The 57671-nt window shown below is 66.0% G+C and carries 47 protein-coding genes and 1 tRNA gene (2 of these 48 running past the window's edge); 25 read left to right on the plus strand and 23 right to left on the minus strand.

Annotated features, from left to right (window positions below; all coding sequences use genetic code 11):
• Together AC6BOR_RS14335 and AC6BOR_RS14340 are read right to left on the minus strand one after the other, a co-directional pair.
• Positions 1–984, minus strand: partial view of a TonB-dependent receptor plug domain-containing protein gene (locus AC6BOR_RS14335; RefSeq protein WP_498059040.1) — the 5' portion only. Its footprint begins 1659 nt before the window's first position; 984 of the gene's 2643 nt are visible here — the first part of the coding sequence; it begins with the start codon at positions 982–984; the stop codon falls past the left edge of the window.
• A gap of 336 nt (positions 985–1320) precedes the next feature.
• Positions 1321–1812 carry a GNAT family N-acetyltransferase gene (locus AC6BOR_RS14340; protein WP_498059041.1) on the minus strand — a complete coding sequence of 164 codons (492 nt, stop codon included), beginning with the start codon at positions 1810–1812 and terminating at the stop codon, positions 1321–1323.
• A 212-nt stretch (positions 1813–2024) separates the two neighbouring features.
• On the opposite strand from AC6BOR_RS14340, the gene AC6BOR_RS14345 reads away from it, so the two are divergent.
• Both AC6BOR_RS14345 and AC6BOR_RS14350 read left to right on the plus strand, forming a co-directional pair.
• Positions 2025–2579: a TadE/TadG family type IV pilus assembly protein gene (locus AC6BOR_RS14345; protein WP_498059042.1), complete on the plus strand. Its 555-nt coding sequence runs from the start codon at positions 2025–2027 to the stop codon at positions 2577–2579.
• On the plus strand, positions 2576–3499 hold the full coding sequence (locus AC6BOR_RS14350; protein ID WP_498059043.1) for a pilus assembly protein TadG-related protein: 924 nt from the start codon (positions 2576–2578) through the stop codon (positions 3497–3499). Before AC6BOR_RS14345 ends, AC6BOR_RS14350 begins: the two co-directional genes overlap by 4 nt.
• Here AC6BOR_RS14350 and AC6BOR_RS14355 read toward each other — a convergent pair whose 3' ends face one another.
• The gene (locus AC6BOR_RS14355; protein WP_498059044.1) at positions 3500–5215 is read right to left on the minus strand and encodes an amidohydrolase; all 1716 of its coding nucleotides are present in this window, start codon (positions 5213–5215) and stop codon (positions 3500–3502) included.
• A gap of 88 nt (positions 5216–5303) precedes the next feature.
• Between AC6BOR_RS14355 and AC6BOR_RS14360 the strand changes: the two genes are divergently transcribed.
• The 5 genes from AC6BOR_RS14360 (at position 5304) to AC6BOR_RS14380 (ending at position 11149) form a co-directional block, all read left to right on the plus strand.
• A complete protein-coding gene (locus AC6BOR_RS14360; RefSeq protein WP_498059045.1) occupies positions 5304–6032 on the plus strand; it encodes a hypothetical protein in 729 nt (242 codons plus the stop codon).
• A 76-nt stretch (positions 6033–6108) separates the two neighbouring features.
• Positions 6109–7401, plus strand: coding sequence for an acyl-CoA dehydrogenase family protein (locus tag AC6BOR_RS14365; RefSeq protein ID WP_498059046.1), 1293 nt, complete (start codon positions 6109–6111; stop codon positions 7399–7401).
• A 164-nt stretch (positions 7402–7565) separates the two neighbouring features.
• Positions 7566–9491, plus strand: coding sequence for a beta-galactosidase (locus AC6BOR_RS14370; RefSeq protein WP_498059047.1), 1926 nt, complete (start codon positions 7566–7568; stop codon positions 9489–9491).
• Positions 9492–9496: 5 nt separating this feature from the next.
• Positions 9497–10525, plus strand: coding sequence for a DUF2855 family protein (locus AC6BOR_RS14375; RefSeq protein ID WP_498059048.1), 1029 nt, complete (start codon positions 9497–9499; stop codon positions 10523–10525).
• Between the two features lie 192 nt (positions 10526–10717).
• Positions 10718–11149, plus strand: coding sequence for a pseudoazurin (locus AC6BOR_RS14380; RefSeq protein ID WP_498059049.1), 432 nt, complete (start codon positions 10718–10720; stop codon positions 11147–11149).
• Between the two features lie 188 nt (positions 11150–11337).
• On the opposite strand, the gene edd is transcribed toward AC6BOR_RS14380, so the two are convergent.
• A complete protein-coding gene (edd, locus tag AC6BOR_RS14385; protein WP_498059050.1) occupies positions 11338–13158 on the minus strand; it encodes a phosphogluconate dehydratase in 1821 nt (606 codons plus the stop codon).
• Positions 13159–13255: 97 nt separating this feature from the next.
• Between edd and AC6BOR_RS14390 the strand changes: the two genes are divergently transcribed.
• Positions 13256–14521 (plus strand): amino acid permease, encoded by a 1266-nt coding sequence (locus AC6BOR_RS14390; protein ID WP_498059051.1) that lies wholly within the window; start codon positions 13256–13258, stop codon positions 14519–14521.
• Here AC6BOR_RS14390 and AC6BOR_RS14395 read toward each other — a convergent pair.
• Positions 14506–16080: a phytoene desaturase family protein gene (locus AC6BOR_RS14395; RefSeq protein ID WP_498059052.1), complete on the minus strand. Its 1575-nt coding sequence runs from the start codon at positions 16078–16080 to the stop codon at positions 14506–14508. The two genes, AC6BOR_RS14390 and AC6BOR_RS14395, sit on opposite strands and share 16 nt — an antisense overlap.
• A gap of 91 nt (positions 16081–16171) precedes the next feature.
• Between AC6BOR_RS14395 and AC6BOR_RS14400 the strand changes: the two genes are divergently transcribed.
• The 8 genes from AC6BOR_RS14400 (at position 16172) to AC6BOR_RS14435 (ending at position 24458) form a co-directional block, all read left to right on the plus strand.
• Complete coding sequence (locus tag AC6BOR_RS14400) at positions 16172–17755, plus strand: MFS transporter (protein WP_498059053.1); 1584 nt, start codon at positions 16172–16174, stop codon at positions 17753–17755.
• Positions 17756–17765: 10 nt separating this feature from the next.
• Positions 17766–18956, plus strand: a complete 1191-nt coding sequence (locus tag AC6BOR_RS14405; protein WP_498059054.1) for a CaiB/BaiF CoA transferase family protein — start codon at positions 17766–17768, stop codon at positions 18954–18956.
• A 137-nt stretch (positions 18957–19093) separates the two neighbouring features.
• Positions 19094–21481: an endopeptidase La gene (lon, locus tag AC6BOR_RS14410; protein ID WP_498059055.1), complete on the plus strand. Its 2388-nt coding sequence runs from the start codon at positions 19094–19096 to the stop codon at positions 21479–21481.
• Between the two features lie 79 nt (positions 21482–21560).
• A tRNA-Val gene (locus AC6BOR_RS14415) sits at positions 21561–21635 on the plus strand.
• Positions 21636–21693: 58 nt separating this feature from the next.
• Complete coding sequence (gene epmB, locus AC6BOR_RS14420; RefSeq protein WP_498059056.1) at positions 21694–22704, plus strand: EF-P beta-lysylation protein EpmB; 1011 nt, start codon at positions 21694–21696, stop codon at positions 22702–22704.
• A gap of 84 nt (positions 22705–22788) precedes the next feature.
• Positions 22789–23220, plus strand: a complete 432-nt coding sequence (locus tag AC6BOR_RS14425) for a glycine zipper 2TM domain-containing protein (RefSeq protein ID WP_498059057.1) — start codon at positions 22789–22791, stop codon at positions 23218–23220.
• 33 nt (positions 23221–23253) lie between these two features.
• Entirely contained in the window at positions 23254–23880 is a 627-nt protein-coding gene (locus AC6BOR_RS14430; RefSeq protein WP_498059058.1) for a glycine zipper 2TM domain-containing protein, read from the plus strand.
• Between the two features lie 86 nt (positions 23881–23966).
• Positions 23967–24458: a Dps family protein gene (locus AC6BOR_RS14435; protein WP_498059059.1), complete on the plus strand. Its 492-nt coding sequence runs from the start codon at positions 23967–23969 to the stop codon at positions 24456–24458.
• Positions 24459–24464: 6 nt separating this feature from the next.
• On the opposite strand, the gene AC6BOR_RS14440 is transcribed toward AC6BOR_RS14435, so the two are convergent.
• The 13 genes from AC6BOR_RS14440 to AC6BOR_RS14500 form a co-directional block, all read right to left on the minus strand.
• Positions 24465–25091 carry a DUF1345 domain-containing protein gene (locus AC6BOR_RS14440; protein ID WP_498059060.1) on the minus strand — a complete coding sequence of 209 codons (627 nt, stop codon included), beginning with the start codon at positions 25089–25091 and terminating at the stop codon, positions 24465–24467.
• Entirely contained in the window at positions 25088–26260 is a 1173-nt protein-coding gene (nhaA, locus tag AC6BOR_RS14445) for a Na+/H+ antiporter NhaA (protein ID WP_498059061.1), read from the minus strand. Before nhaA ends, AC6BOR_RS14440 begins: the two co-directional genes overlap by 4 nt.
• Positions 26261–26305: 45 nt before the next feature.
• Complete coding sequence (rfbB, locus tag AC6BOR_RS14450) at positions 26306–27394, minus strand: dTDP-glucose 4,6-dehydratase (protein ID WP_498059062.1); 1089 nt, start codon at positions 27392–27394, stop codon at positions 26306–26308.
• Positions 27391–28242, minus strand: coding sequence for a dTDP-4-dehydrorhamnose reductase (rfbD, locus tag AC6BOR_RS14455; protein WP_498059063.1), 852 nt, complete (start codon positions 28240–28242; stop codon positions 27391–27393). Before rfbD ends, rfbB begins: the two co-directional genes overlap by 4 nt.
• Complete coding sequence (rfbC, locus tag AC6BOR_RS14460) at positions 28239–28784, minus strand: dTDP-4-dehydrorhamnose 3,5-epimerase (protein ID WP_498059064.1); 546 nt, start codon at positions 28782–28784, stop codon at positions 28239–28241. The genes rfbD and rfbC overlap by 4 nt, the downstream gene beginning before the upstream one ends.
• Positions 28785–28795: 11 nt before the next feature.
• On the minus strand, positions 28796–29641 hold the full coding sequence (locus AC6BOR_RS14465) for a 2OG-Fe(II) oxygenase (RefSeq protein WP_498059065.1): 846 nt from the start codon (positions 29639–29641) through the stop codon (positions 28796–28798).
• Entirely contained in the window at positions 29628–30545 is a 918-nt protein-coding gene (gene rfbA / locus AC6BOR_RS14470) for a glucose-1-phosphate thymidylyltransferase RfbA (RefSeq protein WP_498059066.1), read from the minus strand. The genes AC6BOR_RS14465 and rfbA overlap by 14 nt, the downstream gene beginning before the upstream one ends.
• The gene (locus AC6BOR_RS14475) at positions 30542–31729 is read right to left on the minus strand and encodes a Coenzyme F420 hydrogenase/dehydrogenase, beta subunit C-terminal domain (RefSeq protein WP_498059067.1); all 1188 of its coding nucleotides are present in this window, start codon (positions 31727–31729) and stop codon (positions 30542–30544) included. The genes rfbA and AC6BOR_RS14475 overlap by 4 nt, the downstream gene beginning before the upstream one ends.
• 75 nt (positions 31730–31804) lie before the next feature.
• Positions 31805–32779 (minus strand): hypothetical protein, encoded by a 975-nt coding sequence (locus AC6BOR_RS14480; protein WP_498059068.1) that lies wholly within the window; start codon positions 32777–32779, stop codon positions 31805–31807.
• Between the two features lie 101 nt (positions 32780–32880).
• Positions 32881–34041, minus strand: coding sequence for a polysaccharide pyruvyl transferase family protein (locus AC6BOR_RS14485; RefSeq protein ID WP_498059069.1), 1161 nt, complete (start codon positions 34039–34041; stop codon positions 32881–32883).
• A gap of 71 nt (positions 34042–34112) precedes the next feature.
• A complete protein-coding gene (locus tag AC6BOR_RS14490) occupies positions 34113–35201 on the minus strand; it encodes a glycosyltransferase (RefSeq protein WP_498059070.1) in 1089 nt (362 codons plus the stop codon).
• Positions 35198–36136 carry a glycosyltransferase family 2 protein gene (locus tag AC6BOR_RS14495; protein WP_498059071.1) on the minus strand — a complete coding sequence of 313 codons (939 nt, stop codon included), beginning with the start codon at positions 36134–36136 and terminating at the stop codon, positions 35198–35200. The genes AC6BOR_RS14490 and AC6BOR_RS14495 overlap by 4 nt, the downstream gene beginning before the upstream one ends.
• A gap of 14 nt (positions 36137–36150) precedes the next feature.
• Positions 36151–37545 (minus strand): AAA family ATPase, encoded by a 1395-nt coding sequence (locus AC6BOR_RS14500; RefSeq protein WP_498059072.1) that lies wholly within the window; start codon positions 37543–37545, stop codon positions 36151–36153.
• Between the two features lie 358 nt (positions 37546–37903).
• Between AC6BOR_RS14500 and AC6BOR_RS14505 the strand changes: the two genes are divergently transcribed.
• The 6 genes from AC6BOR_RS14505 (at position 37904) to epsI (ending at position 44000) form a co-directional block, all read left to right on the plus strand.
• The gene (locus AC6BOR_RS14505) at positions 37904–39205 is read left to right on the plus strand and encodes a hypothetical protein (protein ID WP_498059073.1); all 1302 of its coding nucleotides are present in this window, start codon (positions 37904–37906) and stop codon (positions 39203–39205) included.
• Entirely contained in the window at positions 39202–39972 is a 771-nt protein-coding gene (locus AC6BOR_RS14510; protein WP_498059074.1) for a polysaccharide biosynthesis/export family protein, read from the plus strand. The genes AC6BOR_RS14505 and AC6BOR_RS14510 overlap by 4 nt, the downstream gene beginning before the upstream one ends.
• A 66-nt stretch (positions 39973–40038) precedes the next feature.
• The gene (locus AC6BOR_RS14515) at positions 40039–41430 is read left to right on the plus strand and encodes a Wzz/FepE/Etk N-terminal domain-containing protein (protein ID WP_498059075.1); all 1392 of its coding nucleotides are present in this window, start codon (positions 40039–40041) and stop codon (positions 41428–41430) included.
• 44 nt (positions 41431–41474) lie between these two features.
• Positions 41475–42395, plus strand: coding sequence for a hypothetical protein (locus tag AC6BOR_RS14520; protein ID WP_498059076.1), 921 nt, complete (start codon positions 41475–41477; stop codon positions 42393–42395).
• Positions 42385–43290, plus strand: a complete 906-nt coding sequence (xrtV, locus tag AC6BOR_RS14525; protein ID WP_498059077.1) for an exosortase V — start codon at positions 42385–42387, stop codon at positions 43288–43290. Before AC6BOR_RS14520 ends, xrtV begins: the two co-directional genes overlap by 11 nt.
• On the plus strand, positions 43287–44000 hold the full coding sequence (gene epsI / locus AC6BOR_RS14530) for an exosortase-associated protein EpsI, V-type (RefSeq protein ID WP_498059078.1): 714 nt from the start codon (positions 43287–43289) through the stop codon (positions 43998–44000). The genes xrtV and epsI overlap by 4 nt, the downstream gene beginning before the upstream one ends.
• Positions 44001–44026: 26 nt before the next feature.
• On the opposite strand, the gene AC6BOR_RS14535 is transcribed toward epsI, so the two are convergent.
• Positions 44027–44284, minus strand: a complete 258-nt coding sequence (locus AC6BOR_RS14535; protein ID WP_498059079.1) for an XrtV sorting system accessory protein — start codon at positions 44282–44284, stop codon at positions 44027–44029.
• Positions 44285–44494: 210 nt separating this feature from the next.
• On the opposite strand from AC6BOR_RS14535, the gene AC6BOR_RS14540 reads away from it, so the two are divergent.
• From AC6BOR_RS14540 to AC6BOR_RS14550, 3 genes are all read left to right on the plus strand, one after another.
• Positions 44495–45862 (plus strand): undecaprenyl-phosphate glucose phosphotransferase, encoded by a 1368-nt coding sequence (locus AC6BOR_RS14540; protein ID WP_498059080.1) that lies wholly within the window; start codon positions 44495–44497, stop codon positions 45860–45862.
• 164 nt (positions 45863–46026) lie between these two features.
• On the plus strand, positions 46027–51531 hold the full coding sequence (locus AC6BOR_RS14545; protein WP_498059081.1) for an AMP-binding protein: 5505 nt from the start codon (positions 46027–46029) through the stop codon (positions 51529–51531).
• 5 nt (positions 51532–51536) lie between these two features.
• Positions 51537–55172 carry an SDR family NAD(P)-dependent oxidoreductase gene (locus AC6BOR_RS14550; protein ID WP_498059082.1) on the plus strand — a complete coding sequence of 1212 codons (3636 nt, stop codon included), beginning with the start codon at positions 51537–51539 and terminating at the stop codon, positions 55170–55172.
• Between the two features lie 19 nt (positions 55173–55191).
• Here AC6BOR_RS14550 and AC6BOR_RS14555 read toward each other — a convergent pair whose 3' ends face one another.
• The 4 genes from AC6BOR_RS14555 to AC6BOR_RS14570 all read right to left on the minus strand — a co-directional run.
• Positions 55192–55905 carry a ParA family protein gene (locus AC6BOR_RS14555; protein WP_498059083.1) on the minus strand — a complete coding sequence of 238 codons (714 nt, stop codon included), beginning with the start codon at positions 55903–55905 and terminating at the stop codon, positions 55192–55194.
• A gap of 6 nt (positions 55906–55911) precedes the next feature.
• Positions 55912–56274, minus strand: coding sequence for a MerR family transcriptional regulator (locus tag AC6BOR_RS14560; protein ID WP_498060669.1), 363 nt, complete (start codon positions 56272–56274; stop codon positions 55912–55914).
• Positions 56274–56579, minus strand: a complete 306-nt coding sequence (locus AC6BOR_RS14565) for an integration host factor subunit alpha (protein WP_086117517.1) — start codon at positions 56577–56579, stop codon at positions 56274–56276. The genes AC6BOR_RS14560 and AC6BOR_RS14565 overlap by 1 nt, the downstream gene beginning before the upstream one ends.
• Before the next feature lie 112 nt (positions 56580–56691).
• A protein-coding gene (locus tag AC6BOR_RS14570) for a beta-ketoacyl-ACP synthase III (protein WP_498059084.1) crosses the window boundary here: on the minus strand, positions 56692–57671 show its 3' portion. Its footprint extends 10 nt past the window's final position; only the last 980 of its 990 coding nucleotides appear in the window; the start codon falls outside the window, past its right edge — the gene reads right to left on this strand; its stop codon occupies positions 56692–56694.

The raw sequence follows: 57671 nt of genomic DNA on the forward strand, positions 1-57671 counted from the left end.
CGGCACGGTCAAGAAGGTTTGCGAGGCAACCGCGAACGGACGGCGATAGTTGAAATCGACTTCCTGCTTGGCCTGGCCATAGTTGCCGAAGAAATAGATTTCATCCTTGTCGCCGACCGGGATGGCCGAGTTGAGGACGAAGCGGAAGGCCTGGCTGTCCGGCTGGCCATAGCGGGTCGGCGGCGACGGCACCTTGATGCCGGCCGCGCGCAGAAGCGCCGAGTCCGGGCGGTCAAGGGCGCGGTTGAACAGGCCCTGATCGGTGAATTCGCCGGAGATGTTCAGGAAGCCTTCGCCGAGCTTGAAGCCGGCGTTGCCGTTGATCTGCCAATCCTTGCCGTCACCGCGATAGGTCTGGCCATAGCGGGCGTTCAGTTCATAGCCGCTGTCGTTGGTGCGCAGGCCCAGGTTGATGACGCCGGCAATGGCATCGGAACCATATTGGGCGGCAGCGCCGTCACGCAGCACTTCGATGCGACCGAGCGCGATGGACGGCAGCTGCGACAGATCGGGGCCCTGGCTGCCGACCGACAGCGAGTCGCCGGCGACCTGCACCAGCGCCGAGCGGTGCATGCGCTTGCCATTGATCAGGACGAGGATTTGATCGGGCGGCAGGCCGCGCAGGGTGGGCGGACGCACGAAGGCCGAACCGTCGGCACCGGCGTTGCGCTGCTGGTTGAACGACGGGACGAGGTTCTTCAGCACGGTCTGCAGGCTCGAACTGGCCTGCACCTTCAGATCCTGGGCCGTGAACACGTCCACCGGAACCGCGCTTTCCAGCACGGTGCGGTCACTGCGGCGGGTGCCGGTGACGACGATGGTGCTGTCTTCCTTGGTCTCTTCCGCAGCTGCAGTGGCCGGCTGGTCTTCAGCCGCATCGGCTGCAGCGAGTGCCGGTGTCGCCACAGTGGCGAGCGCCAGTGCCAGCAGCGAGGTTGCCAGCTTGAGTTCGGCCCTTTGGCCCTGTTCGCGCATTTTTGTCATTTTCTTCCCCTGGTTCAGAACGACGTACGCCCTCAACATGATCCGCGGTGATGCCAGCCCCCATCGCTGCAGACCATCAATGTGCGCCTTGCCATGGTCTTCCCGGCAGGGTGGCCACGGCAGGCACGGGCCGCCGGCTCTGGCCGTGAGGCCATCGCCAGGCCGATGTTGCCAGCCGAGGCCGACGCGATCGAACACCGCACGTGAAGCGCAAAGACAGCATGGCCAACATACGCCATTCGCGCATGGGACTATTTGGACGCAGGGCTGTGGCAGCAACGATACAGTTGCGCAGCGTGGCTTTTACGCAACAGATTTTTGCAGTTTGCGCCGAGATCAGGCCGAAAATTGCTTGTGCATGGGCACAAAGCCAACCGGCACACCGCCGCAATCATGGCTGATGGGATCGCCGCGCCGGTAGCCGTGGGCAGCGTAGAAAGGTTCGCCGGGCAAGGTGGCCATCAATTCGGTGCGGGTGAAGCCGGCATCGCGGGCCGCATCCTCGCAGGCCTTGAGCAGCGCGGCGCCAACGCCGCGGCGGGCGGCGGCCGGTGCCACGAAGAAGGCGCGGATCTTGGCGGCATCGCGGGCCGGATCAAGCAGGCCGGAGGCGCGGGCGGCAAAGCCGTCGCCGCCAAACAGGGTGGCGCGCTTGCTCCAGCCGCCGCAGCCGAGGATTTGGCCGGCGGATTCGACCACCAGATAGGTGCCATCGGCGACGAGCTCGCTGTCCACGCCGAAAACATGGGTGATCGCGGCCTCGGTTTCGGCCGGGGTGTAATAGCCCTGGCTGAGGATGCGGGCCGATGCGGTGATCAGTGTGTTCAAGGCCGGAATTTCAACGGCGGCGGCAGGGCGGATTGTCAACAATGTGGCCATGTTCGCGATTGTTGCGCACCCGCGCATTTTGCTCAAGCCTGCAGGGCGCACATCAAATTGAAGCAAAACTGTGATAAAAATAACATGAGTCGGAGTCATCCTCTATCCGATTACGTAAATTGCAATTGAATTTCGTGTCGTGTAAGCTGTGAGTAAGCATTATGTCATTAATTAACAGAATCTCTTTTTTTTGGTCTGATCGATCAGGCGCATCGGCGCTGGAATTTGCATTGATACTGCCAATTTCGACATTGATGTTGTGCGGGACGCTGCAATACGGCGTTTTGTTTTATACGTGGAATGCAGCCTACAACGGTGCGCGCAACGCGGCGCGGGCTGTGGCTGTGGGCCGGTTGGACGCGGCCGGCGGTGAAACGATGATGGTGGGATCGCTGCCGCCGTGGGTGCAAGGGGGCGGTGATCGCAATTGCGGTGGCGGCAATGGCGATGCCAACGACACGGGTGGCTATGGTCCTGGGGGTTGTGGTGCTGGCAACGGGAACGGCAACGGCAACGGAAATGGCAATGGCAATGGCAATGGAGGTGGCAGCGGTGGCAGCAGCGGCAGCGGCGTCCACGCTGAGGTGACGGACGCGGCCGTGGGCAGTGAGGTGGTGGCGCGCCTGTCATTTCCGTCGTCAATGGCGACGTTTCTCCCCCTGGCTCCGATGCCGGACACGGTTTTGGTGGAGGTGCGCATGGTGAAGGAGGCATGATGCGGCAGCTGTGGCAGGCGCGGCGCGGATCGATGGCGCCGATCTATGCCCTGATGCTGCCGGTGCTCACCGCCGGCGTCGGCTTTGCGATCGATGGGGCCTATATGCGGCTGGCCCAGCAACGCCTGCAGGTGGCGGCCGATGCCGCCGCTGCGGCGGCTTCCCGAAAGCTGGGGACAAACAGTGATGCCCAGAACGAAGCGGTGCGCCTGGCCGGCCTGAACCTGCCAGCGGCATTTCACGGCAATGTGGTTGCGGCGGCCGACGTGGTGCGCGGGGTGTGGAACAACAGCAACCGCAGCTTCACGGCCGGCAACAGCAATGTGAATGCAGTGCAGGTGACCGCGCGCTATGCAACGGCGAACGGCAATGCCCACCGCCTGCTGTTTGGCGGGGTGTTTGGCCTGTCCACCATCGACATCACCGCCAGCGCCACCGCGGTTTGCCCATCAAACCCCAACCTGTCGTTGATCAGCACGACGGTGCCCGGCCGCACATCGGTGGTGACCATGGGCCAGGCCTGCACGGCGGGCTCTGGCCTGTCCGGCACCTGTTACTGGGCAACGCCGCAGGGCAACCCGATCGTGCGGGTAGACAATTGGAACCCAGCCGAAACCACCATCACCGTGCGCATCACCTCGCCGAACCGCTTTGCCGGCACGTTTGATTTCAAGGCGCCGGCCGCAGGGCAATACTGGGTGGTGGTGCCGGGTGTGCAGATGAACAGTGCCGCCAATGGCGCGCCGGTGGAGAATATCGTGTTCCGCATCCAGGGCAGCAGCCCGGCGGTGCCGGCCAACCGCATCAACACCACCGGCACCGCCACCTACAACAACCGCTTCAACAGCTCAGCCACCCTGCCGGGCAGCGCGCTTTGTGCCTTTTCCAACCAGGCGGCGGCCAGCCGGCTGGTGGGCTGATCAGGCGCGATACTGGCTGCGGCCATCGACCACGGTTTCCAGGATCGGTACATCCTTGATGCGCTCGGGCTTGATGCTGGTCAGGTCTTCGGCGAGGACGACATAATCGGCCAGCTTGCCGGCGGTGAGGCTGCCCTTGATCGCCTCCTCCCTGGCGGCCCAGGCGCCGTGCAGGCTGTTGATGCGGATGGCTTCCAGCACGCTCACGCGCTGGTTGGCGCCCCAGGTTTCGCCGTTCCAGCCGGTGCGGGTGACCATGCCCTGGATGCCCATCAGCGGCGCGAACGGTCCGGGGAAGAAATCGCTGCCGGCGCACACCTTGATGCCGGCATCGAGGAAATCGCGGAAGGCCATGGCGTGGGCCATGCGGTCTGCCCCATAGAAGCCGAACTTGTCGCTGTTGTAATAGGCATAGCTGGTGAAGGGTGCCGGCACCGCGCCCAGCGCGGCCATGCGTTTCAGGATGCTGGCGTTGACCAACGTGCAATGGGTGATCTTGGGGCGCAGATCCTTCACCGCCAGCTTGGCCTGGGCGCGTTCGAAGGCAGTCAATGCCATGTCGATGGCGACATCGCCATTGGCGTGAATATTGGGCTGGATGCCGGCGCGGACGACCTTTTCCACCCAGGCATCGAGCACGTCCTGCGGCTCGGTGACATTGCCATAATAGGGCGGGGTGCGGCCGGCATAGGGGTTGGAGAGCGCCATGGTGCGTTCGGAAAAACTGCCGTCGGCGGTGTGTTCGGCGGTGGCGCCGAGCCGGATCCAGTCATCACCGAAGCCGGTCTTGAGGCCGGCGGCGATCATCTGGTCCACCATCGGGCCCCAGGCTTCATAGCTGACCCGGTGGGTGAGCCCACCTGCGGCGCGGACATCCTGGATGGCGGCGAGATCACCGCCCTGGTGGTGGACGCTGGTGAGGCCATAGCGGCTGAAGGCGGCGCTGATATGGGCGATGCCGGCGCGGGCGCGCCTGGCCTTTTCGGCGGCATCGATTTTTGGCCGCTGGCCCTTTTCTTCGACCAGATCAATGGCATTGTCGGTGATGCGGCCCGACAGCCGGCCATCGGGCAACCGGTCAAACGTGCCGCCGGGCGGGTTGGGCGTGGCGGTGGTGACGCCGGCCAAGGCCAGCGCGTGGCTGTTGACGAACACCGTGTGGCCGCCGCGGTGACGCACCATCACCGGGTGGGTGGTGGAGACCTTGTCGAGATCATCGATGGTCAATTGGCGGCCGTCCTTCAGCTTGGTGTCGTCGTGGAAAAAGCCTTCCACCCAATAGCCGGGCGGGGTCTGGGCGGCCTTGGCCTTCAGCTTGTCGATGATCGACTGGATGGTGACGAATTCCACCTCGAACGGGTTGCCGACGAGCGTTTCATAGAGCAGCACCTCGCCGATCGGGTGGTTGTGGCAATCGATGAAGCCCGGCACCACGCAGGTGCCCTTCAGATCGATCATCCTTGTGGCCTTGCCGGCCAGGCCGCGCACATCATCGCCGCCCACTGCCATGATGCGGTTGCCCTTGATCGCCATCGCGGTGGCGGTTGGCTGCGCATCGTCCATGGTGATCAGCCGGCCATTGAACAATATGCTGTCGGCATCGCGGTCGTGCGCGGCGGCGCGCGCGGCCCAGCCGGCCCAGAGTGCGGCGCCCACGCCGGTGCCCAGCAATTGTCTGCGGTCCATGATCATTGCCCCCTGTTCAATGCCGCCCATGCTGCGCCGGCCGCTGCCGCTTGCCAAGGGGTGGCTTGTTTGCACGGCCAGCCGGGTCTAGCCTTGGCGGCCCAAGAGGGGGGTGGCGATGCCGGGCAGCGACAAGGCCATGCGCCGGATCGGGGCGATGCGTCAGCCGTGGCCATGGTTTGCGGCGGCCCTGCTGCTCACGGCCATCGGCTTCTGGCCCAGTTTCCTGACCAGGCTTGGCACTGTGCCCGCGCACATCCTCGTCCATGGCCTGTCGGCAACGCTGTGGATGGCGTTGCCGGTGGTGCAGGCGCTGCTGATCCGGCAGCGCCGCCGCGCCCTGCACCGGCAAGTGGGCTATGCCTCGCTTGCGCTGGCTGCCGTTGTGGCGCTGAGCGGCCTGCGCGTGGTGCAGACGATGGTGACCAGCGAGGGCGCCGGCATCACGCTCACCACCCACAAGTTCGTCTTTCTGGATTTGACCGGGATCCTGCTGTTTGGGTTGTTCATCGTACTGGCCATCGGGGCGGCGCAACGGCGCGATATTGGCCTCCACCTGCGGCTGATGGCGGCATCGGCCATCATCCCGCTGGAGGCTGCCAACGAACGCACGGCCATCCTGCTTGGCCTTGCGGCGGATTTTGGTGATGCGCTCTACGTGTCTCTGGTCAGCGTCGAGCTGATCTGCCTTGGCGTGATCCTGGCCGATTGGCGCCAGGGCCGGGTGCGCTGGCCGCTGCCGTTTTTGCTGGCCTATTATCTGGCCGTCCACGCCCTTGCCACGCCGGTGGCCCAAAGCACTGGCTTTCAGGCCTTCTCGTTCTGCTATGCTGCGATCGGCCGCTGACAGGCCTTCCCCAATCCGCCAGTTTTGTGCGCGGGCGGCTCAGCCCACACTGGCCGGGCAAAGGGGAGGATGACCCATGGATTTCGCACTGCCGGCCGACCTGAAGGCCTATCTGGCCGAGCTTGACGCCTTCATCGCGGCCGAGATCAAGCCGCTGGAACAACAGGATGATAACATAAGGTTCTTCGATCACCGCCGCGAATGGGCGCGCACCGATTTCGAGCATGGCGGCCTGCCGCGGCGGGAGTGGGAGCTGCTGCTGCGCGAGGCGACGATCCGGGCGGACAAGGCCGGGCACTGGCGCTTTTCGGCGCCAAAAAAATATGGCGGCAAGGATGGCAGCAATTTGTGGATGGCGGTGATCCGCGATCATTTCGCCGCCAAGGGCCTGGGATTGCACAATGATCTGCAGAATGAGCATTCGATCGTGGGCAATTTCCCCTTCGTCGCGATGTTCGAGACCTTTGGCACCGAGCCGCAGAAACAGGAGTTCATCCTGGGTGGCTTTGCGCGGGAACGCATCACCGCCTTTGGCCTGACCGAACCCAATCACGGCAGCGACGCGACCCACATGGAAACCCGCGCCGTGCCGGAAACCCGCGATGGGGTGGAGGGCTGGCTGATCAACGGCGAGAAAATGTGGACGACGGGCATGCATGTGGCCACCCATTGCGCCACCTTTGCCCGCACCAGTGGCAAGGATGGCGCGGCGCGTGGCATTTCCTGTTTCCTGGTGCCCACAGACACGCCCGGTCTGAAGGTCGAGGAATATCTGTGGACCTTCAACATGCCGACCGACCACCCGCGGGTGAGCTTCACCAACGTGTGGGTGCCCGACACGACCCGGCTCGGCCCGCCCGATGGCGGCCTGGCGCTGGCGCAGAGTTTCGTCCACCAGAACCGCATCCGGCAGGCAGCCTCGTCGCTCGGCGCGGCGACCTTCTGCGTGGAGGAGAGCGTGCGTTATGCGCGGGAACGCAAGCCCTTTGGCGAGCCGCTGTCGAAGAACCAGGCCATCCAGTTCCCGCTGGTGGAGCTGGCTACCCAGTGCGAGATGCTGCGCATGCTGATCTACAAGACCGCGTGGGAGATGGACAACATGCCCCACGAGGCCATCGAGAGCCAGCTTTCCGACAAGATTTCCATGTGCAATTACTGGGCGAACCGGCTGGTGTGCGAGGCGGCCGACCGGGCGATGCAGGTGCATGGCGGCATCGGATACAGCCGGCACAAGCCGTTCGAGCATATCTTCCGCCACCACCGCCGCTATCGCATCACCGAAGGATCGGAAGAGATCCAGATGCGCAAGGTGGCGGCCTATCTGTTTGGCTATCTGGGGCCAAGGAAGGCGTTGTTTGCGGATCTGTGATGCGGTGATCCTCCCCCTCTGGGGGAGGTGCCTGTAGGGCGGAGGGGGCGGCCAGGGCCGTGCTTGGCGGCCCCCTCCGTCAGCCTGCGGCTGCCACCTCCCCCAGAGGGGGAGGATTGGGGATTGGCTTTCCATCGGCGGGCATCCATGCCAATCAATCCGCCATGAAGCTGGGCGTCTGCTGGTATCCCGAACAATGGCCTGAAGCGCTGTGGGCCAGCGATGTGGCGCGCATGGCGGCGCTGGGGCTGCGGTTCGTGCGGATTGGCGAATTTGCCTGGAGCCGGATCGAGCCGGCGCCGGGGCAGTTCGAATGGGACTGGCTCGACCGTGTGGTTGATCTGGCCCATGCGGCCGGGTTGCAGGTGGTGATGGGCACGCCGACGGCGACGCCGCCGAAATGGCTGGTGGATGCGCATCCGGAGATTCTGGCCAAGGGGCGTGACGGCCAACTGCGCGGCTTTGGTTCGCGGCGGCATTATTGTTTTTCGTCAGACGTTTATCTGGAACAGGCGGAGCGCATCACGCGCCTGATGGCTGCGCGCTATGGCCGCCACCCCGCCGTGGTCGCCTGGCAGACCGACAATGAATATGGCTGCCACGACACGGTGGTGAGCACATCGGATGCCGCCAAGGCCGGGTTCCGGCGCTGGCTGGCCGACCGTTATGGCGATGTCGCGGCGCTGAACGCGGCATGGGGGCTGAGCTTCTGGTCCCAGGAATATCGCAATTTCGACGAAGTGGATGCGCCGTTCGGCACGGTGACGGAGAGCCACCCGGCGCACCGGCTGGATTGGCAGCGCTATTCATCGGCGATGGTGGAGCGGTTCAACGCGGCGCAGGTGGAGATTTTGCGCGCCGCCTCGCCGGGGCGGGATATTGTCCACAATTTCATGGGTTTGTTCACCGAGTTTGATCATTTTGCCGTGGGCCGGCAACTGGATGTGGCGACGTGGGACAGCTATCCCATCGGCTTTCTGGGGCAGGGGCCGTTCACGCCGGCCGAAAAGGCGCGTTACCTGCGCACCGGCCACCCCGATCTGACCGCCTTTCACCACAGCCTGTATCGCGCCTGCGGGCGCGGGCGCTGGTGGGTGATCGAGCAGCAGCCGGGGCCGGTCAACTGGGCGGCGTGGAACCCGGCACCGGCCAAGGGCGCGGTGGAGCTCTGGGGTTGGGAGGCGGTGGCACAGGGGGCAGAGCGGATGAGCTGGTTCCGCTGGCGCCAGGCCCCGACCGGACAGGAGGCCATGCACGCCGGGTTGAACCGGCCGGACAATCAGCCGGCCGCCGCCTGGCCGGAGGTGGCGGCGTTGGCCGAAGGGCTGGCGGCGCTGGGGCCATTGCCGGCGCGCGGGCAGGCCGATGTCGCGCTGCTGTTCGATTATGACAGCGTGTGGGCGGTGCAGAGCCAGCCGCAGGGGCGCGATCAGGATGCGCTGGCCACGGCGATGGCCTGGCACACGGCGGCGCGGCGGCTGGGGCTGAGCGTTGATGTGGTGCCGCCCGATGCCGATCTGGCCGGATACCGGTTGGTGCTGCTGCCGGTGCAGGTGGTGGTCGATGATGGCTTGGCGCAGCGGCTGGCGGCGAGCGGCGCGCAGGTGCTGGCCGGCCCGCGCACGGGCAGCAAGACGCGCGATTTCGCCATTCCGCCGGCGTTGCCGCCCGATGGGTTGCAGGCGTTGATCGACATCAGGGTGGCGCGGGTGGAGAGCCTGCCGCCGGGGATCAGCCTGGCCGTGGGCAATGGCGGCGCGGTGACCGGCTGGATGGAGGATGTGGAGGCCGGCGCCGGCGTGGCCGAGCACGCCCGCCTGGATGACGGGCGCGGCCTGTGGTTTGCCGCCGGCCGCAGCCATTATCTGGCGGGCCAGGTTGACGACGGGCTGTTGCGGCGCGTGATCGCCGATGTGGCCGGTGCGGCCGGCCTTGTGGCGCAGGATCTGGGCCCGGATGTGCGGGTGGAGCGGCTGGGCGGCCTCAAATTCCTGTTCAACTATGGCCCTGCGCCCGTTGATCTGCCAGTCTCGCCAATCATTGGCGCGAACCCGCTGCCGCCGGCCGGGGTTGCCATCTGGAGGGAGTGAGACGCATGAGCCTGATCGCGGTTCGCAAGGGGGCGCTGGCCGAAACCGAGGTGCTGGCCGATGCCGGCGCCGCCGCGCCGGGGCAGGCGCGCATCATCGTCGAACAGTTCGCGCTGACGGCCAACAACGTCACCTATGCCGTGCATGGCGAGGATTTCGGCTATTGGAATTTCTTCCCCGGCCCGGATGGTTTTGGGGTGGTGCCGGTGTGGGGCTTTGGCCGGGTGGAAGAGAGCCAGGCGGCAGGCGTTGCGGCGGGCGACCGCTATTTCGGGTACTGGCCGATGGCGGGTGCCGCGCTGGTGCAGCCGGTGGCGGCGAGCCGGGCCGGCTTCACCGATGGCGCCGCCCATCGCGCCGGGCTGCCGCCCTTCTACAACCGCTACACCGCGGCGAGCGGCGATTGGGGCAGCGAGGACTTGCAGAGCCTGTTCCGGCCGCTTTATGCCACCGCCTTCCTCATCGATGCGTTGATGGCCGACCGGCCGGTGGACACGCTGCTCTTGTCATCCGCTTCGTCGAAGACGGCGCTGGGCGTGGCGCAGGCCGCGAAAGGGCGGCAGCGCGTGGTGGGGCTCACCTCGCCGGCCAATCGCGATTTCTGTGTGGCCACCGGCTATTATGACCAGGTGCTGAGCTATGCCGAGACGGGGGATGTGCTGGGCGATGCGATCGCCTTCATCGATTTTTCCGGCAATGGCGCGGTGCGGCACGATGTGCACAGCCGGCTGGGCGGGCGGCTGAAGGAAAGCCATGTCGTGGGCGACACCCATTGGCAGGAAGGCAATGTTGCCGAACTGCCCGGCCCGGCGGCGGAATTGTTCTTTGCGCCATCGGTGGCGCAGGCGCGGGTGGCGGAATGGGGCCCGGCCGGGTTTGATGCGCGGCTGTCTGCGGCGTGGCGGCGCTTTGCCGACACGCTGGGTTGGCTGCGCATCGAGCGGGTGAGCGGCCGGCACGAAGTGGCCGATGCCTGGGCCGATCTGGTGCGCGGGCGCATCGATCCCCGCGTGGGGATCATCGCCAGTCTTTGACTGTTCAGGCTTGCGAAAGCCCAGTTGTGCAAAGTGGGGCCCATGGTCTCGCGATGGACAATCTGTCGCAAGCTGGGTTCTTGAGTGGCCAAGCCGGCGGGCGTAAACCGCCGCCCTCAACGGCCTGGCCTGCAAGCCCGGGGCGTGACCAATTTGCCGGCCTCCTCCATGGCTGGCGCAAGGGAGAATGACATGAAGCTGCTGGGTTTTGTCGCTGCTGCCCTGGTGATCGCCGCTCCGGCCGCCGCCAAGGAAATCACCGTGAAGATGCTCAACAAGGGTGCCGAAGGCGCCATGGTGTTCGAGCCGGGCTTCATCAAGGCCGCCCCTGGCGACACCGTGAAGTTCGTGGCCGCCAACCCGGGCCACAACGCCCAGACCATCCCGGGCTTCCTGCCGGCCGGTGAAGCCGAGCAGAAGGGCGCCATGGGCAAGGATTTCATCCTGAAGGTTGGCAAGCCGGGCCTTTATGGCATCAAGTGCCTGCCGCACTTCTCCATGGGCATGGTTGCGCTGGTGCAGGTCGGCAACGGCCCGTCGTCGAACCTCGCCGCTGCCAAGGCCGTGAAGCTGTCGCCGCTGGCCACCAAGCGCATGACCGCTTACCTGGCCCAGGCCAAGTAAGTTTTCAGTTCCCGCTGAACGACGGCCGGGGTGGCGACACCCCGGCCGTTTTCGTTTTTCGGGTTGTTTTGCGTTTGTGGGGTGCCTCGACAAGCTCGGCAAGAGCGGGGTTGGTGCCTCTGATTCATGCCCTAAGCCGCTCATGCCGAGCTTGTCGAGGCACGCGCCCGGTGCGCCGCAGGGCCGGGTTACAGCCCCGCCGCCTTCAGCATGGCCGAACCACCAGCCTCGGCATCGTCGCTGCCATGGCGGAAGAAGGCGAACAGCTCGCGGGCGGTGCCGGCCGGCGAGGCGGGCACGGCATGGGCCGGTCGGGCGGCGAATTCGGCGGCGTACACCAATGCTTCCAGCTGGCCGCGATGGGCGCACAGGCGGATGATGTCGCCATCGCGCAGACGGGAAATCGGCCCGCCGCCGTTGGCTTCGGGGCAGAGATGGATGGCGGCCGGCACCTTGCCCGACGCGCCCGACATGCGGCCATCGGTGACGAGGGCAACCTTGAAGCCGCGATCCTGCAGCACGCCCAGCGGCGGGGTGAGCTTGTGCAGTTCGGGCATGCCATTGGCTTGCGGGCCTTGCCCGCGCACCACAACGACGACATCGCGGTTGAGCTCGCCGGCTTTGAACGCGGCCTGCACCGCCTCCTGATCCTCGAACACGCGGGCGGGGGCTTCGATGGTCCAGCGTTCCTCATCGACCGCGCTGGTCTTGAAGATGGCGCGGCCGAGGTTGCCGGTGACCAGCCGCATGCCACCGTCGGCGCGGAACGGCTTGGCGACGGGGCGCAGGATTGTCTCGTCCCGGCTGGCCGGCACGTCGACCCAGGTCAGCTCGCCGTCCACCATCTGCGGATCGCGGGCATAATCGGCGAGGCTGGTGCCGCCGACGGTCGGGATGTCGCCATGCAGCAGGCCGGCATCGAGCAGGGTGCGGATGGTGAAGGCCATGCCGCCGGCGGCGTGGAACTGGTTCACATCGGCCGCACCGCCCGGATAGACGCGGGCGATCAGCGGCACGGCGGCGGACAGTTCGTCAAAATCCTGCCAGTCGATAATGATGCCGGCAGCGCGCGCGATGGCGGGCAGGTGGATGGCGTGGTTGGTGGAGCCGCCGGTGGCGAGCAGGCCAACCGCGGCGTTGACGATGGCGCGTTCATCAACACATGCGCCGAGCGGGCGTTCCTCGGGCTGGCCGATGGCGATGGTGGCCAGCCGGTGCATGGCGGCGCGGTTCAGCGCGTTCCTGAGGCCGCTGCCAGGGTTGGCGAAGGCGGCGCCGGGGATGTGCAGTCCCATCACCTCCATCATCATCTGATTGGAATTGGCGGTGCCATAGAAGGTGCAGGTGCCGGGGCTGTGATAGGAGGCGCTTTCGGCATCCAGCAGTTCCTGCTTGCTGGCCTTGCCTTCGGCCGCCAGTTGCCGGATGCGCTGCTTTTCCTTGTTGGGCAGGCCCGACGGCATCGGCCCGGCGGGCACGAACAGCGTGGGCAGATGGCCGAAGCGCAGGGCGCCGATCAGCATGCCGGGCACGATCTTGTCGCAGATGCCGAGCAGGGCCACGGCCTCGAACATGCCGTGGGAAAGGGCGACGGCAGTGCCGAGCGCAATGGCATCGCGGCTGAACAGTGACAATTCCATGCCGACCTGGCCCTGGGTGACGCCATCGCACATCGCCGGCACGCCGCCGGCAACCTGGGCGGTGGCACCAGCCTCGCGGGCGAACAGCTTCAGCTGGGGCGGATATTGGCCATAGGGCTGGTGGGCGGACAGCATGTCGTTGAAGGCGGTGACGATGCCGATGTTGACCCGGGCGCCGGCCTTGATCGTGGCCTGATCCTCCAGCGCGGCGGCAAAACCGTGGGCGAGGTTGGAGCAGCCAAGCCGGGGCCGGCCCATGCCGGCATCGCGTTCGGCGGCAATGAGATCGAGATAGCGGCGGCGGTTGCTGCGGCTTTTTTCGATGATGCGGTCGGTCACGCGGGCGAGGGTGGGGTGCAGAGTCGTCATGGGTGCAACTTAGGCGCGAAAAAGCCAAATGGGCAGAGGTGAATAGCTATGCATTGACGCTTTGACCGCCAGCGGGCAGCAAAGCCGTGGGGGAATGATGGCAGACAGCAAGCGCGAACTGGGCCTGATGGCCGCTTTGGCCCTGGTGGTCGGCAACATGGTGGGATCGGGCGTGTTCCTGCTGCCCGCCACGCTGGCGCCGCACGGCTGGTCGGCGATGGGCGGCTGGATGATCGCGCTGGCCGGCACGCTGGCGCTGGCCGGCTGCTATGCCGCGCTGAGCCGGCAGATGCCGGGCACCTGTGGGCCGCATGCCTATGTGGAGACGGCCTTTGGGCCGCGTAGCAGCTATATCGCGGCGTGGAGTTACTGGATCGGCGTGTGGGTGGGCAATGCCGCGCTGGCGGTGGCGGTGGTGTCCAACTTCACCGTGCTGTGGCCGGCGCTGGGGCAGGACCCGCTGCTGAGCGCGGTGATGGCGGTGCTGGTGCTGGTGTTGGTGACGCTGATCAACCTGGCGGGCGCTCCGGCGGCGAGTTTCGTGCAGGTGGCGACAACGGGGTTGAAGCTGTTGCCGCTGCTGGCGGTGCTGGCGATTGCGGCCTGGCTGCTGGCCACCAAGGGCGCGGCGGCGGTGGTGAACCCGCCCCAGGCCATGCACGCCGATGGGGTGATCACCTCAGTAACGCTGACGATGTGGGCGTTTCTGGCGTTTGAAAGCGCCACGGTTCCGGCCGACAAGATCAGGCGGCCGCAGGTGACGGTGCCGCTGGCGACCATGCTGGGGCCGCTGTTGGCCGGGGTGCTGTATATGGCGATTTCGGCAGCGATGATCGCGCTGGTGCCGGCCGATGCGCTGGCTGGCAGCAATGCGCCCTTTGCCGATTTTGCCGCGCCGTTCATCGGCGGGCAGGCAGCCGCGCTGATCGGGGTGTTTGCGGCGATTTCGGCGCTCGGCACGGTCAATGGCCTGACGCTGACGGTGGCGGAACTGCCGCGCGCGCTGGCGCTGGCCGGGCAGTTTCCGCCGCGCTTTGCCGTGCTGAACAAGGCTGGGGCGCCGGCGGCGGGGCTGGTCCTGTCAGGGTTGTTGCCGGCGGGGCTGGTGCTTTTGAACATCGATCGCAGCCTGGCCGGGCTGTTCGAGTTCACCATCCTGGTCGCCACGTCTGCGATGTTGGTTGGTTATCTCGCGGTGGCGGTGGCAGCGGTGAAGCTGCTCAAGGGCTGGCTGCGTCTGGTGGGGGTGCTGGGCGTCGTCTATTCGCTGTTCGCGCTCTATGCGGCCGGGCTGGAGCCCAATTTGTGGTGCATCGCGCTGGTGGCGGCCGGGGTGCCGGTGCTGCTCTACAGTCGGCGGTAGCGGCGGTCGGCCAAAATTTCCCGCGCCGCATTATGGCCTGGGGCACCGGTGACGCCGCCGCCGGGATGGGCGCCGCTGCCGCAGAGATAGAGGCCCTTGATCGGCATGCGGTGATCGCCATGGCCGAGCACGGGGCGGGCGGCCCAGAGTTGATCGAGGCTGATGCGGCCGTGGAAGATGTCCCCGCCAATGAGGCCGAACTTGCGTTCGAGATCCAGTGGCGAGTGGATCTGGCGGGCGAGGATGCTGGCCTTGAAATTGGGGGCGTGGGCGGTGACGGTGTCGATGATCAGATCGGCGACCGTCTCGCGCGCATCATCCCAGCTCTGGCCATTGGAGAGGGTGGGGGCGAATTGCTGGCAGAACAGGCTGGCGACATGTTGGCCGGGCGGGGCGAGCGTGTCGTCCAATGTTGAGGGGATGAGCATTTCGACGATTGGCGCGCGCGACCAGCCGTGGGTTTTGGCGTCGGTGAAGGCGCGGTCCATATAATCGAGGCTGGGGGCGATGATGATGCCGGCGCCGTGGTGGGGGCCGGGTTCGGGCAGGACGGAAAAGCGCGGCAGTTCGGACAGCGCGACATTCATGCGGAAGGTGCCGGAGCCGGCGGCATAACCATCCATCGCGCGGGCGAAATCGGCCGGCAGATCAGACCGGTCCACCAGCTGGCGGAACAACAGGGCGGGGCCGGCGTTGCTGGCGATGATGGGGGCGTCCAGCGTGCGGCCATCGCACAGGGTGACGCCCACGGCCTTGCCGGCCACCACATTCACCCGCGCCACACGCTCTTCCAGCCCGATCGAAACGCCGTGCGCGGCGCAGGCCCTGGCCATCGCTTGGGTTATGGCGCCCATGCCGCCGATGGCATGGCCCCAGGCGCCTTTCACCCCGTTCACCTGGCCGAAGACATGGTGGAGAAGGACATAGGCGCTGCCCGGCGTGTCCGGGCTGGCATAGTGCCCGACGATGGAGTCAAAGCCCAGCACCGCCTTGATCGGATCGCTTTCAAACCAGCCATCGAGAAATTCGCGCGCCGAGCGGGTGAACAGGGCGAACAGGTCGCGTTGTTCGTCCGCCGACAGGCCCAGCAGCGGCCAGCCCTGGGCGGCGAGTGCGGCCATGCCCTTCAGCCCGCGCCCCGGCGGGGTTTTCAGGGCGAGGCGGCGCATCTGATCGGCCAGCACCTCCAGCCGCGCGTCATAGGCGGGCAGGGCGGCGGCGTCCTTTGCGCTGAACCGTGCCACCTCGGCCTGCGTCTGGCCGGCGCCAACCTTCAGATAATCACCATCCAGCGGCAGGAAATTGTTGAGTGGGCGCAGCACGACCTTGAGGCCATGATCGGCCAGCCGCATGTCGGCCGCGACCTTTTCCTGCAGCAGGGAGACGGTGTAGCTGGCAGTCGAATTGCGGAAGCCGGGTGCGAACTCCTCGGTGACGCAGACCCCGCCGACGACATTGCGCGCTTCGCAGATGTGGACCTTGAGGCCGGCCTTGGCGAGATAGAAGGCGGTGACCAGCCCGTTGTGGCCGCCGCCGATGATGATGGCGTCATATCGCATGGCCGCCTTCCTTGCCTGCCGTCGCACCCCATTGCAACGGCTGGCGCATCCGCTATGCCGGGACGCAAGGGAACAGGCGGGGAGGCCGGTTTTGGGCGTTGGAGATGAGACGGTCGACGATGTGATCGACCCGAAGCGGGATCGGCTGGTGATCGTGGCGTCGAGCCTGGGCACCGTGTTCGAATGGTATGATTTTTTCCTCTATGGCATCCTTGCCAGCCTGCTCGGCAAGCTGTTCTTTGCCACTGGCAACCCCACGACCGAGCTGCTGTTCAGCCTGTTTGCCTTTGCCATCGGCTTTTTCTTCCGGCCCCTTGGAGCCCTCGTGTTCGGCTGGTTTGGCGACAAGGTCGGGCGCAAATATACCTTTCTGATCACCATCGCCATGATGGGCGGGGCGACCGCCTGCATCGGCCTGTTGCCCACCTTCGAGCAGGCCGGGATCACAGCGCCGATCCTGCTGCTCACCCTGCGCACCTTGCAGGGGCTGGCGCTGGGCGGCGAATATGGGGGCGCTGCGATTTACGTGGCGGAGCATGCGCCCAAGGGCAAGCGCGGCGCCTATACCAGCTGGATCCAGGCGGCGGCGGCCGGCGGCTTCATGCTCACCCTGGCAGTGGTGCTCTCCACCAAGGCCATCATTCCGGAGGCGGAATTTGCCGCCTGGGGCTGGCGCGTGCCGTTCCTGGTGTCGCTGCTGCTGCTTGGAATTTCGATCTGGGTGCGGATGAAATTGTCCGAAAGCCCGGTGTTCCAGAAGATGAAATCGGCGGGCACCACATCGGCTAACCCGTTCCGGGATGCCCTGTCAGCACCCGGCAACAAGGGGCGGTTGCTGGTGGCGCTGGCGGTTTCGGCCGGGTTCACGGTGATCTTCTATACCAGCCAGTTCGGCACGCTTTATTTCCTGCAGAACACGGCGCGGTTGCCGGAGACGGAGGCGCTGCTCTATCTGGCGGCGGGGGTGGCGGTTTCGGCGCCAGCTTATGTCTATTTCGGTGGGCTGTCCGATCGCTTTGGCCGCAAGCAGGTGCTCAGCGCCGGCTTTGCGCTGACGCTGGTGGCGCTGTTCCCGATCTTCAACCTGATGGCCAAGGGGGCGAACCCGGCGCTTTCGGAAGCGATGGCGACGGCGCCGGTGACGGTCGATCTGCCGGCGTGCGAATACAACATCTTCCTGAAGCAGGAGGCCGAGTGCGGCAAGGCGCTGGAATGGCTGACCAAGCGCGGCGTGAGCTATGACAAGCGCGATGCCGATGTGCTGGCGCTGAACGTGGCCGGCGCGCATCTGGAAGGCTTTGACAAGGAGAAATGGAGCGCGGCGCTGAACGCCGCCGGCTGGCCGGAAAAGGCCGACCCGGAGCGCATTGTCGCCTGGCAATTGTTGCTCGCGGTGATGGCGATCGGCTTGCTGTCAGGCTGGACCTATGCGCCGATTGCTGCAGTGCTGGTGGAGATGTTCCCGGCGCGGGTGCGCTACACCTCGATGTCGGTGCCCTATCATATCGGCACCGGTTATTTCGGCGGGTTCCTGCCCGTGGTCTCGCAATATATCGTGGTGAAGACGGGCGATGTGTTTGCCGGCCTGTGGTATACGATTGCGGTGGTGGTGGTGGGCCTGATCGTGATGCTGCTGTTCCTGAAGGACACGCGCGACATCAATATCCACGATTGAGGGGCCAAACATGAGCGGACCGCTGGCAGGCTATCGCATCGTCGATTGTTCGCAGATCGTGTCGGGCCCGATGGCTGCGACGATGCTGGCCGATCAGGGTGCCGAGGTCATCAAGGTGGAAAGCCCCGGCGGCGATCCGGTGCGCACGCTGGGACCAAAAAAGGGCGATCTTTCCAGCATGTTCATTGCCGTCAACCGCGGCAAGCAGGGCCTGTGCCTGGATCTGAAATCGGCCGATGGGGTGGCGGTGCTGGAAAAGCTGATCGCCACTGCGGACGTGCTGATCGAGAATTTCCGGCCCGGCGTGATGGAGCGGCTGGGGCTGGGCTGGGCGCATATCCGCGCGCTCAATCCGCGCATCATCTATTGCAGCATCACCGGTTTTGGCCCGGATGGGCCGTATCAGAATGTGCGCGTCTATGATCCTGTCATCCAAGCGGTGTCGGGCATTGCTGCAAGCCAGGTGGACAAGGAGGGCACGCCCGGCCTGGTGCGCCATCTGGTGGCCGACAAGGTGACGGCGCTGACGGCGGCGCAGGCGATCACTGCGGCGCTGCTGCGGCGCGAACGCGGCGGGCCGGATGCCGCCGGCGAGCGGGTGGAGGTGGCGATGCTGGATGCCGCCATCGCCTTCAACTGGCCCGACGGCATGTACAACAACGCCTTTCTGGACGACGCACCGGAGCGCTGGCCCGAATATGGCGCGCAGATGCGGCTGTGGAAGGCGGCCGATGGCCAGGTGGCGATCGGCGCGTTGCAGACCGCCGAGTTCGTGGCGCTGACCCGCAGCCTTGGCCGCGATGATCTGGCCGAAGACCCGCGCTTTGCCACCACCGCCGGCCGCATCAAGCACCAGCGCGAATGGGCGCCGCAGGTTTCGGCCGAGATTGCCAGGCGCACCCGGGCCGAGCTGATGGCCGGATTCGTCGCCCATGGCGCGGTGGGTGGGCCGGTGGTGCGGCTGGAGGATGTGCCCGATGATGCGCAGGTGCGGTACAACCGCATCTGCATCGAGGTGGCGCATGATGACGCGGTGGGCCGGGTGCGGCAGGCCCGCGCGCCGGCGCGGTTTGGTGCGCCGCTGGACCCGCCGGGCCCAGCCCCGCATCTGGGGGAGCACAGCCGGCAGACGCTTGCCGCCCTGGGTTATGATGATGCCGCCATTGCCGCCCTGGTGGCGGCGGGCGCCGTCAAGGGCTGATTGCCACTGGCCGGGCCGGCATGGCTCTTGCATCATGCCGCGTGGGCCTGCGCTGATTCTGCCATTGCAGCCGGGCCCCGGCCTTCCCATATCGGGAGGCGATGCGGGGCGGCGTGTGCGGCCCCAGTGGAGTGAACATGACCAATCAGACCCTGCCCGTCTTGCCCCTGCGCGATATCGTGGTGTTTCCGCAGATGATCGTGCCGCTGTTTGTGGGCCGCGAGAAATCGGTGAACGCCCTCGAAGCCGCCATGCAGGATGGCAAGATGGTGTTCCTGTTGAGCCAGAAGAACCCGGGTGACGAGGATCCCGGTGCCGACCAGCTCTATGATGTGGGCACCATCGCCACGGTGCTGCAGCTGCTGAAGCTGCCCGATGGCACGGTGAAGGTGCTGGTGGAAGGCCAGAGCCGCGCCGGGCTGGTGGCGCTGGATGCCAGCGGCGACCATCTGGTGGCCGAGGTGGCGGAGCGTGCCGATGTGCTGCGCGACGAGAGCGAGGTTTCGGCGCTGCTGCGTTCGGCCCAGAAGCAGTTCGAGCAATATGTGAAGCTGAACCGCAAGGTGGCGCCGGAAATTTCCAACCAGATCAGCGCCATCGAGGAGCCGGCACGCTTTGCCGACACGGTGGCGGCCAATCTGGGCCTGAAGATTGCCGACAAGCAGAGCCTGCTGGCCGAGCCCGATGTGGGCACGCGGCTGGAGAAGATCTTTGCCTTCATGGAGGGCGAGCTGGGCGTGCTGCAGGTGGAGAAGAAGATCCGCACGCGCGTCAAGAAGCAGATGGAGAAGACGCAGCGCGAATATTATCTGAATGAGCAGATGAAGGCCATTCAGCGCGAGCTGGGCGAGGAGGACGAGAAGGACGAAGCCGCCGAGTTCGAGGAGAAGATCAAGAAGACCAGGCTTTCCAAGGAAGCGCGCGAGAAGGCACTGGCCGAGCTGAAGAAGTTCAAGGCGATGGCGCCGCAATCGGCGGAAGCCACGGTGGTGCGCAATTATCTCGACACGCTGCTGGGCCTGCCGTGGGGCAAGAAATCGAAGATCAAGAAGGACATTGTCGCGGCGCAGACGGTGCTGGACGCCGATCATTATGGCCTGGAAAAGGTGAAGGACCGGATTGTCGAATATCTGGCCGTGCAGGCGCGCACCAACAAGCTGAAGGGGCCGATCCTGTGCCTCGTCGGCCCGCCCGGCGTGGGCAAGACCAGCCTGGGGCGCAGCATTGCCAAGGCGACGGGGCGCGAGTTTATCCGCCACAGCCTGGGCGGCGTGCGCGACGAGGCCGAGATCAGGGGCCACCGCCGCACCTATATCGGTTCGATGCCGGGCAAGGTGATCCAGAACCTGAAGAAGGCCGGCACGTCCAACCCGTTGTTCCTGCTGGATGAGATCGACAAGCTGGGCCAGGATTTCCGCGGCGATCCGGCCTCCGCCCTGCTGGAGGTGCTGGATCCGGAGCAGAACAAGGCGTTCAACGACCATTATCTGGAGGTCGATTACGATCTGTCGGACGTGATGTTCGTGACCACGGCCAACAGTTACAACATGCCCCAGCCGCTGCTGGACCGCATGGAGATCATCAGCCTTTCGGGCTACACCGAGGATGAGAAGGTGGAGATCGCCAAGCGCCACCTGATCGAGAAGCAGTATGACGCGCACGGCCTGAAGAAGGAGGAGTTTGCCGTGGCCGACGAGGCCATCCGCGACCTCATCCGCTATTACACCCGCGAGGCCGGGGTGCGGAAGCTGGAGCGCGAGATCGCCAAGCTGGCACGGAAGGCGCTGCGCCGCATCCTGGAGGGCAAGGACACGAGTGTGACCGTGACCTCGGAAAACCTTGCCGAGTTTGCCGGGGTGCGCAAGTTCCGCTTTGGCCTGGCTGACAGCGAGGATCAGATTGGTGCGGTGACCGGCCTGGCCTGGACCGAGGTGGGCGGCGACCTGTTGACCATCGAGGCGGTGACCAGCCCCGGCAAGGGCAATATCAAGACCACCGGCAAGCTGGGCAGCGTGATGACCGAATCGATCTCGGCGGCGCTGTCCTTCGTGCGGGCGCGGGCCACCCATTATGGCATCAAGCCCAGCCTGTTCGAGAAGAAGGACATCCATGTGCACGTGCCGGAAGGCGCGACGCCCAAGGATGGCCCGTCGGCCGGCATTGCCATGGTGACGGCGATCATTTCGACCCTGACCGGCGTGGCGGTGAAGCGCGACGTTGCGATGACCGGCGAGGTGACGCTGCGCGGCCGCGTGCTGCCGATCGGTGGCCTGAAGGAAAAGCTGCTGGCGGCGCTGCGTGGCGGCATCACCACCGTGCTGATCCCGGCTGAGAACGAGAAGGACCTGGCCGACATCCCCGACAATGTGACGGAAGGGCTGAAGATCGTGCCGGTCGCCCATGTCGATGAAGTGCTGGCGCTGGCGCTGACCCAGCCGCTGGTGCCGATCGAATGGACGGAGGCCGACGAGAAGGCAGTGCAGCCGGCGGCGGCGGTGGCGGCCGAACCGGCGGTGCGGCACTGATTTTGTTGATCGGGCGTGATGCTGGGGCTTTACAGCGCCCGCCATCTCGCCTAATCGGCCGCTCCGCACGCGGAACATCGGGCGCGTAGCTCAGCGGTAGAGCACTGCTTTCACACGGCAGGGGTCACAGGTTCAATCCCTGTCGCGCCCACCATGTTCCCCCAAGACCCCGCAGCACTGGCTGCGGGGTTTCTTGTTTCAGGGCCCGACCGATGAACGCGCATCCGCAGCAGATCTGGACCGATTGGCAGGCGCAGCAGCGGGCGGCGCGGATCAGCACCGCCGATTTGCTGGCCGAAGCGGGGCTTTCAGCTGCGGATTTCCCGGCCGGCGTGCTGGCGACGCCCGATTTCCCGGTTTCGGCGCCGCCGCATTTCCGCAGCCTGATCCAGCGCGGTGACCCCAACGACCCGTTGCTGCGGCAGGTGCTGGCACGCGGGGAGGAGGCGCTGCCGCAGCCCGGCCGGCTGACCGACCCGCTGGAAGAGGCGGATTATCGTGCGGCGCCGGGCCTGCTGCGCAAATATCGCAGCCGGGCGCTGATGATCGCATCCGGCGCCTGCGCCATCCACTGCCGTTACTGTTTCCGCCGCCATTATGATTATGGCGCCACCATGCTGACCCGCGCCGGCGAGGCGGAGGCGCTGGCCGCCATCGCTGCCGATCCGGCCATCGAGGAGGTGATCCTTTCGGGCGGGGACCCGCTGTCGTTGGGGGATGCGCGGCTGGAGGGGCTGGTGACGGCGATTGCGGCTGTGCCGCACGTAACGACTCTGCGCCTGCACAGCCGCACGCTGATGACCATCCCGGATCGCGTGACGCCGGCGCTGATCGACCTGCTGCGTGACACTCGGCTGGCCGTGGTGATCGTGGCGCACAGCAATCATGCCAATGAGATTTCTGCCGATGTGGCGGCCGCGCTGGGGCGGCTGCGGGCGGCCGGGGTGGCGCTGCTCAACCAATCGGTGCTGTTGGCCGGGGTGAATGATGATGCCGCCACCATCGCCGCGCACGCCCGCCGTCTCTTTGCCGCCGGCATGCTGCCTTATTACATGCATCTGACCGACCCGGTGGCGGGCGCGGCGCATTTCGATGTGGATGAGGCGCGCGCGCGGGTGCTCGAGGCCGAGTTGCGCGGCCTGCTGCCGGGCTATCTGGTGCCGCGTTTCGTGCGCGAGGTGCCGGGCCGCGACGCCAAGACGCCGCTGTGGGCGCTGCCCTGAAGCTGAACGGGCGATAACAGGCCTGTTCAGCCTGTTCACATGCCATCTGTGCGAATCATCGCTCCATCAACAGGAGCGAAGGACATGCAGATGCGCACGATCATCACTGGCCTGATGGCCGCCACCTTGGCCGCGGCCGCCCCGGCTGCCGCCCATTGGCAGGGCAACCCGCCGCCGCAGGCCGGCTGGCAGGATGCCGGCTGGAATGATCAGCGCGGCTGGAACGACGGCCGCAACTGGAACGATGGCCGGGGCTGGAACGGCAATGGCGGCTGGAACGACCGGCGCGGCTGGGACGACGCCCGCTATCAGGATGGCCGTTATTACGAAGGCCGCGGCGGTTATTGCCGCCGCAGCGATGGCACCACCGGAACGTTGGCCGGAGCGGCCGTGGGCGGTGTGATCGGTTCGGAACTGTCGCGCCGGGGCAGCCGCACCCAGGGCGCCGTGTTGGGCGCGGTGGTGGGCGGCCTATTGGGCCGCAGCATCGACCGCGGCCGCGTGGTCTGCCGATGAGTTTTTTCCGATCAACCATGGAGGAGTGATGCCATGACGACGCGTTTTTCGATGATGATGCTGGCCGGGTTGGCCGTTTCGGCGCCGGCGCTGGCCCATGATGATGATTGGCGGGATCGCCGCAGTGCCTCTCCGCGCGAAGTCGCGCGCAGCTGGGACCGTGTGCAGGACGAGCGCCGCGACCTGGCCCGCGCACAGTGGCGGGGCGACCGCGAGGATATCCGCGAGGAACGGCGCGAGCTGCGCCGGGCGGAGCGTGAGTTCGTGGAAGACCGCCGCGACCTGTATCGCGCCGGCTGGGGCGGCGGGCCGGGCCATGGCCGTGGCTGGGGCCCCGGCGGCCGGCCGGGCAATGATTGGACCTGGCACCGCGACGGCTGGAACCGGCCTGGCTGGCATGCCGAGTATTTCTATCGCCCCGGCGGTTATCGGCCTTATCGCCTTGGCTGGAATGATCCGGTGTGGCGCGGGTATGACAACCGCTATTATTGCCGGCGCAGCGATGGCACCACCGGCCTGATCGTGGGCGGTATCGCCGGCGGCGTGCTGGGCAATGTGCTGGCGCCGGGCGGATCGAAGACGCTGGGCACCATCATCGGCGGTGCCGCCGGGGCCGCCATTGGCAACAGCATCGATCGCGGCCGGGTGATCTGCCAATGAAGTGCGAGGCGATGGCGTTCATCGGAAAATCCGGTTGGACGTCATCGCTGCGGCCGGCCTATCCCTATGCATAGAGGAGAATGGTGATGGCCAAGAAGAAGCACAAGGGCGACGAAATCGATCTGGGCATGGCCGATGGCCAGCGCAAGGCGATTGCCGACGGATTGGCGCGGTTGCTGGCCGATACCTACACCCTGTATCTGAAGACCCACAATTTCCACTGGAACGTGACCGGGCCGCAGTTCAACTCGCTGCACCTGATGTTTGAAGGCCAGTATAGCGAATTGGCGCTGGCGGTGGACCTGATTGCCGAGCGCATCCGCGCGCTCGGCGAACCGGCGCCGGGCAGCTATTCGGCGTTTGCGAAATTGTCGTCCATCAAGGAAGCCGACGGCGTGCCGAAGGCGGACGAGATGGTGCGCATTCTGGCCGAGGACCAGTTGGCGGTGGTGCGCACCGCCCGGGCCGTGTTCCCGCTGGCCGATGCCGCCCACGACGAGCCGACCGCCGATCTGCTGACCCAGCGCATGCAGGTGCATGAAAAGACGGCGTGGATGCTGCGCGCCAACCTGGGATGACCTCGGTCAGGCCAGGGCGCTGGCCATGACGCTGACCGTGAGGGCAATCACGGCGATGTTGAAGGCAAACGACATCATCGCATGGGCCAGCACCAGGCGGCGGACAGGCCTTGCGGTGATGACGATGTCTGACACCTGGAAGGTCATCCCGATGGTGACGGCGAAATAGAGAAAATCGCTGAAATCAGGTGCGGTTTCATTACCGGGAAATTCCAGGCCGCCGGCGATATGAGCACCGGCCGGCTTGTAGAACAAATGCATGTAATGCAGCGCGAACAGGCTGTTGGCGAACAGCCAGGCCATGGTGAGTGAACCGGCGGCAACGAGCAGCCGGGGCAGATCATGGCCACCACCGCGCAATTCGGCCGCCAGCCCGACGAGCACGGCGGCCAGCACCATGAGGGCCAACCCCCGCATGATGCCGTGGCCCGGTTCGGCCGCGCGGCTGCGCAGATGGCTGGCGGTGGCGCCGCGCAAGTGCAGCATCAGCACCACCAGAAACGCCGCCACCGCCCCATCGAAGGCCAGCAGCGCTGCCGTGTCACGTGGCAGCAGCGGCACGAGGGCGAGGCCAAGCACGGCGGCAGTGAAGGCGAAGGCGGCATAATGGGGAAAGCGGCGCAGGCCGGTCATGCCGGACGGCCCCTGCCCAGCACGGCGAGGCCCAACAGGGCGGATGCAAGGCTGCCGGCGATGATACCCAGCTTGGCGGTCGCTTCGGGTTGGCTGCCGGCACCAAAGGCAAGGGCGGCGATGAACAGGCTCATGGTGAAGCCGATGCCGCAGAGCAGGCTGAGGCCCCAGAGCTGGCGGGTGGTGGCGTGGGCCGGCATGTCGACGATGTTCAGGCGCACCAATGTCATAATGGCGCCGAAGATGCCGATCTGCTTGCCCAGCAACAGGCCGAGCGCGATTCCCAGCACCAGCGGATCGAGCGCGGCGGCCAGTGACAGGCCGCGCAGATCGACGCCGGCATTGGCAAAGCCGAAGATCGGCACGATGGCAAAGCCGACAATGGGCGCCAGCGCATGTTCGACGCGCAGCAGCGGGCTGTCATGGGCTTCCGGCGTGCCGGGCGTGGCGCGGATCGGCAGGGCGAGCGCGGTGATGACGCCGGCCAGGGTGGCGTGGATGCCGCTCATGTGGATGGCCAGCCACAGGCCGGCGCCGAGCAGCAGATAGGGCCAGATTGCCTGCACGCGCCGCCATGAGAGCAGGGCGAGCGCCGAAGTGAGGGCAGCAGCAACGGCAAGCGCGGCGAGGTTGAGGCCGGTGGTGTAAACCGCGGCGATGACGACGATGGCGCCCAGATCATCGATCACGGCAATTGCGGTGAGGAGCAGTTTCAGGCTGGCCGGCACGCGGTCGCCCAGCAGCGCCATGACGCCCAGGGCAAAGGCGATATCGGTGGCAGTCGGGATGGCCCAACCCGGCAGATTGGCCGGCACCGCGCGGTTGATGGCGAGATAGACCAAGGCCGGCACCGCCATGCCGGCCGCGGCCGCCACGCCGGGCAGGATCCGGCGCGGCCAGCTGGCCATTTCACCATCGACAAATTCGCGCTTGATCTCGCAACCGACGAGCAGGAAGAAGATCGCCATCAGGCCATCGTTGATCCAGTGCAGCAGGCCCATCGGGCCAATCTGCAGGTGGAGCAGATGGAAATATTGATCGGATAGGGGGCTGTTGGCGGCAAACAGCGCGGCGGCGGCGGCCATCATCAGCACCTGCCCGCCGCCGGCCTGGCTGGCCAGCAGTTCGCGAATGACGGTGAAGCGCAGACGGGGCAGGGTGGGGCGCATGCCCCTGATCTATCAGGCCCGGCGCGCGGGTGGAATCAAAACCGGTCAGCGCGTGTAGTTGGTTTCGACCCAGTCGCGATAGCTGCCGTCCATGACGGCGCGCCACCAGGCTTCGTTGGCGAGATACCAATTGAGGGTTTCGGCGAAGCCCTGCTCGAAGGTTCGGGCCGGGGCATAGCCCAGTTCGGCGCGGGCCTTGGTTTCGTCGATTGCATAGCGGCGATCATGGCCGGGGCGATCGGTGACAAAGGTCTTGAGGCTGGCGGTGGGCTGGCCCTTGGCGGCGGGCGCATCCGGGAAGCGGGCAGCCAGGCCGGGATCGGTGGCAAAGGCGGCATCCACCGCCGCGCACAGGGTTTCAATGACGGTGAGGTTGGGCAGTTCGGCGCCGCCGCCGATGTTGTAGGTCTCACCCACCTGGCCCTTCAGCAGGCAAGCCTCGATGCCGCGGCAATGATCCTCGACGTGCAGCCAGTCGCGGATCTGCATGCCATCGCCATAGATGGGCAGCGGCCGGCCGTGCAGCGCGTTGATCAGGAACAGCGGGATCAGCTTTTCCGGGAACTGGTAAGGCCCGTAATTGTTTGAACAATTGCTGGTGGTGACATTCAGCCCATAGGTGTGGTGCCAGGCGCGCACAAGATGGTCGCTGGCGGCCTTGCTGGCCGAATAGGGGCTGTTGGGGGCATAGGCCGTGGTCTCGCTGAACGCCGGATCATTGGGGCCCAGCGTGCCATAGACCTCGTCGGTGGAGACATGGTGGAAGCGGTGGGGCTTGCCGCCGTCGGCCAGCCACACGGCGCGGGCAGCGGTGAGCAGCGACAGCGTGCCGATGACATTGGTATCGACAAAGGCGGCCGGGCCGTGGATCGAGCGGTCGACATGGCTTTCGGCTGCGAAGTGCACGATGGTATCGATGTTGCCATCGCGAAGAAGTTGTTCGACCAGCGCGGTGTCGCGGATATCGCCATGGACGAAGTTGACGCTGTTGGCGCCTTCCAGATTGGCGCGGTTGCCGGCGTAGGTGAGGGCATCGAGCACGGTGACGGCATCATTGGGGTGATGCCGCCGCCAATAATGGACGAAATTGGCGCCGATGAAGCCAGCGCCGCCGGTGACGAGAAGATGGCTCATGCCAGCATGTCCTTCAGGCAATCGATCAATTCGGCCCGCCAGTGGCGCGCCGGGCCAGTGATGGCAAAGCTGCTGGCCTTGTCGAGCACGCTATAGGCCGGGCGCTGCGCCGGGGTGGGATAATCGCTGGTGGCGATAGGGATGATCGGCACCTGGCGGTTGAGCAGGCCAAGCCGCAGCGCTTCGTCCTGAATTGCCACAGCAAAATCATACCAGCTGGCCACGCCGGCATCCGTCCAGTGGAACAGGCCACTGTGGCCATCCAGCGCCCAGATGGCGCGGGCCAGGCTGGCGGCATGGGTGGGTGTGCCGATCTGATCGGCAACCACCCGCACCTCGTCCCGTTCGGCCATCAGGCGCAGCATGGTGCGGACGAAATTATTGCCTTGCGCGGCATAGACCCAGGCGGTGCGGATGATCAGCGGCGATGGGTGGTGGGCCTGGGCGGCCTGTTCGCCGGCCAATTTGGTGCGGCCATAGGCGCTGGCGGGAGCGGGCGGGGTTGCGGGCGCATAGGGCGTGTGGCCGCGGCCATCGAAGACATAATCGGTGGAAATCTGCACGAAGCGCGTGCCCGATCTGGCCGCGGCGGTGGCAAGATGGGCAACAGCGGTGGCGTTGACCAGCAGCGCGGTGGCCTCTTCGGCCTCTGCCTTGTCAACCGCTGTCCAGGCCGCGGCGTTGACCAGCAGATCGGGCGCGGTGTCGGCGACGATGCGGGCGACGGCATCGGCGTTGGTGATGTCAAACTCTGCCTCGGGCGGGGCGATCAGGGTGACGCCGGCCGGCGCCGTGGCGGCCAGCGCCCGGCCCAACTGCCCGCCGCTGCCGGCAACCAGCACCTTCATGCGAACAGCTCCGCATCAGCGAGCAGCGGCGCGATGGCATCCTTGCCCGAAAGGGTCGGCACCGTGCCGACATCGGGCCAGGCGATGCCGATGGCCGGATCATCCCAGCGGATCGCCCGTTCATCGGCCGGATTGTAGAAGCTGGTCACCTTGTACATGAAGTCCGCGCTGTCGCTGGTGACGATGAAGCCATGGGCAAATCCCGGCGGCACCCACAGCATGCGGTGGTTTTCCGCCGAGAGTTCATAGCCGACCCATTGGCCGAAGTGCGGCGAGCCGCGGCGGATGTCCACCGCCACATCAAACACGCTGCCGCTGGTCACCCGCACCAGTTTGCCCTGTGGATCGCTGAGCTGATAATGCAGTCCGCGCAGCACGCCCTTGGCCGAGCGGCTGTGATTGTCCTGCACGAAATCCAGATCGAGGCCGAGGCCGGCAAAGGTGCGGCGGTTCCAACTTTCCATGAAGAAACCGCGCGCGTCGCCGAACACCCGGGGTTCGATCAGCTTGACGCCGGGCAGCGGCGTGTCGATGACGTTCATGCCGCCAATCCTCAGGTTTTCGATTTGGCGAAGAAATTCCGATAGATGGCCGGCGGCAGCCAATCGCGCAGCATGTGGCGGCGCATCACCTGCCAATCAGCGCGGTCGCTGCTGCCAGGGCGGCTGCGGAACACGGTGGTGCGATCCGGCTGCACCTCCAGCCCTTCGGTGGGGGCCGAATAATAATACATCGCCACCGAACGGCGGGCGCGGTCGGGCGGGCATGCCAGCGGATCGGGCACGCCGTGGAAACTGTCGAGATCGGTGTTGAACACCACGGCGCGGCCCAGGCTGGGCAGCACGCTGTGGGTGCGCCGGCTCATGTCGCGTTCCCACAGTTCCAGCGCGCCGTTCCACGCGGCATCCCAATCATCGTTCAGATAGATCAGCAGGTTGAGGCGGCGAAACACGCCCATGCCCTTGTGGATGTTGAAATCGGCATGGACGCCCAGATGGCCGCCGGCGCGCGTTTCGTGCAGGCCGCCACCCAGATAATGCGGATCGACGATCAGCTTGTCGATGCCGGTCAGCGCCGACAGGAAGGCCACCATCGGGGCGGAGTTCATTTCGGCAAGGAAGTTGCGGATGCGCGCGCTTTCGAGGTTGACCGGCTGCCATTCGAATTTGAGCCGTTCCTGATCCCGGTCATAACCGACCTTGGCGCCGCCGGCTGGCCATTCGCTGATCAGGCCGCGCAGCAGATCGGCATCGATGAAATCATCCATCACGATGTGCGGAAACGGCGTGGCGGCGGCATATTGCGCGTGCAGCGCCGCACCGGCGGCCTGCGCCTGCGCCGTGTCGAGCTTGAAGGCGCCGGTGGCGCTGTCGAGCATCCGGGTTTCAAGAATTGGCATGATGTCCCCCTTGCATGGCCTTGCCTTGCTGCAGTTGTTCCAGAAGATAGGCGCCATAGCCGGACTTCCTGAGCGGTTCGGCGATGCGTGCCAGTTGCGCATCGTCGATCAGCCCACGCCGCCAGGCGATCTCTTCAGGGCAGCAGATTTTCAGACCCTGGCGCTCTTCCACAATACGTACATATAGCGCGGCATCGAGCAACGAGGCATGGGTGCCGGTATCGAGCCAGGCAAAGCCGCGGCCCATCAGCTCGACATTCAGCTTGCCGGCTTCGAGATAGAGCCGGTTGAGATCGGTGATTTCCAGTTCACCGCGTGGGCTTGGCTTCAGGTCGCGGGCCAGCGCCACGGCGTCGCCATCATAGAAATAGAGGCCGGTGACGGCATAATTGCTCTTCGGCACCGCCGGCTTTTCCTCGATCGTCTCGGCGCGGCCCTGCGCATCGAAGGAGACGACGCCATAGGCTTTGGGATCGGTGACATAATAGCCGAACACCGTGGCGCCATCGGTGCGGGCGGCAGCGCTGGCCAGCAATTCCGGCAGGCCATGGCCGTGGAAGATATTGTCTCCCAGGATCAGCACGCTGGGATCGTTGCCAACGAAATCCGCGCCGATGTGATAGGCCTGCGCCAGCCCTTCCGGGCGCGGCTGCTGGGCATATTGGATGTTCATGCCCCAATCGCTGCCATCACCCAGCAGGCCCTGGAAGGCCGGTGCATCCTGCGGCGTGGTGATGATCAGCACGTCACTGATCCCCGCCAGCATCAGCACCGACAGCGGGTAATAGATCATTGGCTTGTCATAGACCGGCATCAGCTGTTTCGAGACCGGCTTGGTGAGCGGATAGAGCCGCGTGCCCGAGCCGCCGGCCAGGATGATGCCGCGCCGTTTGGTAGCCATCATGCCGTTCCCTTGATGAACCGGCGCACCAGGCCGGCAAAGCTTTTCAACTGCTGCAGCAGCGGCTCGCGCCGGGCGGCTTCGGTGACGCCAAGGCCGAGGTAGCGCGGCACCGGCCGGCCGACGAGGCGCATTGCCATCAGGCGCGAGAGGACCTGGCGCTTGCGGCGGGCCTGGTGCGGCTGCATGCGGATGATGTCGGCCACCGGCACAGTGTCGGTGGCGACGGCGCCGGCGGCGCGGGCGGCATCGAGCACGGCAAGGCCGGCCGGCGTGCGGGCCATGACCAGGCTGCGGCCATCGCTTTCCTCGAAACTGGGATAGCCGCGGTCATCGCCATACCAGGCATCGGCGCAGGCGACATCGGCGGCGGCGCCCACGGCATCGGCGCAGATCTTGCAGCGGAATTGGACTTCCTTCGACAGGATGCCGCCCCAGCTGTCGTTGTAGCTCATGCGGCGGCTGCTGCCATCCTTGAGGGTGGCGGTGGCGAAGCCTGGCCAGCCATCGCCGCGAAAGCGGAAGGCCGCGACTTCGGCCGGTTTGGTGCCGAGATGATCGAGGATGCGGCCCACAGCCCGGTCTGACGGGATGCCGGCGCAGAAGAAGGCCAGCATCAACGGCACGCGTTCGGCCAGCGCCGGATCGGCCTTGGCCCGGGCGCGCAGGGCAGCGACATCGCAGGGCTTGCCGACGAAGGCGAAGCGGCCGGGCCGGGCGAGCCAATCGTTGAGGCCGGCGAGCGGCGATGAGCGGGTGTAGCGCGAGCCCGCGGCTGACAGGATATCAGCGGCCGAGGTGGAGATGCTGGTGATGTTGCCGGTCGGTTGATCAGGATCGGCCCGCACCTGCACGACGAAATCGACAAGACCGGTCGCCAGCGCATGGGCCAGCAGGGCCGAGATCATGCCGCCCGACGAGGCGGTGTGGCGCATCGCCGGATCGGTGGAATGGCCGACCCCGGTGAACAGCTGCGGGCCCCACAGTGGCTCGTCGGGATCGTGCGGATTGTCGCGTTCGTCCACCACCAGCGCCGGGCAGGCGGCGGCGATGGCGGCATCCTCGGCCGCGGAAACCGGGCCGGTCTGCTGCGGGCGCGACCAGCCGGGGCCGGCGCTGGCCATGCGGATGCCGGGCGACACGGCCGCGCACAGGCCGCAGCCGGTGCACGTGTCTGCCCGCGTCACGCGTCGAAGAAAATCAGCCTGCATGACCCCCACCGTCATCTGCTTTGGCCGCCGGCGCCGCCGGCGCCGCCGACGTTACTTGGCCGGTGCGGCAGTGGCCTTGGCGGCGCCGGCCTTGGCACGCGCATCCTGTGCCGCCTTTTCCTTGGCAGCGGTTTCGGCGGCCTTGTCCAGCTTCTTGGCGGTGTTTTCCGGCGTGTCATAGCCGGCGGCATAGATGATCTTGCCCTTGTTCACTTCGCGCAGGCGGGTCAGCTCGGCCTGCAGGCGCTTGGAAATTTCCTGGCGCTGGATCAGCTGTTGGGCATAGGAAATGGCGCGCTCGCCCAGGAACGGCTCGGTCTTCTGTTCGCTGACGACGTTGACATAGACGATCGGCGCCGGCGAACCGGCCGGCTGGTCGACGAACATGAACGGCTCACCATTCGGGCCCTGGGCGAGGCGGACGATTTCGGTGCTGAGCCGCGGATCGAGCAGCAGCGTGTCGATCTGCTGCGGCGCCCGGCGATATTCGACATTGGCATCCAGCAGGAGCCGTTCCACGGTCGCCATGTTCTTGGCATCAGCCAGCGGCACCTTGGACGACAGCGGCGTTTGCAGGAACTGGATCTGATCGAGGGTGAGGACGCGGCGGTCACCGAAGATGATCGGATTGTCCTGGATGAATTTCTGGGCCTGTTCGCGCGGGGTTTCCGAAACCTTGCCGGCGACTTCGGCCTGCAGGGCCTGCACCAGCAGGTTTTCATCGTTGCGGGTCTTGGCCAGCACGAACTGCGGGAACTGGTCCAGCTTGCGGCGCTTGGCTTCGGCAGCGAGCATCTTGCGTTCGATCACCCGGGCCAGGCCAACCGATTCAATCAGCTTGGGCGACACGCCGCCGGCCGACGGGGCAATGCCGCTGGCTTCCATGTTGACTTCGTTGATGGTGACTTCCTGGCCGTCAACGGTGGCGACGACCTGGCCTTCCGGCTTGTCGGCCGTCTTGTTGCAGGCAACCAGCAGCAGGCTGGTGGCTGCCGTGAACAGCAGGTGCTTTGGAAGCTTGGCCATCATTGTCTCCATCATCAGTTTGCGGCCGCCGCGCGCCGCTTGTTGCCGTTCTCTTGCCGTGGCCGCCCATGACGGTCAATGGCAGAGGCGGGCAGGTGAAATCAGTGCGCCGCTTCTGCGAACAATTTTGCCAGCGCATCGACATAAGTGGTGAGCCCGGCATTGATCGCCGGGGTGGCGCTGGCGATGTCCGTTGCCAGCCGGGCGCGGTTCTCAAAACCGTTCAGGATCATGACCAGCGCCGCGTCCGTTGTCATGTCGCGGCGGACCAGCCAGTCATAGCCGAGCGCGCCGAACAGGCCTTCGAACTTGCGGCTGTAGCTGATGGGGACCACGGGCACGCCACTGGAAAAGGCGCCGATGGTGGCATGCATGCGGGCGCCGGTGAGAAAATCGAGGCCGGAGATGAAGCTCTTGGCGTCGCTGGGGCCGTTGAAATTGGCCGGGCGGCGCAGTTCGGGCCAGCGCGCCTGCAGCCGTTCTGCCGCCAGACAATCATCTTCCACCGGCATGTGCGGGGCCAGCACATGCGGCACCAGGTGGATGTCGCAATCGCCGCGGGCCAAGAGGGTTTCGATCAGGCGGTGGGTGAGTTCGGCATAGTCAAAGCCCAGGCCATATTCATTGTTGCCGGCATGGCCGCCGTTCATCAGCAGGCCCGACACGTTGATGCCGATCTGTGGGCGGCCCGGTGTCTTGGCGCGGCGCGTGAAGGGCAGGGCGAACGCCACATCGACCACTTGCCGGGCGGGCACGCCGGGCGCCAACTTGTCCAGGGCCGCCAGTGACAAGGCATCGCGGGTGAAGATGGCGCGGGCGCGGCGGCTGATCCAGCCGGCGATGGCGCTGTGCGGCTGGCGGCTGAACGGGCCGATGGTCTGCGGGCTGAGCACCAGCGGGGTGCCAGCGAGGATCGCCATGATCTTGGTGCCCATCATGTAGGCAAAGCGCTTGTCGGGATAGATATCGGTGAAACTGTCACCGCCGCTGATGTCGAGGATCAGATCACAGGCGCGGGCATCGGCCAGGAAGCCGGCGGGGTTGACCATATAGCGGCCGGTGATTTCGCGGGTGGCGACATTGGGGCCATCGATGCAGGGCGGGCCGGGATCGCGCGAACCGATGACCGTGAACCGCGCCGAGACGCCGGCCTGTTCGGCGGCGCGGCGGGCAAGGGCAAGGTTGCTGGCGGTGAGGGCGCCGACGCCAAGGTTGGTCGCCCCGGCAAAATGCCACAACAGGCCGATGTTGATCTCTTTCACGGGTGGATATCCAGCTTGGTGCTTTGGCCGGGTGCCGGCCCGGCGGCGGGGATCAGGGTGCGTGCCATGGGTCAGAACGGCCGCCCGAAGGCGGCCTTGGCGATGGCGGCGGCATTGGCACGCTGCCGCCGCCACAGGCGACGGGCGATCTGCACCCAGCACAGCAGCCAGTGAACTGGCCAGAGGCGGCGATAATGGCGCCAGGTGAACTTGAGGCGCGAGCGGGTCATCCAGTAATCGGAAAAGGCGCTGCGGCCGGAAATGGCGCTGGCCGAACCGATCGAGCGGCCGGCCTTGTGGAAGACATTGGCGCCATGGGCGAAGGCGATGGCGAACTGGTTGTCGCGCAGCTTGCGGTTGCGCACCGACCAGTCGATCTCTTCATAATAGAGGAAATAATCCTCGGCCATGAAGCCGACATCGGCGAGGAAGCGGCGGCTGACGCACAGGCTGGCGCCGAGCACGAAATCGGTGGCGTCGGCAACGTCTTGCGGATTGTAGGTGACATTGGCCGGTTCATCGCCGCAGATGGACTTGCCGGCGCCGGTGAGCGGCCGGTAGATCGAGCCGTTCAGCGCCTGCAGCCGATCCGGCTCCCAATAATGGCGCACCACCGTGCCGCACATTCCGACATTCGGCGTGGCTAGCATGCGGATTAGCAGGCTGGACGGGGCATCGGGCGCCACCACCGTGTCGTTGTTGAGCAGCCAGAAGCATTGCAGGCGGGGATCGCCAAGCAGATGGCGCAGGCCGAGGTTGTTGCCGCCGGCGAAACCCAGATTCTGGTCTGACACAATGAGGGTGAGTGTGGCCGCCACGCCGGGCCGGGCATTGACATCGGCGGCGTTGAGCTCCGCCATGCGCACCGGTTTGGCGACCGGCGGCATGGAAAAGGGTGCCATGGCTTCGGATTCGGGCTGATGCATAAGCCGGCCGGCGGCCCAATCGCGCAGTCGCTGGGCACTGTCATCGCCGGAGCCGTTTTCGACGACGACGATATTCAGCGGCTGCGGGCAGCGCAGCAGGCTTTCCAGGCATTCGATCGTATCGTTGGCGCCGCGGAAATTGACGACCACCACGCCCAGCGGCATGGCGGCGGTGCTGCTGTTCCAGGCGCGCCAGTTGCCGGCAATCGTATCGGCGCGGGTGGCCCCGGTCATGCCGATCCCCGTTGCCAATGGGTGCGCGCATCTTCGTCGGTAGCGCGGATGACGCGCAGCATTTCGCCCATGCGCATCAGCCGGATGCCGGTGAGGGTGCGCAAGCCGCGCAGCCGGTTGGCAAGGCCGGAGAGGCGATCCGATGTCATCAGCCGGGCGCCATCAACGATGATGGAGGCGGGCATCAGTGCCGCCTTGACCAGCCAGCGCCAAAGCGGTTTGCCGGCGGCGCGATGTTCGGCCCAATCATGGGCGATGTGGCGTTGCCATTTCAGCTGAAGCTCGCCCAGATCGGTGCGGGCCGGATGATAGATGCGCATGGCATCGACATAGACCGGCCGATAGCCGGCAGCGGTGGCGCGGCGGCCCCAGTCGCGATCCTCGGCAATGCCGATGCCGGCGAACGGGCCAACCCGGGCATGGACATCGCGGTGCATGGCCAGATTCCCCGTACCCGAAAAACCCTGTTTTTCGATGTACATGCGCTGGCGATAGGCGAACACCGACTCATAGGCTTCCACCGGTGTGAGGCGGGCGGAGTCGATGAAATCGATGCGCACGTCGCCGCCGACGACACCGCGTTCGCCCAGCTGCTCCACCGCCTCCACCGCGGCCTTCAGCCAGCCATCGCCGGCGCGGCAATCGGCATCGATGAAGGCCAGCACCGGGGCGCGGGCAATGGCAACGCCGGCGTTGCGGGCCGGGCCGGGGCCGGGCGTGGGCTCAACCAGATAGCGGACGTCGGGATAGGCGGCCAGCACGGCTTCGGGCGTGATGCGCGACCCGTTGTCGACAACGATGATCTCGACCGCGCCGTCCAGCCGCTGCGCCTTCACCGAGGCGAGGCAGCGGGCCAGCGCATCGGGCATGTTGAAGTGCGGAATGATCACCGTCACCCGGAAATTGTCCGGGCTGGGTGGTGCCGGGTCGGGCATGGCCGTGCGATCGGTCAGGCGACGAGGCGGGCCATGGCGGCCGACATCATCAGCAGCGAGGCGACGCCAGGATAACCGAAGCGGAAGTGCGGATCGCCCGGCCCTTCGCGCCGTTCGAGCAGATCCACGGTGTTGACGAACAGCTTGAGGTCACGCTCGATCGCGAGGGCCGACAGGGCGCCGCCCATTTCGGCGTAGACATCGTCAACCGTGAACCAGCCATCGGCCGAGCTTCCGGCCTTGGCGGCGGAGACCAGCAGGTTCCAGTGGGTCTTGGTTTCTTCCCGCGACAGGTTGGACTGGACCCGGCGCGGCAGGCTCGCCTGCCAGTCGCGGATCACCATGTCGACCGCGCGGCGGGCATCGGCCTGGTTGATGCGCTCGCGGCCGGCATCCAGCGCCAGCAGCCCCGCCTGGTGGCCGAGCAGGCGCACCAGATAGGGCGAGCCGCCGGCCATCTGGCTGATGGTGTCAACCGCGTCGTCGCCAAAGCTGATATCAGCCGCGCGTTCGCCCATGCGCAGCAGCTCGCGCATTTCCGCTTTCGTCATCGGCGTCATCGGCAGGCCGGTGATGTTGCGGCGGATCGACGGCGCATAGCCGATCAGTTCGTCAAGGTTGAGCGCCACGCCGGTGATGATCAGCTGCACGCGGGCCGCGCGGTCAGACAAGTTCTTGATCAGTTCGGCGACATCCCGGCGGAAATTCACATCGACGACACGGTCATACTCGTCGAGCATGATCAGCACGCGGGTGCCGACCACGCCGCTGAGCACGTCTGCCAGTTCGCGGGCGCCATATTCGCCTTCGGGCAGCATGACATCGAAATTGTCGCCGCTTTCGGCTTCGGCCGAGTTGGGCAGCACCGAGCTGTGGAAGATGCGCGGGATGCGGGCCAGGATCGAGCGGAACATTTCCGAGAAATTGGCCGCCGTACCGCAGCTGGCGTAAATGACGTGATAACGGGCCTCCCGCGCGGTTTCGGCAAAGACATGGGCCAGGCTGGTCTTGCCGATGCCGCGCTCGCCATAGACGACGACATGGACGCGCTGTTCCTCGATGGCGTTGATCAGGCGGGCCATGGGATCGTGGCGGCCGGCGAAGGCATCGCGGGCGACGACGGGCTGCGAGGCGGCAAGCGCATCGCGCAGGGCAAGCCGGCGGCGGGCCAGACGGTCGGCAGAGGCTGATTCCATGTCATCGGCGGCGCTGGCCATGAAGCGTGGCAGCATGGGGGCCGGGTCAACCTCCACCCGTTCCCGCCAAAGGCTGTCGCCAGCGGTGATGCCTTCATAGGAGGGTGGAGCCGGCGTGAAGGATTCGACCAGCGTGACGGTGCTCTGCGTCTCATCGGCCGTGTCGTTGACCACGCTTTCAACGTCTTGCTGTGACTTGCGCTTCCAGATCATCCCAACCCCACAATGTTGCCGCAGCTGCCAGAGCGGCTGGCTGCCTGCCCGCACCAGTTACGGCCCCGGGTGCAATGCAATTGCGTCTGCCTCTGCCATGAGAATGTTGCACATGCGAGTAGCAATATGGGCAATTCGCACACAACAGCCGAAAAATCTACCACTTGACCTAGCGAGATGGTTGCCGGGCGGATGGGCTGCGTGTAGCAGGAGCGCCAGTGATTGAGATGGGTTGGCCGGACCAATGGCCGCGGAAGAACTGCCGAGGGGGTGTGGTCTGATCATGCTGTGGACGCAATTGCCGACGGGTCGGGGCCGCCGTGCATGGCTGTTTGCCGGCGGGCTGTTGTTTGCAGCGATGGCGCCGGCCCTGCCCGCGCAGGCCCAGACGGCGCGCCCGGGCGCCGGCCCCAATCCGGCGCCGGTGTTGCCCAATCTGGCCGACACCGAGGATCTGGAGGACGCGAGCAGCGGCGTGGCCGGCCTGCCGGGGTACCCCGGCCGCGGCCCGAGCCTGCTGGCGAACGTGCAGACGCGCTATGACGACAATCTGGCGCGTCGCCCTGTGAAGGATGACGGGCTGCGCATCCGGCCCAAGGCGACCTTGAGCTATGGCCTGGGGGCAGGTCGTGTCGGGCTCTATGGCATTGGCAGCTATGGCCGCGACATCATCCGCGGCAACAATCTGTTCCGCGGTGCGGACCGGCATTTCTATGGCGCCGGCGCATCGGCAATGCTGTCGCGCTGCAACGTGGATGCCGGCGCCAGCTTCCGGCGCAACCTGGTGTTCACCGCCGATGTCGGCGTGGTCGGTTCCATCGAGCAAAAGACCGCGCAGGCCGGCGGCACGGTGTCGTGCCAGATCGGATCGGCGATTTCGATCAGCGGCGGCATCAATCATGCCGATCTGCGCGTGGCCCGGCAGGTCACAGGGGCGTTTGACTCCAAGCGCTGGACCTACACGGCCGGCTTGGCGTTTGCCCGGCCGGCGCTGGGCCGCATCTCGCTTGATGGCTCCCTGTCGGACATTGATCTGCTCGGTCGCCAGGTGCAGACGCCGACCGGGCCGGAAACTGATGGTTTGCTGCAGCGCAGCGTGCGGCTTGGCTATCAGCGCGAATTCGGGTCGCGCCTGACCTTGAGCGTGGGTGGCTCGTTCCTCGACACTGCGCCGAAGAGCACGCAGAATGTCATCATCGTCGATGGCCTGCCGCAAGTGGTGGATCGCAGCAGCTTCAAGGGCGCCGGTTATGACGCCAACCTCACCTTCCGGTTGTCGCCGCGGCTGTCACTGATCGGCTCGGCCAGCCGCAACGTGCGCACCAATGGCTTTGCCGGTGCCCAGTTTTCCGTGGTGGATCTGGCCGAAGTGGCCGGCCGCTATGATCTGCCCGGCGGCCTGAGCCTGTCGGCCGGGTACAGCCAGCGCACGTCGCGTTTCCGCGGTGCCGTGGTGTCGGCGGTGGAAAGCCGGCTGCGCTCGCGCGACCGGTTCAGCCGCTATTTCGCGCAGCTGGGTGGCAATATCGGCCGGCGCATCAACTTTGCGCTGGATGTGTCGCACAATCAAAGACGGTCTGATCCGTCCGTATTTGATTTCAATTCAACCGCCGTGGGGCTCACCCTCGGCTTCGAGCTTGGCAATCAGGGGTCCCGATGATCAAGATGTTTCCTGTTGCGATCGCCGCCGCGTTGATGGCGGCTCCGGCGCTGGCCCAGCCGGCCTATGCTGGCTATCAGCTGGGCCCGGATGACAGTGTGCAGGTGGTGGTCTATGGCCAGACCGAGTTCAACGTCACCACCCGGGTGAAGGCCGATGGCACCATCGTGATGCCGCTCATCGGCACGGTGAAGGCGCAGGGCGAAACCAACATCACGCTGGCCCGCCTGATCACCGACAAGTTGGTTGCCGGCGGGTATCTGAAGCAGCCGTTGGTCAACGTGGAAATCGGTTCCTATGTGTCGCGCACGGTGAATGTTGCCGGAAATGTTGGCGCGCCGGGCATCGTTCCGCTCGATCGACCGTATCATGTGCTGGAAGTGTTGCTGAAGGCGGGCTGGGTGCGAGCAGACGGGGCGAATTTCGTGTATCTGCGCCGGCCGGGCCAGCCGGAACAGCGGCTGGAGGTGGAGCAGCTCGTGCGCGGCGCCGGCAGTGCCGATCCGATGCTGGAGCCGGGCGATACGTTGTTTGTCCCGCCCGCCGAGACATTTTTCATTTATGGCCAGATCAATGGTCCGGGCATGAAGAATATCCTGCCGGGAATGACGATCCGGCAGGCCATCGGCCTGGCGGGCGGCGTGACGGCATCGGGCAAGGCCGACAAGGTTGGCCTGGTGCGCGGCAACGGCAAGGAAGTTGACGCCGATCCGTCACAGAAAGTGCAGAATGGCGATGTTATCATCGTCAAGGAACGCCTGTTCTGATCGGTTACCTGCCGGCGGTGCCGGCGGGATGCGGAATGTGAGGGAGCCGGCCTGGCCGGAGCGTGTATGAGCTTGATTCAGTTGGTGCGGATCCTGGTGGCGCGACGCTGGCTGATCGCCTTTGCCGTGTTCCTGGGCCTGTTGGTGGGCGTGGGCGTGGGCAATATCCTGCCGGCGCGCTATCCGGCCCGTGCCCGCGTGCTGATGGACAATTTCAAGCCCGATCCGGTGACCGGTACCATGCTGAACGCATCCGGCATCAAGATGTTCATCCGCACCCAGCTGGAACTGATCAAGGATTACCGCATCGCCGGTGAGGCGGTTGACCGGCTGGGCCTGACCAGCAACGCCAACCTGCTGGCCACCTGGCAGGCCGAAACCGGTGGCTATGGCGACTTCCGCCGCTGGCTGGCCGACCGGATCGTGAACAACGTGCAGGTGTCGCAGATCGAAAGCTCCAACATCATGGAGATCACCTATGAGGCGGGCGTGCCGGAAGTGGCCCGTCGCACGGTGAACGCGCTGCGCGACGCCTATATCGAGAACAGCCTGAAGTTCCGCACCGATTCCGCCGGCCGCACCGCCGAATGGTATCGGGAACAGTCGGCCCGCGCCCTGCGCGCCTTGCAGACCGCTGAAGCGGCCAAGACCAAGTTCGAGCAGGAAAACGGCATTGTGATGACGGGGCAGGGTGATGCCGAATCCGTCAAGCTGGCCAGCCTGCAGGCCGCCCTGACCGAAGCGCGGTCCAACGCCGGGCTGCAGAATTTCGAGGCCGTGCGCCAATCGACCAGCAGCTCGGTGGTCGACCAGCTGAAGGTGCAGCTGGCGACGCTGAATGACCAGATCGAGCAGGCATCGGAACGCCTGGGGTCCCAGCACCCGACCTATATCGCCATGCTGGCCCGGCGCACCCAGCTGGAGCGCCAGCTGGCCCGCGAACAGGTTGTGGCCCGCCAGGCCGGCGCCGCCCAGCTTGGCGCGTCGCGTGGTGGCCTCGCCCAACTGGAAGCGGCCTATGAGGCGCAGCGCCAGAAGGTGTTTGCCATGAAGGACAAGCTGGACCAGCTGGGCCAGCTGACCAGCGAAGTCCAGTTGCGGCGCCAGCAATATGAGCAGGCCGCCAAGCGCACCAGCGAACTGCAGCTGGAATCGAACGTGGCTGATGCCGGCCTGATCGTGCTGGGCGACGCCATTGTCAGCCCCGATCCGACCTTCCCGAACTGGAGCCTGATTATCCCGCTGTCGGCCGGCATCGGCCTGGCGGTCGGGATCCTGATGGGTCTGCTGGTCGAATTGCTGAACCGCCGGGTGCGCGGTGCCGAGGACCTGGCCTTTGCGGCCCGGGTGCCGGTGTTCGCCGTGGTGGCCGACAAGCAGGAGGCGGAGTGGAAGCGGCTGCTGAAGCGCTTGCTGATCCGTCGTCGGGGCGCCGAACAATTTCAGCCCGCCCAATGATGCCTGGTCGGTTCGATCGGCAGTGGCTGCGCAAGGACAGGTGAATGGACAACAACGAATCTGAAGTGCCGTTCGAGGAGGTTGAGACCAGCGTTGTCGAGCAGGTGCGTGTCGGCGGTGGCGAACGTTATGACGCCCCGATCCGCGATGTGCTGACGCGACTGGGCTATCTGACGGCGGATCAGGCGGCGCATGTGGCGGCCCATGCCATCGAGCGTGGCCTGGATTTCGACCAGGCGGCGCTGGAAATCGGCTATATTACCACCGAAGAGCTCGACCGGGCGCGCGAGCAGCTGATCAATGCCATGGCGTTGCAGAATGTCGTGCGCCGGCCGACATCGGACGAGCTGATCGTCATTTCCGATCCGGGTTCGGTGCGGGCCGAAGCCATCCGCATGCTGCGCACCCAGGTGATTGCCCAGCACATCAAGAACGGCCGGCGTGGCCTTGCCATCGTTTCAACGTCGGATGGCCAAGGCTGTTCCTATGTCACGGCCAATCTGGCGGTGGCGCTGGCGCAGGTCGGCTACAAGATCCTGCTGGTGGATGCCAACATGCGCAGCCCTCGGCAGGACCAGATCTTCGGGCTTGATCCCAACGCGCCGGGGCTTTCCAGCTTCCTGGCGTTGCAGGTGGCGCGCCCGGAACGCGTGGTGAATGCCAATGTGCTGCCCGGTCTGGCGGTGATCACTGCGGGCCCGCCGACCAGCCGGCCGCAGGAGTTGCTGTCGGGCAACCGCTTCCGCGACGGTGTGAACACGCTGCTGCGCGAATATGATCTGGTGCTGTTCGATACGCCGGCCGCCAACACCAGCGCCGATGCGCTGAACATCGCCGGCGCTGCCGCCTATGCGATGATCGTCGGCCGTACCAACCAGAGTTATTACAAGGATGTGAGCGTTCTGGCCGATCAATTGGCGGCGGCACGCTGCGCCGTGGTGGGTGCGGTTCTGAATGACTTCTAACGCCACGTCGGTGGCGGCGGCGCTGCCGCCCGCCAGGCTGGACGTGCGGGGGTTTGTGCGCCTGCACTGGCCGCTGGCGCTTGGGCTGGCCGCATTGGCGGTGCCGACCATCATCAGCCTGGCACGCGGGCCGTGGCAGGAAGAATCCGGTGTGCACGGGATCATCGTGCTGGTCACCGGGCTGTGGCTGGTGTTCCGGCGCTGGGATGACATCATGCGGCTGGCGCGGCCGGGCCATGCCGCGGTGACGACCGTGCTGCTGGCGGTGGCGATGCTGGTCTATGTTGCTGGCCGCGCCTTTGAATTCATCAGTGTGGAGGCGGCGGCGCTGCTGCTGGCCATGGTGGCTGTGGTCTACCAATATTGGGGCCTCGCTGTGCTGCGCATGCTGTGGTTCCCGATCTTCTATCTGGGGTTTGTCGTCCCGCTGCCGGGCTGGTTCCTGGATCAGATCACTCTGCCGCTGAAGGAATTCGTGTCGCAGCTGGTGACCGACACGCTGGCCAATCTGGATTATCCGATCGCGCGCATGGGCGTGACGCTCTATGTCGGCCCCTATCAGCTGTTGGTGGAAGATGCCTGTGCCGGCCTGAATTCGCTGGTCAGCCTATCGGCCATCGGTCTGTTCTATGTCTATTTGCTGCGGGGTTCGAACCCGGTCTATTCGATGCTGCTTTTGGCCATGGTGATCCCGATTGCCATCATCGCCAATTGCGTGCGCGTCGCGGCTCTGGTGCTGATCACCTATTATCTCGGCAATGCCTGGGCCCAGGGCTATCTGCACAATTCGGCCGGCATGGTGACCTTCGTGTCGGCGCTGCTGCTGATCTTCGCGCTGGATTGGATGCTGACGCCGCTGCGCAACCGGCTCGAGCCCAAGGGCATGCCGGCATGAGCGGACCATCACGCCGGGATTTTCTGGTGGGCGGCGCGCTTGCCGCCGGGGCCGCTGGAGCGGTGGTGCTGACGCCGCGTGAACGGCTGGTGCTGATGCCGCCGGGCCGCAATCTGGAAGATATTGTGCCCGACCAGATTGGCAGCTGGGTCACCGCACCATCGTCGAGCATCATTCTGCCCAAGCCGCGCAAGGGATCATTGGCAGACCGGCTCTATGGTGACCAGCTCGCCCGATTCTATGAGGCGCCGGATCAGTTGCCGATCACGATGGTGATGGCCTATGGCCCGATCCAGAGCGACCAGTTGCAGTTGCACCGGCCCGAGGTGTGTTATTCGGCCGTGGGCTTTTCGATCGAGAATGTCCGCACTGCGGTGCTCGATCTGGGCCCGTCCGTGCGCCTGCCGGTGCGTGATCTGGTTGCCCGCAACGAGGGCCGGGTTGAGACCATCAGCTATTGGACGCGCATTGGCGATGCATTGCCGACCAGCGGCACCGAACAGCGTATGGTCAAGCTGCGGCAGCAATGGGATGGCTATATCGCCGATGGCATATTGGTGCGCTTGAGCGTGCCGGCCGAACCGGCGCCCGCCGTGCTGGCAGCAATGCGGCTGTTTGCGCAGGAATTGCTGAAATCGGTACAGCCGCAGGCGCTGCCGGCCTTGATCGGGCGTCCTCTGGCTGCCGCCGCAGCGCGGAGCGGCCTGTGATGGCGGGGGCGGGTTGGCCCCGGATTTCAGCCTTGATCGAAGGGCTTCAGCACGCGCCAGACAAAGCCAAGCGTGGCCGCAAACAGCAGCAGGGCGCCGGCGTGCAGCGCGATCTCGCCGCTCTTCATGGCTTCGTTGCCGATATAGTTGGTGACGGCGCAGCCGACGGAGGCAACAAGATATTGCCACAGATGGTCGCGCGGTTCGCCCTGGCTGCGCTGCAGGAACAGGACGATCAGGCCGGCAAACGCCATCACGGTCACCCAATCGTACGGCGTTTCCATCCAACACTCTCCCTCGCGACGCTCTCTATACCAAGCCATGTTGCCATGGCCATGCCGATTCAACGACAAGATGGCGCAATCCCTAAATTTTTCTTAGTAAATGTCCAACCCTGAATGAATTCCGAACGAGCCATTCTGCCGCAAGCGGCCTCTGAACCCGGTGCCAGCCGCAAGGGGGTGCCGCTTGGCATGGCAATTACGCTTGGACGCGTGGTGGAGTTTCTGACGGTTGCCGCATCCGGCCTGGCCTTGGTCGCGGTGGGCATCTGGGATTTTGGCGGCACGCTCGACACCCACAGCCGTGTCGTGCTGCTGGGCGCCGCCGCCTATGCCCTGTTGGCCGAAAGCCTTGGCGCCTATGACATTGATGCGCAATTTTCGGTGCGCAAGGGCTGGAACCGTGTGGTGTTGGCCTGGATGCTGTCGGCAGTGTTCCTGATCACGCTGGGCTATCTTCTGAAGGAATCAGACCAGGTCTCGCGCGGGTGGGCAGTCAGCTGGCTGGCCCTGGGCGGGGTGAGCCTGTGCACGGTGCGGGCGATCGGCACGATCGGGGTGCGCCGGTTGAAGACGCGCGGCACATTCAACGAGCGTGTGGCAATCTTTGGCACCGGGCAGCAGGCGCAACGCTTTGCGCAATATGTGCAATCGCACGAGCGGTTGACCATAACCCTGATCGGTATGTTTGATGACCGGTCGGGCGATCGTGTGCCGCCAGCGGTGGCAGGCATTCCGGTGCTGGGCAATCTGACGACCCTGATCGAGATGATCCGCGACGGGCTGGTGGATCAGGTGGTGGTGGCGCTGCCATGGGCGGCCGAGCGGCGCTTGCAGGAAATCGTCACCCGGTTGGCGCTGACACCGGTCAAGGTGCGGCTCGCGCCCGATCTGGTCGCCTTCACTTATGCCCGGCGGCCTGTGGTGATCCTGGGCGATGTGCCGGTGATGACCCTGTTTGACCGGCCGATCGGCGGGCTGTCGGCGGTGGCCAAGAATATCGAGGACAAGCTGCTGACGCTGATCATCCTGGCCTTCATCTGGCCGGTGCTGCTGGCGGTGGCGATCGCCATCAAGCTGGATTCGCCCGGGCCGATCCTGTTCCGCCAGCCGCGTGAGGGCTTCAACAATCGCACCTTCGATTGTTTCAAGTTCCGTTCGATGTATCACAACCAGCTGGAATTCAAGAACATCAACCAGGCCACCCGCGATGATCCGCGGGTGACGCGGGTGGGCCGCATCCTGCGCCGGACCAGCCTGGATGAGCTGCCGCAGCTGTTCAACGTGCTGCTGGGCGACATGAGCCTGGTTGGCCCGCGCCCGCATGCGCCATCAACCCGCGCGGGCGGCCGGCTGTTTTCCGATGTGGTGCAAAGCTATGCCGCGCGGCACAAGGTGAAGCCGGGCATCACCGGCTGGGCCCAGGTGTGCGGCTGGCGTGGCGAGACCGACACCGAAGAGAAGCTGATCAAGCGCTTCGAGCATGACCTTTACTATATCGACAACTGGTCGATCATGCTGGATTTCTATATCCTGATCCGCACGGTTGGCGCCGTGTTGCTGCCCAAGAACGCCTTTTGAGGCCGGGCACTGCCGTCCGGCAGGGCAGAATGTCGCACCGGCAATAATAGAACCCATTATTCCTTGGCGGGGACATAATCTTTCCCTAAGGCCTGCCCTCATTCAATTTTCCTGTCCGCTGGACGGCCTCTGCCGATTCCCGCGGCCAGCAAAAGGGCAGAGCCATGTACGATCCCGCCGCTCCACTGCGTCCGCCGGTGCCCCGGCCCGAATATAACCCGGTCGCCACCCGCGCCGACTGGCAGGCCATGCGCGAGGCGGTGCTGGCCGATCCGGGTGGTTTTCATGGCAAGATCGCCGCGCGCAACCTGCACTGGCTGATCGATGTCGCCGGCCGCAAGGCCTGGATGAGCCATGCTGGTGACGGCCGCTGGACCGGCTGGGATGCCGAGACTGCGGCGCCGGTGGCGGCCGATCTGGGCGCCGATTTCACGCCTTGGACGCGGGCCTTCAACGCCGATGATGCGCCCAATTTCCGCTGGTTCGAAGGCGGCTTCACCAATGCCGCCTTCAACGAGTTGGACCGGCATGTGCTGGCCGGCCATGGCGCCGAGGCGGCCTTCATCTTTGAAGGCGACCGCTGGGACTTGGCGGCCAACAATGGCCGCGGCGCGCCGGTGGATTGCATCACCGTGTCCCGCCGCCAGCTGCTGCTGGAAGCGGCCAAGTGCGCGATTGCGTTGACCAAGCTGGGTCTCAAGGCCGGTGACCGCATCGCGCTCAACATGCCCAATGTGCCGGCCCAGCTTTATTGGAGCGAGGGTGCCAAGCGCATTGGCGTCATCTACACGCCGGTGTTCGGCGGCTTTTCGGACAAGACGCTTTCGGACCGCATTCATGATGCCGGCGCCCGCATCGTCATCACCGCTGACGGTGGTTACCGCAACGCCCAGATCGTGCCGTTCAAGACGGCCTATACCGATCCGGCGCTGGACAACTATGTGCCGGTGGCCGTTGCCCTGCGCCTGCTGGAAGAGCGGCTGACGGGCAGAGACTTGGGCCTGTCGGACGCCACCCGCACGGCCATGGCCGGCATTGTCGCCACCGCGCTGAAGGGCGAGGTGACGGTGGAGCGCGGCGACGTGATGCGCGGCCTGGGCCGGGCGCTGGCCGAGCTGGGCAAGGACGGCCAGGTTGATGCCGCCCAATCGGCGCGCATCCGCATCGCCATCGCCGAGGCGCTGGTGTCGACCCCCCCGCGCGTCGAGGCGGTGATTGTCGCCAACCACACCCATGTGCCCGATCTGGTGTGGCGTGACCGCGATGTGTGGAGCCATGATCTGACCAACGCCGCGCTGGCCGATATCGTGGCGGCGGCCGGGCTGGCCGATGAGGCGGCGCTGCACGCTCTCGACGACGAGGCCTTTGTGGCGGCGCTGTGGAAAGCGTCAAAGCCGCTGCCGGTCGATGCCGAGTATCCGCTGTTCTTCATTTACACCTCCGGCTCCACCGGCAAGCCGAAGGGCGTTGTCCACGTTCATGGCGGCTATGCCAGCGGCATCATGGAGACGATGAAGGTCGCCTTTGATGCGCGGCCTGGCGACACGATCTTCGTGGTGGCCGATCCGGGCTGGATCACCGGCCAGAGCTACATGATCGCCGCCGCGCTGCTCTCCCGCGTCACCACCGTGCTGGCCGAAGGCTCCCCGGTGTTTCCGCACGCCGGGCGCTTTGCCGCGATGATCGAAAATCACGGCGTGACCATCTTCAAGGCCGGCGTGACCTTCCTGAAGGCGGTGATGACCGATCCGCAGAATCTGAAGGATATCCAGGCCTACGACCTGTCGAAGCTGCGCGTCGCCACTTTCTGCGCCGAGCCGTGCTCGCCGCCGGTGCAGGCGTTCGGCATGGATCATATCACGCCGCAATATATCAACAGCTATTGGGCGACCGAGCATGGCGGCATCGCCTGGACGCATTTCTATGGCAATGGCGATTTCCCGCTGGCGGCCGATGCCCGCACCTTCCCGTTGCCGTGGATTGTTGGCGATGTGTGGGTGGAGGATGAGGCCGGCGACAAGCAGGCACGCGTGCTGCTGACCCGCGAGGGCAGCGACGGCGTGACCTGGCGCAAGGCCGGCCAAGGCGAGAAGGGCGAGATCATCATCGCCGCGCCCTATCCCTATCTGGCGCGCACCGTGTGGGGTGACAGCGACAATTTCCGGGTGGAAGATGGCCGCGTGATTGGCGGCTGGGCCGGCGATGCCGGCCGCTGGCGCGATGGCTATTGGGGCCGTTGGCAGGGCGTGTGGGCCTATACCCAGGGCGATTTCGCCGTGCAGGGCGATGACGACGGCTTCTCGCTGCATGGCCGCTCGGACGATGTGATCAACGTTTCCGGCCACCGCATGGGCACCGAGGAGATCGAGGGCGCCATCCTGCGCGACAAGGCGCTGAACCCGGAAAGCCCGGTGGGCAATGTGCTGGTGGTTGGCGCGCCGCACCGCGAGAAGGGCTTGACTCCGCTGGCCTTCATCACGCCGGCGCCGGGGCAGATCATCACCCGCGACGACGAACGCCGGCTGGCCGATCTGGTGCGCAGCGAAAAGGGCGCCGTGGCAGTGCCGGGCGATTTCATCACGGTGAGCCAGTTCCCGGAAACCCGCAGCGGCAAATATATGCGCCGCATGGTGCGCGCGCTGGTGGAAGGGGCGCCGCTGGGCGATGTCACCACCCTGAAGAATCCGGAGAGCCTGGATGAACTGAAGCGCGCCATCACCGCGTGGGAGCGCAAGCAGCGCCTGTCGGAAGACCAGGATATCTTTGACCGCTATCGCTATTTTCGCATCCAGTACAACATCGTCGCGCCGGGCAAGAAGGTGGCGACGGTGTTCATCACCAACCCGCCGGTCAACGCGCTGAACGAACGCGCCATCGACGAGCTGGTGATCGTGGTGGAGCATCTGTCGCGCCGCGATGATGTGGCGGCGGTGGTGTTCACCGGCGATGGCACGGCAAGCTTTGTCGCCGGCGCCGACATCCGCCAGTTCCTGGAGGAAATCCACACGCTTGAGGAAGCCCGTGTGCTGCCGGCCAACGCCCAGCTGGCGTTCGGCAAGATCGAACAGATGGGCAAGCCCTGTGTGGCGGCCATCCAGGGCGTGGCGCTGGGCGGCGGCATGGAATTCGCACTGGCCTGCCATTATCGCGTGGCGGAATCCCACGCCCGCTTCGGTCAGCCGGAAATCCGCCTGCGCCTGCTGCCGGGCTATGGCGGCACCCAGCGCTTGCCGCGCCTGTTGACCGACCGGCGCGGGCCGGACGGCATGCTCGACGCGCTTGACCTGATCCTGGGCGGCCGCAGCGTGGAAGCGGCGGATGCGCTGGAAATGGGCGCGATCGATGCCATTGCCGATGGTTCGACCGACGCCCTGAGCCTCGCCCATGCGGCGGTGCGCGAGTTCGTTCGCCTGGGCGATACCAGCCACCTGGGCCGTGCCTGGGCGGAGCGGCGCAAGGCCGCCAAGAGCGCCTGGCAGCATGAGGGCCATGTCGATCTGGATGCCGCGCTGGCCGATGACTTCGTGCAGCGCATCCTGAAGCAGCTGGCGTGGGCCGGCCGCGGCAAGGCGGGTGAGCGCGCCATTGATGCCATCCGCACCGGTTGGAGAGAGGGCATGAACGCCGGCCTCGCCCGCGAAGCCGAACTGTTCGCGCAGGCCGTGGTCGATCCCGAAGGTGGCAAGACTGGCATCCGCCTGTTCATGGACAAGAAGGCACCGCCGCTGCCGGTGCGCCGCAATGGCGTGCATGTGGAGGCCGAGTTCGCGGCCAAGGCCAAGCGGCTGGAAGCGGCCGGCGACCTGTTGCCGGTGGGCGCGCCCTTCTTCCCCGGCGTGACGCCGATCCCGGGCCATCAATATGGCTTTGGCATTGCGCGCAACCCTGACACGGGCGCGCCGCAGTTCGGCCCGCCGGCCACCCACGAGAAGCAGCTGATCGTGCCCACACCGCAGCCGGAGCCGAACGAGGCGCTGGTCTATCTGCTCAGCTCGGAAGTGAACTTCAACGATATCTGGGCGCTGACCGGCATTCCCGTCTCCCCGTTCGACAATCACGAGGAGGATGTGCAGCTGACCGGTTCGGGCGGGCTGGCGCTGGTTGCGGCGCTGGGCAGCGAGGTGCGCAGCCAAGGCCGACTGAAGGTGGGGGACATGGTGGCGGTCTATTCCGGCACCTCCGACCTCTTGAGCCCGCAGGCCGGGCGTGACCCGATGTATGCCGATTTCGCCATCCAGGGCTATGAGACCAAGTCGGGCAGCCATGCCCAGTTCCTGACCGTGCAGGCGCCGCAGTTGCATCCCGTGCCGGGCGATCTGACGCTGGAACAGGCGGGCAGCTATATCCTCAACCTCGGCACCATCTGGCGCTGCCTTTACACCACGCTGGAAATCGTGGGCGGCAAGACCATCTTCATCGAAGGCTCGGCCACCGGGACGGGCCTGGACGCGCTGAAATCGGCCAAGGCCAGCGGGTTGCAGGTCACCGGCCTGGTGTCGAGCCCGGCGCGTGCCGAGTTCGTCAAGTCCAAGGGCGCGGTCGGCGCGCTTGATCGCACCGATCCGCGCTTCAAGGCGCTGTTCACGCCGGTGCCCGATGGCAGCAAGGCGGATTGGGCCGCGTGGGAAGCCGCGGGCGAGGCGCTGGTGGCGGAATACAAGGCGCTGAACGGCGGCAAGCTGGCCGATTATGCCGTCAGCCATGCCGGTGAGACCGCCTTCCCGCGCAGCTTCCAGCTGCTGGGGCCGGGCGGCGTGCTGGCCTTTTATGGCGCGTCGTCGGGCTATCACCTCAGCTTCATGGGCAAGCAGGGTGGTTCCGACCCGGTGTCGATGCTGGCCAAGGCGGGTGCGCGCGGGGGTGAGGCCGTGCTGATCTTCTATGGCCCCGGCAGCAAGGCGCTGGCCGACGAGACCGGGCTGGAGATGATCGAGGCGGCGCGCGGGCTGGGTTGCCGGATCGTCGTCGTCACCAACACCGATGGCCAGCGCGAGTTCATCCTGAGCCTGGGCTTCGAGGATGCGGTGGCCGGCGTCGTCAGCCTGGAAGGCATCAAGCGGCGGGAAGGTGCCAATTTCGATTGGCCGGACACCATGCCGCGCCTGCCGGTGGCGCGCGAGGATATCGAAACCTTCCGCGAGGCGGTGCGCCAGTTCCAGGACAAGACGCTGAAGCCGTTCGGCAATGCGGTCGGCAAGCTGCTGCGCAGCCCCGACAATCCGCGCGGCAACCCGGATATCGTGCTGGAGCGCGCCGGGCAGGACACGCTGGGCGTGACCACGGCGCTGGTGAAGCCGTTCACCGGCCGGGTCGTCTATTGCGAGGACATGGCGGGGCAGCGGTACAACTTCTATGCCCCACAGGTGTGGACGCGCCAGCGCCGCATCATCATGCCGATGGCGGAGATCCGCGGCACGCATCTGTGCAACGCCTATGAAGTCACCCGCATGAACGACATGATCGCGGCCGGCATCCTGGATGTGACCGAGCCGACGGTGGTGCCGTGGGAAGGCCTGCCGGAAGCCCACCAGAGCATGTGGGACAACCGCCACACCGGCGCGACCTATATCGTCAACCACGCGCTGCCGGCCATGGGCCTGCGCGGCAAGGATGAACTGTACGAAGCCTGGGCCTCCCTGGGCGGCAGCAGCGAAGGGCAGGGGGAATGAACGCGATGTCGAAGACCAAGGGCGGTGAGCCCGTGCCTGCTCCGCAGGGAGATCGCCCTGGCCGGCTGGCCGGCAAGGTGGCGCTGATCACCGGGGCGGCCGGCAATCTGGGCGGCAGCATCGTGCGCCGTTATCTGGCCGAAGGCGCAACCGTGGTGATGAGCGGCCGGGATGCCGCCCGCACCACCGCTGCGATGGAAGCGGCCGTGGCCGATGCCGGCGGCAGCGCCAGCATCGTGACGATGGACGGCGCCGACATCGAATCGGTGCGCGCCGGCATCGCCGAGGTGGTCGCCCGCCATGGCCGCATCGACATACTGGTCAACAACGCCGGTTCGGCCGGCCCCAAGCAGGTGCTGGGCGCGTTGCCGCTGTCGGCCGATGAGCTGGAGGGTACGCCCGACAATGAGACGGTGGGCGATGCCGCCCGCAACATCATGGTGGTGGCGTGGAACCTGGTGCGGGCCGCTGCCCCTGCGATGGGGGAGGGCGGCAGCATCATCAATGTTTCCACCATCTTCAGCCGCACCGATTATTTCGGCCGCGCCGCCTACACGGTGCCCAAGGCGGCGCTGAACATCCTGTCAAAGCGGTTGGCGCGCGAACTGGGTGGGCGTGGTATCCGGGTGAACACGCTTTATCCCGGCCCGATTGCATCCGAACGCATCCGCACCGTGTTTGCCGCCATGGATGGCCTGAAGGGCGACGCGCCGGGCAGCACGGCCAATCATTTCTTTGATCTGATGGCGCTGGAGCGCAGTGTCGAGGGCGAGGCCAGGGCCAAGACCTTCCCGACCCCGGCGGACATTGCCAATGCCTGTGTGTTCATGGGCAGTGACGAAAGCGCCGCCTTTGCCGCGCATGATTTTGAAGTGACGCATGGCATGGCGGTGCCGCAGGAATCGCGCAGCGAATTCCTGCACCGGCCCGACATGCGCGCCATTGATGGCGATGGCCGATCCATTCTGGTCGCCGCCGGCAACCAGTTGGACGATGGCCTGGCCATTGCCGGCCTGTTTGCTGCGCAGGGCGCGCGCGTGCTGCTGGGTTATCACGCGCAAGCCGCGCTGGATGATGCGCAGGATCGGCTGCCGGCCGGCGTGACGGCGGTGCGCTTCCCGCGCCACGACCATGTTGCGATGGACGAGGCGCTGGCGGAATTTTCGGCCGGCGGCGCCATCGATGGCGCGGTGATCCTGCCCACCCGTGGCCCCGGCTATTTCACCGGCGCGCTGGGCGAGGCGACGGATGCCGATGTCGAGCGCTTTGTCGATGACGAGCTGGAAGGCGCGATCGCGCTGGCCCGCACGCTCGACCGTTACTGGCAGCGCAGCAGCGATCTGGCCGCCGATCCGCGCGTGGTGTTCATCACCAATGGTGATGATGGCGCCGGCAATCTGTGGGCCGATGTGGAGCGTGCCGCCATCGAGGAGCTGCTGCGCGTGTGGCGCGACGAGGCCAGGGTGGCGCATGCGCAGGGCAAGACCCCGCGGGTGATCTGGGGCAACCAGATCGTGCGTTATGGCAATGGCGAGTTGGAAAACCGCGACTTCGCCGCTGGCCAGGCCGCGCGCCTGCTGCTGACCGACCGGCAGGTGGATCCGATCAACCTCTATCTGCCCAAGAGCATCGCCAAGGCGACCGGCGCGCGCCGTGCGCTGGTGGGCACGGCGGAGAACATCACCGGGCTGCACCTGGGCAAGGTGGCACTGATCACCGGCGGTTCGGCCGGCATTGGCGGCGCGCTGGCGCGGTTGCTGGCGCTGGCCGGGGCCAAGGTGATGATGGTCGCCCGCCGCGAGAGTGAGCTGGACGCCGCGCGCGAACGCATCGTTGGCGAATTGCAGGACATCGGCTTTGCCGGGGTGGAGCGCCGGGTGCGCACGCTGGCTGGAATCGACGTGGCAGACATGGCCAGCCTGAAGCGGGCGGTGGATGAAACGCTGAAGGCCTTTGGCCGCATCGATTACTTGATCAACAATGCCGGCATCTCGGGCGCCGAGGAGATGGCTGTGGACATGGAGGTGGGCGCGTTCCGCCACACCCAGTTCGCCAACCTCATCTCCAACTATGCCCTGATGCAGATGGTGGTGCCGCTGATGCGCAAACAGGGCAGCGGCTATATCCTCAATGTTTCCAGCTATTTCGGTGGGGAGAAATTCCTTGCCGTCTCCTATCCCAACCGCACGGATTATGCCGTGTCGAAATCCGGCCAGCGCGCCATGGTCGAATCCATGGCCCGGCATCTGGGCCCGCAGATCCAGATCAACGCCATTGCGCCCGGCCCCGTGGATGGGGACCGGCTGGCCGGCCTGGGCGGCAAGCCCGGCCTGTTCGATCGGCGCGGCCGCCTGATCCTGGAGAACAAGCGGCTGAACGCCGTGCACGCCGCCGTGATCAAGGCAGTGCGCGGCGGCGCGCCGGTGGCGCAATTGCTGTCAAAGCTGGCGCGCAACGACAGCGTGCAGCTGAGCCACGACCGCTCCAACCCGCAGCCGCTGCGTGACCTGGCGCTGGCCTGCGCCCGCGAAGGCGATGAGCGCTGCTGCTGGGACCGGTTCATCCTGACCCCGCCGCTGGCGGCCAAGCTGCTGCGCCGGTTGCGGTTGGGTGGCTGGCTGATCGGCACGGATTGGCAGACCCGTGACGAGCATGACTGGCTGCTGCGCGTGCCGCCGGATGATGTGCCGTGGCTGCCGGTGGCGCAGATCGGGCGCGAGGCGGCCAAGGTGCGGGGTGGCGTGCTGAGCCAGCTGCACCTGGGCAAGATGCCGACCGAGACCGAAGTGGCGCAGGCGACCGTGTTCTTCCTGGCGGATCGCGCCGTGTCGGGCGAAACCTTCATGCCTTCGGGCGGCCTCAACGTGGAGCGCAGCCATACCGAACGCGAATTGTTCGGCAGCCCCAAGGCGGAGCGGCTGGCGCAGATGGGCGGCAAGACCGTGTGGCTGGTGGGTGAGCATCTGGCCGATTATCTCGGCGCGGCGGCCCAGGGCTTTCTCGACACCGATGTGGCGCGCGTGGTGCTGATCACTGGCACGACGGCGGCTGGCGCGGCGATCCGTGGCCACGTGAGCCAGGGCGTCGACCGGGTCGAAACGCTCGTGATTGATGGCGATATCGAAACCGCCATGGACCAGGCGCTGGCCAAGTGGGGCCACCCGACCACCATCGTTTCAACACCGCTGGCGCCGTTGCCGGACCGGCTGTTCGATGGTGACGAGCCGCTGGACGGTGCCGGCTTTGCCGAGGTGGTGGAGCACAACCTGACCCACCATTTCCGCATCGCTCGCAAGGTGTCGCTGTTCGATCATTGCCAGCTGGTGCTGGTCTCGCCGGATGTGCCGATGGGCGAAGGGGCCAAGGGCGCCTTTGCGCTGGCCAATTTCGTCAAGACGACGCTGCACGCCTTTACCGCGACCATCGCGGTGGAGAATGAGCGGCTGGTGCATGAGGTGGCGGTGAACCAGATCAACCTGACCCGCCGCGTGCGCTCGGAAGAACCGCGCAGCGAGGCCGAGCACCAGGAAGAGGTGCGCCGCTTTGCCCGCGCCGTGCTGCTGGCCGGTGCGCCGCTGCCCGATGCGGAAGACAGCCGTTATCGCAGCCGCATCTATCGCGGGATGAGCCTGACGGTGTGAGGCGCAGCCGGTGGGGCGGTCAGGCCGAAAGCTGCCGCTCCACCGCTGCCCATAGCGCGTTGATGGCCGTTGCGGCCGGTCCGCTGGCCACCGGCTGGCGCGTGGCCGCCATGGCTTCGACCGCGCTGGCATAGGGGATCATCGGCCAGTCTGGGTGGGCGGCGAGGGCGGCCTTGTGCAGCGCCTTGCGGCGATCGGCCATGGAAAACACCGGCAGCAGCGGCGGCGGCGATTTCATTTCGGCGGCGAGATGGGCCGTCAATTGATCCAGCGCCCGGCCTGACAGCGGAGAGGGGATGGCCGGCACGACGATCAGATCGGCGGCGCGGAACATCTGATCGGCCAGTTCGGTGAGGCCGGGCGGGCAATCGAGGATGACCCGGTCATAACGGTCTTCCAGCGGTTTCAGCGCCTTTTTGAGGCGCTTTTCGCTGTCTTCGCCGGCAAGGTCAGCCTCCAGCCGGCGCAGTGACCGGTCTGCCGCCAGCACATCAAGATTGGCAAAGGCCGATGGCTGGATGAGATCGGCGAGGCTGGCGGCGGCGAGGCCCTTGCGCGCCTTGGCGCCGGCCTTGGGCTCAACACCCAGCAACCAGCCGGAAGCGCCCTGTGGGTCCAGATCCCAGAGCAGGGTGCGGCGGCCGCTGCGGGTGGCAGCGCCATGAGCAAGGCTGGCTGCCAGCGAGGATTTGCCGACGCCGCCCTTCGCGCTGAACAGGGCGACGACCTTCATGGCCGGTCAGGCCAGCAGTGCGGCGGCCAGCCGGTTGCGGATGGCGAGGAGGGCAGAGCGGTCAATGCCGGGCCCGGCCGGGGCCACGGTTTCGGTGGCTGGCGGCGGGGCGGGCTTGGCCCCCAACGCCAACTGCGCGCCGCGGATGGTCATGCCCTGATCCTGCAGCAGCGCCTTGATCCGGCGCAGCAGCGCCATGTCGGCCGGGCGGTAATAGCGGCGGCCGCCGGCGCGCTTCAGCGGTTGCAACTGGGAAAAGCGGGTTTCCCAGAAGCGCAACACATGCGCGGGGACGCCGATTTCATCGGCGGCTTCGGAAATGGTGCGGAATGCGCCTTCGGCCTTCCCAGAGACGGATTCCGCCACGATCAACCGCGGTTGATGGCTTCGCGCAGCAACTGGCTGGGCCGGAAGGTGAGCACGGTGCGCGGTTCGATCGGCACTTCGACGCCGGTTTTCGGGTTGCGGCCGACGCGCAGGCCCTTGTTGCGCAGCACGAAGCTGCCGAAACTGGAAATCTTGACGTTGGAGCCGGCGATCAGCGCATCGCAGATGCGATCAAGCACGGCTTCGACCAGCTGGGCCGATTCGGTGCGCGAGAGACCGATTTCGCGATGCACGGCGTCTGCCAGATCGGCCCTGGTGACACTGCCGGCGCTTGCCTTGCTTGCCATCTGTTCTCCCCCAACCCTGCGCGCGCCAGCCTGTGTGGATTATGGTCTTGGCTGGCTGCGATGATTCTACGCAGCTTTGGGCGATTCGCCACTGAAAAGTTTCACGAAAGTTTCACCACCGAACGGCGGCAGCGCCCCAGGTGAAACCGCCGCCCATCGCTTCGAGCAGGAGCAGGTCGCCAGGCTGGATGCGGCCATCGCGCACCGCCGTGTCGAGCGCCAGCGGCACCGAGGCGGCCGACGTGTTGGCGTGGGAATCGACCGTGACGACCACCTGGCCTGGATCAAGGCCGAGCTTCTTGGCAGTGGCCTCCAATATGCGCAGATTGGCCTGGTGTGGCACCACCCAGGCGACATCGGTGGGGGCAAGGCCGGCCGCATCCAGCACCTCGCCCATCACGCTGGACAGGTTGGTGACGGCATGGCGGAACACTTCCTTGCCCTTCATGCGCAGATGGCCGGTGCTTCCGGTGGAGCCGGGGCCGCCATCGACATAGAGGAGATCATTGTAGCGGCCATCGCTGTGCAGGCGGCTGGCCAGCACGCCGCGATCATCGGTGGTGCCGGCCTGGGCCTGGGCTTCCAGCACGATGGCGCCGGCACCATCGCCAAACAGCACGGCAGTGGTGCGGTCTTCCCAATCGAGCAGGCGGGAGAAGGTTTCGGCGCCAATCACCAGCGCCCGATTGTGTGCGCCGGTGGTGAGCAGGGCGTCGGCCACGGTGAGGGCATAGAGAAAGCCGGAGCAGACGGCCGCCACATCGAAGGCAACCCCGTGCGTCATGCCCAGCTTGTGCTGGATGACGGTGGCCACGGCCGGAAAGGTTTGATCGGGCGTGGCGGTGGCGACGACGATCAGATCGATGTCATCGGGGGTGCAGCCGGCAGCCGCCAGGGCGCGGCGGGCGGCTTCGGCGCCAAGATCGGAGGTGAATTCGCCTTCGGCGGCGATATGGCGGCGGCGGATGCCGGTGCGTTCGATGATCCATTCATCCGACGTGTCGAGCCGGGCGGCGAGATCATCGTTGGTGAGAATGGTTTGTGGCAGATAGCTGCCGGTGCCGGTGATGACCGAGCGGCGTCGGGCGGTGG

Source organism: Sandarakinorhabdus sp. FBCC-B8862 (assembly GCF_059745315.1).

Coding starts and splice junctions, on each gene's coding strand:
- AC6BOR_RS14345 (WP_498059042.1), top strand. CDS start 2,025: ATGTCATTAATTAACAGAATCTCTTTTTTTTGGTCTGATCGATCAGGC.
- AC6BOR_RS14350 (WP_498059043.1), top strand. CDS start 2,576: ATGATGCGGCAGCTGTGGCAGGCGCGGCGCGGATCGATGGCGCCGATC.
- AC6BOR_RS14355 (WP_498059044.1), bottom strand. CDS start 5,215: ATGGGCGGCATTGAACAGGGGGCAATGATCATGGACCGCAGACAATTG.
- AC6BOR_RS14360 (WP_498059045.1), top strand. CDS start 5,304: ATGCCGGGCAGCGACAAGGCCATGCGCCGGATCGGGGCGATGCGTCAG.
- AC6BOR_RS14365 (WP_498059046.1), top strand. CDS start 6,109: ATGGATTTCGCACTGCCGGCCGACCTGAAGGCCTATCTGGCCGAGCTT.
- AC6BOR_RS14370 (WP_498059047.1), top strand. CDS start 7,566: ATGAAGCTGGGCGTCTGCTGGTATCCCGAACAATGGCCTGAAGCGCTG.
- AC6BOR_RS14375 (WP_498059048.1), top strand. CDS start 9,497: ATGAGCCTGATCGCGGTTCGCAAGGGGGCGCTGGCCGAAACCGAGGTG.
- AC6BOR_RS14380 (WP_498059049.1), top strand. CDS start 10,718: ATGAAGCTGCTGGGTTTTGTCGCTGCTGCCCTGGTGATCGCCGCTCCG.
- edd (WP_498059050.1), bottom strand. CDS start 13,158: ATGACGACTCTGCACCCCACCCTCGCCCGCGTGACCGACCGCATCATC.
- AC6BOR_RS14390 (WP_498059051.1), top strand. CDS start 13,256: ATGGCAGACAGCAAGCGCGAACTGGGCCTGATGGCCGCTTTGGCCCTG.
- AC6BOR_RS14395 (WP_498059052.1), bottom strand. CDS start 16,080: ATGCGATATGACGCCATCATCATCGGCGGCGGCCACAACGGGCTGGTC.
- AC6BOR_RS14405 (WP_498059054.1), top strand. CDS start 17,766: ATGAGCGGACCGCTGGCAGGCTATCGCATCGTCGATTGTTCGCAGATC.
- lon (WP_498059055.1), top strand. CDS start 19,094: ATGACCAATCAGACCCTGCCCGTCTTGCCCCTGCGCGATATCGTGGTG.
- epmB (WP_498059056.1), top strand. CDS start 21,694: ATGAACGCGCATCCGCAGCAGATCTGGACCGATTGGCAGGCGCAGCAG.
- AC6BOR_RS14425 (WP_498059057.1), top strand. CDS start 22,789: ATGCAGATGCGCACGATCATCACTGGCCTGATGGCCGCCACCTTGGCC.
- AC6BOR_RS14430 (WP_498059058.1), top strand. CDS start 23,254: ATGACGACGCGTTTTTCGATGATGATGCTGGCCGGGTTGGCCGTTTCG.
- AC6BOR_RS14435 (WP_498059059.1), top strand. CDS start 23,967: ATGGCCAAGAAGAAGCACAAGGGCGACGAAATCGATCTGGGCATGGCC.
- AC6BOR_RS14440 (WP_498059060.1), bottom strand. CDS start 25,091: ATGACCGGCCTGCGCCGCTTTCCCCATTATGCCGCCTTCGCCTTCACT.
- nhaA (WP_498059061.1), bottom strand. CDS start 26,260: ATGCGCCCCACCCTGCCCCGTCTGCGCTTCACCGTCATTCGCGAACTG.
- rfbB (WP_498059062.1), bottom strand. CDS start 27,394: ATGAGCCATCTTCTCGTCACCGGCGGCGCTGGCTTCATCGGCGCCAAT.
- rfbD (WP_498059063.1), bottom strand. CDS start 28,242: ATGAAGGTGCTGGTTGCCGGCAGCGGCGGGCAGTTGGGCCGGGCGCTG.
- rfbC (WP_498059064.1), bottom strand. CDS start 28,784: ATGAACGTCATCGACACGCCGCTGCCCGGCGTCAAGCTGATCGAACCC.
- AC6BOR_RS14465 (WP_498059065.1), bottom strand. CDS start 29,641: ATGCCAATTCTTGAAACCCGGATGCTCGACAGCGCCACCGGCGCCTTC.
- rfbA (WP_498059066.1), bottom strand. CDS start 30,545: ATGATGGCTACCAAACGGCGCGGCATCATCCTGGCCGGCGGCTCGGGC.
- AC6BOR_RS14480 (WP_498059068.1), bottom strand. CDS start 32,779: ATGGCCAAGCTTCCAAAGCACCTGCTGTTCACGGCAGCCACCAGCCTG.
- AC6BOR_RS14490 (WP_498059070.1), bottom strand. CDS start 35,201: ATGACCGGGGCCACCCGCGCCGATACGATTGCCGGCAACTGGCGCGCC.
- AC6BOR_RS14495 (WP_498059071.1), bottom strand. CDS start 36,136: ATGCCCGACCCGGCACCACCCAGCCCGGACAATTTCCGGGTGACGGTG.
- AC6BOR_RS14500 (WP_498059072.1), bottom strand. CDS start 37,545: ATGATCTGGAAGCGCAAGTCACAGCAAGACGTTGAAAGCGTGGTCAAC.
- AC6BOR_RS14505 (WP_498059073.1), top strand. CDS start 37,904: ATGGCGCCGGCCCTGCCCGCGCAGGCCCAGACGGCGCGCCCGGGCGCC.
- AC6BOR_RS14510 (WP_498059074.1), top strand. CDS start 39,202: ATGATCAAGATGTTTCCTGTTGCGATCGCCGCCGCGTTGATGGCGGCT.
- AC6BOR_RS14515 (WP_498059075.1), top strand. CDS start 40,039: ATGAGCTTGATTCAGTTGGTGCGGATCCTGGTGGCGCGACGCTGGCTG.
- AC6BOR_RS14520 (WP_498059076.1), top strand. CDS start 41,475: ATGGACAACAACGAATCTGAAGTGCCGTTCGAGGAGGTTGAGACCAGC.
- xrtV (WP_498059077.1), top strand. CDS start 42,385: ATGACTTCTAACGCCACGTCGGTGGCGGCGGCGCTGCCGCCCGCCAGG.
- epsI (WP_498059078.1), top strand. CDS start 43,287: ATGAGCGGACCATCACGCCGGGATTTTCTGGTGGGCGGCGCGCTTGCC.
- AC6BOR_RS14535 (WP_498059079.1), bottom strand. CDS start 44,284: ATGGAAACGCCGTACGATTGGGTGACCGTGATGGCGTTTGCCGGCCTG.
- AC6BOR_RS14545 (WP_498059081.1), top strand. CDS start 46,027: ATGTACGATCCCGCCGCTCCACTGCGTCCGCCGGTGCCCCGGCCCGAA.
- AC6BOR_RS14550 (WP_498059082.1), top strand. CDS start 51,537: ATGTCGAAGACCAAGGGCGGTGAGCCCGTGCCTGCTCCGCAGGGAGAT.
- AC6BOR_RS14555 (WP_498059083.1), bottom strand. CDS start 55,905: ATGAAGGTCGTCGCCCTGTTCAGCGCGAAGGGCGGCGTCGGCAAATCC.
- AC6BOR_RS14565 (WP_086117517.1), bottom strand. CDS start 56,579: ATGGCAAGCAAGGCAAGCGCCGGCAGTGTCACCAGGGCCGATCTGGCA.